Source organism: Thiohalocapsa marina, assembly GCF_008632335.1.
In the GTDB taxonomy this organism is placed as follows: domain Bacteria; phylum Pseudomonadota; class Gammaproteobacteria; order Chromatiales; family Chromatiaceae; genus Thiohalocapsa; species Thiohalocapsa marina.
The window spans coordinates 1-55069 of sequence record NZ_VWXX01000025.1 but is presented as its reverse complement, the minus strand read 5'-3'; the positions used below and the strand labels follow the sequence as shown (position 1 = coordinate 55069).

Annotated in this window: 52 protein-coding genes; 28 read left to right on the top strand and 24 right to left on the bottom strand. The window is 67.4% G+C overall.

What is annotated here, in order from left to right; genetic code table 11:
- Positions 1-230: 230 nt before the first annotated feature.
- The 9 genes from F2Q65_RS13940 (at position 231) to F2Q65_RS13905 (ending at position 8360) form a co-directional block, all read left to right on the top strand.
- Positions 231-2075, top strand: coding sequence for a carbamoyltransferase family protein (locus F2Q65_RS13940; protein ID WP_150094019.1), 1845 nt, complete (start codon positions 231-233; stop codon positions 2073-2075).
- Positions 2076-2085: 10 nt separating this feature from the next.
- Positions 2086-2493, top strand: coding sequence for an SxtJ family membrane protein (locus F2Q65_RS13935; RefSeq protein WP_150094018.1), 408 nt, complete (start codon positions 2086-2088; stop codon positions 2491-2493).
- On the top strand, positions 2493-2645 hold the full coding sequence (locus tag F2Q65_RS19515; RefSeq protein ID WP_170265715.1) for a DUF5989 family protein: 153 nt from the start codon (positions 2493-2495) through the stop codon (positions 2643-2645). Before F2Q65_RS13935 ends, F2Q65_RS19515 begins: the two co-directional genes overlap by 1 nt.
- Positions 2642-3421, top strand: a complete 780-nt coding sequence (locus F2Q65_RS13930) for a phosphatase PAP2 family protein (RefSeq protein ID WP_246156228.1) — start codon at positions 2642-2644, stop codon at positions 3419-3421. Before F2Q65_RS19515 ends, F2Q65_RS13930 begins: the two co-directional genes overlap by 4 nt.
- A gap of 107 nt (positions 3422-3528) precedes the next feature.
- Complete coding sequence (locus tag F2Q65_RS13925; protein WP_150094017.1) at positions 3529-4233, top strand: hypothetical protein; 705 nt, start codon at positions 3529-3531, stop codon at positions 4231-4233.
- A 15-nt stretch (positions 4234-4248) separates the two neighbouring features.
- Complete coding sequence (locus tag F2Q65_RS13920) at positions 4249-5880, top strand: ArnT family glycosyltransferase (RefSeq protein WP_150094016.1); 1632 nt, start codon at positions 4249-4251, stop codon at positions 5878-5880.
- Between the two features lie 168 nt (positions 5881-6048).
- Positions 6049-6336 (top strand): hypothetical protein, encoded by a 288-nt coding sequence (locus F2Q65_RS13915; protein WP_150094015.1) that lies wholly within the window; start codon positions 6049-6051, stop codon positions 6334-6336.
- 70 nt (positions 6337-6406) lie between these two features.
- Positions 6407-7804 (top strand): ATP-binding protein, encoded by a 1398-nt coding sequence (locus tag F2Q65_RS13910; RefSeq protein ID WP_170265714.1) that lies wholly within the window; start codon positions 6407-6409, stop codon positions 7802-7804.
- Positions 7794-8360, top strand: coding sequence for a response regulator transcription factor (locus tag F2Q65_RS13905; RefSeq protein WP_150094013.1), 567 nt, complete (start codon positions 7794-7796; stop codon positions 8358-8360). Before F2Q65_RS13910 ends, F2Q65_RS13905 begins: the two co-directional genes overlap by 11 nt.
- A 56-nt stretch (positions 8361-8416) precedes the next feature.
- Here F2Q65_RS13905 and F2Q65_RS13900 read toward each other — a convergent pair whose 3' ends face one another.
- Both F2Q65_RS13900 and zapD read right to left on the bottom strand, forming a co-directional pair.
- A complete protein-coding gene (locus F2Q65_RS13900) occupies positions 8417-10762 on the bottom strand; it encodes a TonB-dependent receptor (protein ID WP_246156227.1) in 2346 nt (781 codons plus the stop codon).
- 169 nt (positions 10763-10931) lie between these two features.
- Positions 10932-11708 (bottom strand): cell division protein ZapD, encoded by a 777-nt coding sequence (gene zapD, locus F2Q65_RS13895; protein WP_150094012.1) that lies wholly within the window; start codon positions 11706-11708, stop codon positions 10932-10934.
- A 195-nt stretch (positions 11709-11903) separates the two neighbouring features.
- On the opposite strand from zapD, the gene F2Q65_RS13890 reads away from it, so the two are divergent.
- From F2Q65_RS13890 to F2Q65_RS13870, 5 genes are all read left to right on the top strand, one after another.
- Entirely contained in the window at positions 11904-12653 is a 750-nt protein-coding gene (locus F2Q65_RS13890) for a YebC/PmpR family DNA-binding transcriptional regulator (RefSeq protein WP_150094011.1), read from the top strand.
- Between the two features lie 52 nt (positions 12654-12705).
- On the top strand, positions 12706-13263 hold the full coding sequence (ruvC, locus tag F2Q65_RS13885; protein ID WP_150094010.1) for a crossover junction endodeoxyribonuclease RuvC: 558 nt from the start codon (positions 12706-12708) through the stop codon (positions 13261-13263).
- Positions 13260-13865 carry a Holliday junction branch migration protein RuvA gene (ruvA, locus tag F2Q65_RS13880; protein ID WP_150094009.1) on the top strand — a complete coding sequence of 202 codons (606 nt, stop codon included), beginning with the start codon at positions 13260-13262 and terminating at the stop codon, positions 13863-13865. The genes ruvC and ruvA overlap by 4 nt, the downstream gene beginning before the upstream one ends.
- Positions 13862-14935 carry a Holliday junction branch migration DNA helicase RuvB gene (gene ruvB, locus F2Q65_RS13875; protein ID WP_150094008.1) on the top strand — a complete coding sequence of 358 codons (1074 nt, stop codon included), beginning with the start codon at positions 13862-13864 and terminating at the stop codon, positions 14933-14935. Before ruvA ends, ruvB begins: the two co-directional genes overlap by 4 nt.
- 64 nt (positions 14936-14999) lie before the next feature.
- Positions 15000-15365: a DUF3301 domain-containing protein gene (locus F2Q65_RS13870; RefSeq protein ID WP_246156225.1), complete on the top strand. Its 366-nt coding sequence runs from the start codon at positions 15000-15002 to the stop codon at positions 15363-15365.
- 17 nt (positions 15366-15382) lie between these two features.
- Here the strand turns inward: F2Q65_RS13870 and F2Q65_RS13865 are convergent, their stop codons facing one another.
- The 13 genes from F2Q65_RS13865 to F2Q65_RS13805 form a co-directional block, all read right to left on the bottom strand.
- A complete protein-coding gene (locus F2Q65_RS13865) occupies positions 15383-15802 on the bottom strand; it encodes a ClpXP protease specificity-enhancing factor (RefSeq protein ID WP_150094007.1) in 420 nt (139 codons plus the stop codon).
- Between the two features lie 62 nt (positions 15803-15864).
- A complete protein-coding gene (locus F2Q65_RS13860) occupies positions 15865-16470 on the bottom strand; it encodes a glutathione S-transferase N-terminal domain-containing protein (RefSeq protein WP_150094006.1) in 606 nt (201 codons plus the stop codon).
- Positions 16471-16695: 225 nt separating this feature from the next.
- Positions 16696-17439 (bottom strand): cytochrome c1, encoded by a 744-nt coding sequence (locus tag F2Q65_RS13855; protein ID WP_150094005.1) that lies wholly within the window; start codon positions 17437-17439, stop codon positions 16696-16698.
- Positions 17436-18683, bottom strand: coding sequence for a cytochrome b (locus F2Q65_RS13850; protein ID WP_150094004.1), 1248 nt, complete (start codon positions 18681-18683; stop codon positions 17436-17438). Before F2Q65_RS13850 ends, F2Q65_RS13855 begins: the two co-directional genes overlap by 4 nt.
- Positions 18683-19276, bottom strand: a complete 594-nt coding sequence (petA, locus tag F2Q65_RS13845) for a ubiquinol-cytochrome c reductase iron-sulfur subunit (protein WP_150094003.1) — start codon at positions 19274-19276, stop codon at positions 18683-18685. The genes F2Q65_RS13850 and petA overlap by 1 nt, the downstream gene beginning before the upstream one ends.
- Before the next feature lie 18 nt (positions 19277-19294).
- Positions 19295-19504: a hypothetical protein gene (locus F2Q65_RS13840; RefSeq protein WP_150094002.1), complete on the bottom strand. Its 210-nt coding sequence runs from the start codon at positions 19502-19504 to the stop codon at positions 19295-19297.
- Between the two features lie 197 nt (positions 19505-19701).
- Positions 19702-20451: a Nif3-like dinuclear metal center hexameric protein gene (locus tag F2Q65_RS13835; RefSeq protein WP_150094001.1), complete on the bottom strand. Its 750-nt coding sequence runs from the start codon at positions 20449-20451 to the stop codon at positions 19702-19704.
- A 95-nt stretch (positions 20452-20546) separates the two neighbouring features.
- Positions 20547-22448: a BatD family protein gene (locus tag F2Q65_RS13830; RefSeq protein WP_150094000.1), complete on the bottom strand. Its 1902-nt coding sequence runs from the start codon at positions 22446-22448 to the stop codon at positions 20547-20549.
- 61 nt (positions 22449-22509) lie between these two features.
- Positions 22510-24477 carry a VWA domain-containing protein gene (locus F2Q65_RS13825; RefSeq protein ID WP_150093999.1) on the bottom strand — a complete coding sequence of 656 codons (1968 nt, stop codon included), beginning with the start codon at positions 24475-24477 and terminating at the stop codon, positions 22510-22512.
- A gap of 162 nt (positions 24478-24639) precedes the next feature.
- Positions 24640-25620, bottom strand: a complete 981-nt coding sequence (locus F2Q65_RS13820) for a vWA domain-containing protein (protein ID WP_150093998.1) — start codon at positions 25618-25620, stop codon at positions 24640-24642.
- Positions 25617-26168 carry a DUF4381 domain-containing protein gene (locus F2Q65_RS13815; protein WP_150093997.1) on the bottom strand — a complete coding sequence of 184 codons (552 nt, stop codon included), beginning with the start codon at positions 26166-26168 and terminating at the stop codon, positions 25617-25619. The genes F2Q65_RS13820 and F2Q65_RS13815 overlap by 4 nt, the downstream gene beginning before the upstream one ends.
- Positions 26169-26189: 21 nt before the next feature.
- Complete coding sequence (locus F2Q65_RS13810) at positions 26190-27215, bottom strand: DUF58 domain-containing protein (protein WP_150093996.1); 1026 nt, start codon at positions 27213-27215, stop codon at positions 26190-26192.
- A 16-nt stretch (positions 27216-27231) separates the two neighbouring features.
- Positions 27232-28254: an AAA family ATPase gene (locus tag F2Q65_RS13805; protein ID WP_150093995.1), complete on the bottom strand. Its 1023-nt coding sequence runs from the start codon at positions 28252-28254 to the stop codon at positions 27232-27234.
- 300 nt (positions 28255-28554) lie between these two features.
- Here F2Q65_RS13805 and F2Q65_RS13800 point away from each other — a divergent pair, with 300 nt between their 5' ends.
- From F2Q65_RS13800 to F2Q65_RS13790, 3 genes are all read left to right on the top strand, one after another.
- Positions 28555-30000 (top strand): sigma-54 interaction domain-containing protein, encoded by a 1446-nt coding sequence (locus tag F2Q65_RS13800; RefSeq protein ID WP_170265713.1) that lies wholly within the window; start codon positions 28555-28557, stop codon positions 29998-30000.
- A gap of 336 nt (positions 30001-30336) precedes the next feature.
- Positions 30337-31884 carry a multiheme c-type cytochrome gene (locus F2Q65_RS13795; RefSeq protein ID WP_150093993.1) on the top strand — a complete coding sequence of 516 codons (1548 nt, stop codon included), beginning with the start codon at positions 30337-30339 and terminating at the stop codon, positions 31882-31884.
- Between the two features lie 29 nt (positions 31885-31913).
- The gene (locus F2Q65_RS13790) at positions 31914-32660 is read left to right on the top strand and encodes a c-type cytochrome (RefSeq protein ID WP_170265710.1); all 747 of its coding nucleotides are present in this window, start codon (positions 31914-31916) and stop codon (positions 32658-32660) included.
- 83 nt (positions 32661-32743) lie between these two features.
- On the opposite strand, the gene F2Q65_RS13785 is transcribed toward F2Q65_RS13790, so the two are convergent.
- Complete coding sequence (locus F2Q65_RS13785) at positions 32744-33079, bottom strand: amino acid ABC transporter substrate-binding protein (RefSeq protein WP_150093991.1); 336 nt, start codon at positions 33077-33079, stop codon at positions 32744-32746.
- Positions 33080-33234: 155 nt separating this feature from the next.
- Between F2Q65_RS13785 and rpe the strand changes: the two genes are divergently transcribed.
- The 3 genes from rpe to trpE all read left to right on the top strand — a co-directional run bounded on the left by rpe (position 33235) and on the right by trpE (position 36388).
- Positions 33235-33933: a ribulose-phosphate 3-epimerase gene (gene rpe, locus F2Q65_RS13780; protein WP_150093990.1), complete on the top strand. Its 699-nt coding sequence runs from the start codon at positions 33235-33237 to the stop codon at positions 33931-33933.
- Between the two features lie 129 nt (positions 33934-34062).
- Complete coding sequence (locus F2Q65_RS13775; RefSeq protein WP_150093989.1) at positions 34063-34752, top strand: phosphoglycolate phosphatase; 690 nt, start codon at positions 34063-34065, stop codon at positions 34750-34752.
- Between the two features lie 124 nt (positions 34753-34876).
- On the top strand, positions 34877-36388 hold the full coding sequence (gene trpE / locus F2Q65_RS13770) for an anthranilate synthase component I (protein WP_150093988.1): 1512 nt from the start codon (positions 34877-34879) through the stop codon (positions 36386-36388).
- Between the two features lie 239 nt (positions 36389-36627).
- On the opposite strand, the gene F2Q65_RS13765 is transcribed toward trpE, so the two are convergent.
- Both F2Q65_RS13765 and F2Q65_RS13760 read right to left on the bottom strand, forming a co-directional pair.
- Positions 36628-37332: a YceI family protein gene (locus tag F2Q65_RS13765; RefSeq protein WP_246156223.1), complete on the bottom strand. Its 705-nt coding sequence runs from the start codon at positions 37330-37332 to the stop codon at positions 36628-36630.
- Positions 37333-37500: 168 nt separating this feature from the next.
- Complete coding sequence (locus tag F2Q65_RS13760; protein WP_150093987.1) at positions 37501-39054, bottom strand: mechanosensitive ion channel family protein; 1554 nt, start codon at positions 39052-39054, stop codon at positions 37501-37503.
- A 354-nt stretch (positions 39055-39408) separates the two neighbouring features.
- Between F2Q65_RS13760 and F2Q65_RS13755 the strand changes: the two genes are divergently transcribed.
- From F2Q65_RS13755 to proX, 4 genes are all read left to right on the top strand, one after another.
- The gene (locus F2Q65_RS13755; protein WP_386115090.1) at positions 39409-40635 is read left to right on the top strand and encodes a hypothetical protein; all 1227 of its coding nucleotides are present in this window, start codon (positions 39409-39411) and stop codon (positions 40633-40635) included.
- A 212-nt stretch (positions 40636-40847) separates the two neighbouring features.
- On the top strand, positions 40848-42110 hold the full coding sequence (proV, locus tag F2Q65_RS13750) for a glycine betaine/L-proline ABC transporter ATP-binding protein ProV (protein WP_150093986.1): 1263 nt from the start codon (positions 40848-40850) through the stop codon (positions 42108-42110).
- A 107-nt stretch (positions 42111-42217) separates the two neighbouring features.
- The gene (gene proW, locus F2Q65_RS13745) at positions 42218-43402 is read left to right on the top strand and encodes a glycine betaine/L-proline ABC transporter permease ProW (protein ID WP_150093985.1); all 1185 of its coding nucleotides are present in this window, start codon (positions 42218-42220) and stop codon (positions 43400-43402) included.
- A gap of 65 nt (positions 43403-43467) precedes the next feature.
- Positions 43468-44484: a glycine betaine/L-proline ABC transporter substrate-binding protein ProX gene (gene proX / locus F2Q65_RS13740; protein WP_150093984.1), complete on the top strand. Its 1017-nt coding sequence runs from the start codon at positions 43468-43470 to the stop codon at positions 44482-44484.
- A 65-nt stretch (positions 44485-44549) separates the two neighbouring features.
- On the opposite strand, the gene F2Q65_RS13735 is transcribed toward proX, so the two are convergent.
- From F2Q65_RS13735 to F2Q65_RS13725, 3 genes are all read right to left on the bottom strand, one after another.
- Positions 44550-46076 carry a sensor histidine kinase gene (locus F2Q65_RS13735; RefSeq protein WP_150093983.1) on the bottom strand — a complete coding sequence of 509 codons (1527 nt, stop codon included), beginning with the start codon at positions 46074-46076 and terminating at the stop codon, positions 44550-44552.
- Complete coding sequence (locus F2Q65_RS13730; protein WP_150093982.1) at positions 46069-46758, bottom strand: winged helix-turn-helix domain-containing protein; 690 nt, start codon at positions 46756-46758, stop codon at positions 46069-46071. Before F2Q65_RS13730 ends, F2Q65_RS13735 begins: the two co-directional genes overlap by 8 nt.
- A 378-nt stretch (positions 46759-47136) precedes the next feature.
- Positions 47137-48678 carry a DegQ family serine endoprotease gene (locus F2Q65_RS13725; protein WP_150093981.1) on the bottom strand — a complete coding sequence of 514 codons (1542 nt, stop codon included), beginning with the start codon at positions 48676-48678 and terminating at the stop codon, positions 47137-47139.
- A 727-nt stretch (positions 48679-49405) separates the two neighbouring features.
- Between F2Q65_RS13725 and F2Q65_RS13715 the strand changes: the two genes are divergently transcribed.
- Positions 49406-49603, top strand: a complete 198-nt coding sequence (locus tag F2Q65_RS13715; protein ID WP_150093980.1) for a hypothetical protein — start codon at positions 49406-49408, stop codon at positions 49601-49603.
- On the top strand, positions 49600-49896 hold the full coding sequence (locus tag F2Q65_RS13710) for a hypothetical protein (protein ID WP_150093979.1): 297 nt from the start codon (positions 49600-49602) through the stop codon (positions 49894-49896). Before F2Q65_RS13715 ends, F2Q65_RS13710 begins: the two co-directional genes overlap by 4 nt.
- A gap of 30 nt (positions 49897-49926) precedes the next feature.
- Here F2Q65_RS13710 and F2Q65_RS13705 read toward each other — a convergent pair whose 3' ends face one another.
- A complete protein-coding gene (locus tag F2Q65_RS13705; RefSeq protein ID WP_150093978.1) occupies positions 49927-50808 on the bottom strand; it encodes a 2-hydroxy-3-oxopropionate reductase in 882 nt (293 codons plus the stop codon).
- Positions 50809-51478: 670 nt separating this feature from the next.
- On the bottom strand, positions 51479-52738 hold the full coding sequence (ald, locus tag F2Q65_RS13700) for an alanine dehydrogenase (RefSeq protein WP_342782241.1): 1260 nt from the start codon (positions 52736-52738) through the stop codon (positions 51479-51481).
- Positions 52739-53095: 357 nt separating this feature from the next.
- On the opposite strand from ald, the gene F2Q65_RS19510 reads away from it, so the two are divergent.
- Together F2Q65_RS19510 and F2Q65_RS13690 are read left to right on the top strand one after the other, a co-directional pair.
- A complete protein-coding gene (locus F2Q65_RS19510; RefSeq protein WP_170265708.1) occupies positions 53096-53896 on the top strand; it encodes a class I SAM-dependent methyltransferase in 801 nt (266 codons plus the stop codon).
- A gap of 319 nt (positions 53897-54215) precedes the next feature.
- Positions 54216-54713, top strand: coding sequence for a DsrE family protein (locus F2Q65_RS13690; RefSeq protein WP_150093975.1), 498 nt, complete (start codon positions 54216-54218; stop codon positions 54711-54713).
- A gap of 101 nt (positions 54714-54814) precedes the next feature.
- Here F2Q65_RS13690 and F2Q65_RS19710 read toward each other — a convergent pair.
- Positions 54815-55069 (bottom strand): hypothetical protein (locus tag F2Q65_RS19710; RefSeq protein ID WP_211354042.1); only part of this gene is annotated, 255 nt, incomplete at its 5' end.

Genomic DNA, 55069 nt, shown 5'->3' with positions numbered 1-55069 from the left:
GGGGGTCTCGATCGCAGGACGCGATCGTGAAGCCTCCAGGGACGGATTCACGGCGTCCCCCGACCGCCGCCACCCAGCCCGGCAGACCGCCCCTCGGAACCTTAAGCCACCAGCCTCCGGGACTTCAAACTTCAAACTTCAGCCGGCAAGCGCCGCGGCCGGCGATCTCAGGTATACTCTGCCAGCCTTGGCCCCCGCATCCCGTAAGACTCCAGCCCCAGCGAGCCTGCATGGCAGTCAACATCCTCGGAATCTCGGCATACTACCATGACAGCGCTGCGTGCCTGGTGCGCGACGGCGAGATCGTCGCCGCCGCCCAGCAAGAGCGCTTCTCGCGCAAGAAGCACGACGCCGGCTTCCCCGCGGACGCCATCGCCTGCTGCCTGGAGCAGGGCGGCCTGCGGCTGGCCGACCTGGACCACGTCGTCTTCTACGACAAACCGCTGATCAAGTTCGAGCGCCTGCTGGAGACCTACCTGGCCTATGCCCCCCGCGGCCTGCGCTCGTTCCTGACCGCCATGCCGATCTGGCTGAAAGAAAAACTCTTCCTCAAGGACCTGCTCAAGCAGGAACTGGCCGCCCTGGGCGACCTGCGCAAGGACGCCCTGCCGCCGCTGCTGTTCACCCAGCATCACCAGGCCCATGCGGCATCCGCCTTCTTTCCCAGCCCGTTCGAGCGCGCCGCCGTGCTGTGCATGGACGGCGTCGGCGAATGGGCCACCACCTCGGTCTGGCTCGGCGAAGGCAACCGCCTGACCCCCTGCTGGGAGATCCCGTTTCCGCATTCACTCGGCCTGCTCTACTCCGCCTTTACCTACTTCACCGGGTTCAAGGTCAACTCCGGCGAATACAAACTGATGGGCCTTGCCCCCTACGGCGAGCCCAGGTTCCGCGACCAGATCCTGGACCACCTGCTGGCACTGAAGGACGACGGCACCTTCCGCATGGACATGCGCTATTTCAACTACGCCAACGGGCTGACCATGACCAGCAAGGCCTTCGACCGCCTGTTCGGCGGCCCGCCGCGGCAGCCGGAATCCCCGGTCACCCAGCGCGAGATGGACCTGGCCGCATCGGTGCAGGCAGTGACCGAAGAGGTCGTTCTGCGCCTGGGGCGCACGGTGCAGCGGGAACTGGACGTGGACCACCTGTGCCTGGCCGGCGGCGTCGCGCTGAACTGCGTCGCCAACGGCCGCCTGTGGCGCGAGGGACCGTTCAAGGACCTCTGGATCCAGCCCGCCGCCGGCGATGCCGGGGGCGCCCTGGGTGCCGCCCTGTCGGTCTGGCACGAATACCTGCAACAACCCCGCACCGGCAGCGACACCGATCGCATGCGCGGCGCCTATCTCGGTCCGGCGTTCAGCAACGCCGCCATCGAGGCCTACCTGCAGGCAAACGACATCCCCTGGCAGCGCCTGGACGACGACCAGCTGATGGACCGCCTGGCCCAGCTGCTGGCCGACGAGCAGGTGGTGGGCTGGTTCCAGGGGCCGATGGAGTTCGGACCCCGTGCCCTCGGCGGGCGCTCCATCCTCGGCGATCCACGCAGCCCCCGCATGCAGTCGGTGATGAACCTCAAGATCAAGTACCGCGAGTCGTTCCGGCCGTTTGCACCGGCGGTGCTCGCGGAGCAGGTGTCGGACTGGTTCGAGCACACAGGCCCCAGCCCCTACATGCTGCTGGTGGCGCCGGTGGCCGAGGCCAGGCGCCTGCCCATGACCGACGCTCAACAGCAGCTATTCGGCATCGACCGGCTCAAGGTGCCGCGCTCCGAGGTGCCGGCCGTGACCCATGTGGATTATTCCGCCCGGTTGCAGACAGTGCACCGCGAGACCAATCCCCGCTTCCACCGGCTGCTCTCGGCCTTCGCCGCGCGCACCGGCTGCCCGCTGCTGGTGAACACCTCGTTCAACGTCCGCGGCGAGCCCATCGTCGGCTCGCCGCAGGACGCCTACCGCTGTTTCATGCGCACCGAGATGGACGCACTGGTGCTGGAGAACTGCCTGTTGCTCAAGGCCGATCAGCCGCCGGCGCCGGCGGACGACGACTGGCAGCGCACCTTCGAACTGGACTGAGGCCAAGGCCATGCAGCACGTCATCCCTGAGCTCGACCGCAAGGGCCTGCGTCAGTTCGCGCTGACCACCGGGGCCATCGTCGCCGGCCTGTTCGGCCTGTTGCTGCCCTGGCTCTTCGACTTCGGCTTTCCGCTCTGGCCCTGGCCGCTGGCGGCAGTGCTGGTGCTCTGGGGCCTGCTGGCGCCGAACAGCCTGCGGCCGGTCTACCGCGGCTGGATGCGCATCGGCCTGCTGCTCAGTCGGGTCACCACGCCGCTGATCCTCGGCCTGGTGTTCTTTCTGGTGTTCGTCCCGGCGGGGCTGGTGATGCGCCTCACCCGGTACGACCCGATGCGGCGGCGCCCCGCGCCGCAGCGCGACAGCTACCGCGAGCCAAGCCGCCCCTACACCCCCGATTCCATGGAGAATCCCTACTGATGCTGGACCTGCTGAAAGACCTGTGGGGCTTCATGCGCGCACGCAAGAAGTTCTGGCTGGCCCCGATCATCATCGTGATGCTGCTGCTCGGCGCGCTCATCGTGCTGGCCCAGGGCTCTGCGGTGGCGCCCTTCATCTACACGCTGTTTTGAGCAACGCCGGTTTGCGCCGCGCCGGTTCAAGCGCTACCGGCCGGACACCCACGGCCGCCAGAGCGCAAGGCGCCAGCGCTCGCCTGCTGGGCATCCCGATAGCCGCGCTGATCGCATTCTTTGCCTTCGCAGACCTGATGCTGGCCTTCCCGCAGATCGACCTGGCCCTCAGCGGACTGTTCTACACCCCCGGCGCCGGTTTCACGCTGCGCGGCCAGGCCTGGGAGCAGCTGCTCTACCATTCCGTGCCCGTGCTGATGGTCACGGTCAATCTCGGGCTGATCGGCCTGTGGCTGTTCAACCGTGTCAAGGGGCGGGCCCTGCTCGGTTTCGACGGCCGCCGCCTGGTGCTGCTGCTGTGTCTGCTGGCGCTGTTGCCCGGGCTGCTGGTGAACCAGGTGTTCAAGGAACACTGGGGCCGGGCACGCCCGGTACAGGTGACGGAGTTTGGCGGCCAGCGCACATTCACCCCGCCCTTCGTCCGCAGCGACCAGCGCGGCGGCGCCTTCAGCTCCGGTCATGCGGCGGCGGCCTTCTATCTCATCGGCGTGGCTGCCGTGCTGAGCGGGCCGCACTCCGGCTGGGTGCTGCTGGCAACGCTGTATGCGCTGCTGGTCGGCCTGGCGCGCATTGCCGCCGGCGGCCACTTCGTCAGCGACGTGGTCACCTCAGGCTTTCTGGTGCTGTTCGGCTATCTCGTCTTGCACCATCTGCTACTGGGGGCCGGCAACCGGGTCGCCGATGCCGCCGGCACGGTGCGGGGGCGGCCGAGGTGACTGCGAGGCCTTGCCAAAGTCTGATCGGACACCGGATTCGGCGCCTGGCTGGATGCCTGACCCGGTGCCTTGCCAGCCCCCGGCCCGGGCACGCCATCAAACGCTCGATGGGCAAGCACGCCGGACCGCTGATGGCCCTGACGCTGGGCGCGCTCGCCTCCGGCTGCGTACTGACCCTGCCCACGGAGATGGAGAACAGCGAACTGGAGCGCATGATCGCCGCCGGCGACTGGTCCGCCATCGCCGCCATCCCGGTGCTGTGCATCACCCAGACCGATGCCTGCGCCGCAAGACACGCCACCCGGGCGGATGCCTGTCTGCGGCTGGTCATCCAGCAGCCTGGCAGTGCCTCGGCCCAGGACGCACGCATTCGCGAGCTGCTGGACTGCGCCGAAACAGAATACCGCAGCGCCCTGGAGCGACAGCCATCCAGCAGTTCCACCAGCCGCATCTCGTTTCACGGCGGCCTGCTGCTGACCCTGAGCGAGCGGCGCAACCGGCTGATGGACGGCACCGACCGGCAACAGCTCGCTGCCGCCAACGAGTTGCTGCTGAGCGCCGCCGCGGCCGCCCGACGCGATGCGCCGGACAGTGCCATGGGCTTCCTCTACGGGGCCTCGGCACATGTCTACCGGGCCGCGCTGGAGGCCGAGCAGACGCGCCGCTGCGCCGACCTGTACCAGGCGCGAACGCTGTTGCAACGCTCCCCCGCGCCGCCGACGGAACTGCAGCAGGAGCAGCAACGCATCCAGGCGCTGGTGCGGCGGCAGTTGCAGGACAACGGCTGCCGCAGTCGGCCAGGCACGCGCTGATCGGCGACACCCGACATGCAATCGCCCGCACCGGACACCGTCGCGCCGCGCATCGGCCCGACGGCCGCCCCAGGCCTCGACCATTGGCGCTGGCCCTGGCTCCTGCTGCTGGGGCTCACCACCTGGCGGCTGCTCATCGCCGCCACGGTCCCGGTCACCCAGGACGAGGCCTACTACTTCAACTGGGCCCGCTCCCTTGCCTGGGGCTATTTCGACCACCCGCCCGGGGTCGCGCTCATCGGCATCGGCACCCTGCTGGCGCCGGGCTCCGCGTTTGCCGCCCGACTCGGCGCCGTGCTCTGCGGCACCCTGTCGTTCCTGGTGATGTGGCGCCTCTATCGCGCCTGCGGACTGCACGGGCGGGAACTACTGCTGGCGCTAGTCATCGCCACGGCCACCTTTCCCGGGCTGGTGGCCGGCGTCGTCACCACGCCCGACACCGTGCTCTACCTGTTCTGGCTACTTGCATTGCACGAATCCCTCGCTGCACTGCAAGGCCGTCGCCAGCGCTGGATCACCGCGGGCATCGCCTGCGGCCTCGGCCTGCTCGGCAAGTACACCATGGTCATCATCGGCCCGGTGCTGCTGCTGGCCATCCTGCTGATCGATCCCCGGGCGCTGCGCACCCGCTGGCCCTATCTCGGTGCCGCCCTGGCGCTGCTGCTGTTCCTGCCGCACCTCCTCTGGAACGCGCAGCACGACTGGCTGACCATGCGCTTTCAGTTCGGCCACGGCTTCTCCACCGACACCGGCGCGATCGCGCTGGCGGCGGACCGGTTGCCGGCCGCCGTCGGCCTGCACGCCTATCAGCCAGCCGCACCAGAACCCATGGACCTGGGGCAGCGCCTTGGCAGCCTGGGTGAATATCTGGGCAGCCAGTTGCTGTTCTGGGGCGCCCTGCTGCTGCCGCTGGCCGCGGCGCCCTTTGCCACCGGCGGCCTGGCGGGGATGCGGCGCCGGTTGCGCGAGACCCTGCCGACGCCAGCGCGGCGGCTGTTGCTGATCGGCCTGGGGCTGCCGCTGCTGTTCTTCGGCACCGTCGCCTGGTTCAGCGAGGTGGAGGCCAACTGGTCGGTGCTCTATCTGGTCTGCGCCGCGCCACTGGCCGCGGTTGCGCTGCGCCCGCTGAGCCGCTGGCTGGTCGCCGCCGCCGCGGTCAACCTGCTGCTGCTGAGCCTGTACGCGCTGCACGCCGCCACCGCCGTGTTGCCGCTGCCGCACGCCGCCGAGCGTATCCTGCGCGAGACCCACGGCTATGCCGCGCTGGCGGAGCACATCGCCGACCTGCCCGGCCCGGTCTTCACCGACCGCTACCCCTACGCCGCCATGCTCAATTTCTACCGGCCGGACATCGCCGCCACCCAATGGCCCGGCATCACCCGGCCGTCGGAGTACGGCCGCGGCAGCATCGTCCCGATCCCGGCACTACAGGACCTGCAAGACCAGGGCTTCTGGCTGTTGGCGCGCAAGTTCTCCGCACCGGACATCCCCGGCTTCACGGCCCGGCAAGACTGGACCCTGATCGACTGCGGCGGCCACCCCCTGCAGATCACCCAGGGTCCAGCCGGCGAACACGAAAGCTCCTGCGGCGACCAATGGCAACACATCTGGCGACTCTATCGCTACGAATGGGGGTATGAGAAATGACAGTATCTGCGATAGACCCCAGCATAGGCCGGCAGATCAATAGATCTGTCACCATGATGTAGCCGTCACCATGATGTAGCCATCTTGGTTGACGGGGACGCCGGGGTTGCGGTCCGGGGGCAAAGCGATGACCATACGACGGATCGATACTCCGGACGGATGCACCCAATGACTGCACTCAACCGGCCGCCACCCGGCGGCATCCTGCTCCTGCTGCTGCCTCTGCTCGCCCTGGCGGGGCATTATGGCTACGAAGTCTTTCTTGCAGACAGTTGCTTGGACCGCGGTGGCTCGTTCGACTACGAGACCTGGACCTGCTCGCTGTCGCAGTCGTTCGAGGCGACGCCCTATCTGCAACGCCACGGCGGCAAGGCGGCGCTGGCAGGCGCCCTGTCGCTCAGTGGCCTGATCGTGCTGGGGCTGGACCTGCTGAAACGCCGTCGCCACCGACGGTGAATAGGATCCCCGCCAACAGCACGGCCTTCCGGCACGGCGAAGGGCGTAGCCGGGTCGCCTGAGCCAGATGGTGCACGAGTCCCTGCTGCAACTGCGCTGGCTGTCCGTGGCGGCCATGGCGCTGGCGGCCGTGGCCAGCCCCTTCCTGCTGGGGCCTTCATGGCTCATGGCCGCGCTGCTGAGCTACGCCGGCGCCGTCGGTCTGCTCAATCTGTCACTTGCCCAACTGGCGCGTCTGCGGACGCAACGGGGCCAGGCCGACCGGCCTTGGTTCCTGTCTCCGCCGGCGCAACTGGGGCTCGATCTGCTGGCCTGGGGCGGCTACCTGTTTCTCACCGGCGGGGCGACCAACCCGCTCATCTCGCTGTTTCTGCCGCTGGTGGCGATCGGCGCACTGGTGTTGTCGCCACGCCAGGCCTGGATGCTGGCCGCCGCCGCCGTACTGCTGTATTCCGTGCTCTGGTCTGTGCACGTGCCGCTGCATGTGGCTGACTTTGAGCGGGCGGGCACGCTGCACCTGCTCGGCATGTGGCTGGTGTTCGCCCTGTCCGCGGTGCTGGTGGTGGGCGTGATCCTGCATCTGTCCGACGGCATCCGGCGCCGTGACCGCGCCCTGGCGGATGCCCGCGAACAGGCCATCCGCGACGACTGGCTGATCGCGCTGGGCAGCCAGGCGGCCTCCGCGGCCCATGCCCTGGGCACGCCGCTGGCGAGTCTCAACATCCTCGCCGACGACCTGCTGGACGACGCGCGCCTGGCGCCGGCGCTGGCGGCGGATGTGCAGGCCATGAAGACGGAGCTGCAACGCTGCAGGGAGACCCTGCGGGATCTGACCGCTCGTGCTGATCCCACTGACAACTTGGGTGACAACTTGAGTGCCGGCCTGGGTGCCGACTCGGGGGCTGCTCCTGATGCTGGCCCGAGGGCCGACGGCGCGGCGCCGGACCGTCCGCCGGCTCCCTGGCTGCGCAGCCTGGTGCTGGACTGGCGAAACCGGTATCCCGGCAAGGCGGTGGCGTTCGAGTGGGCGATCGATCCGGCCCTGGAATCACCCGCGCCCCTGCTGCTGCGGGCGGACAGCGTGCTGGAACGGGCCCTTGCCAACCTGCTGGACAATGCCGTCAGGGCCGGGGCCAGCCGCATCCGCATCACTGCCGTCCGTCAGAACGGCATGCTCGCGGTGCAGATCGCGGACAATGGCTCGGGCATGTCGCCGGCGGCGCTGCGGGCCTTCGCCCGGCGCCGGCCGCAGGACTCGGCCGCGGGGCTCGGCGTCGGACTGCTGCTGGGCCGCATCGCCATCGAGCGGCGCGGCGGCAGTCTGACTTTCGCCCGGCCGGACAGCGGCACGGGCACCGTCGCCCGGCTGCGGCTGCCCCTGTCCGAGTCAGATTCTGCGTCCGGTTCCTTGTCTGAAGCCGCATCCAGATCAACAACCACACTGGCGGTGGCGACACATGAGCGCTGAGGGCGCGCGACTGCTGCTGGTGGACGATGACGCGCCGTTTCGCTCGGTGCTGGCGCGTTCCCTCACCCGGCGCGGCTTCGACGTGACCGCAGCCGGGCAGCCGGAGCAGGCCTTGGCCTGCTGCGCCGCACAGCCGCCGGCATATGTGATCCTGGATCTTAACCTGGACGGCCAGTCCGGCCTTAACCTGATCCAGCCCCTGCTGGAGCTGGCGCCAGACGCACGCATCCTGATCCTGACGGGCTACGCCAGCATTCCCACCGTGGTCAGCGCCATGAAGCTGGGCGCCGTACACTACCTGGCCAAGCCGGCGGACGTGGCCGACATCCTGCGCGCCCTGACCGAAGAGCCACCGCTGCCGGCCGCCACTGCCCCCGTGCCGGACCGGCCCCTGAGCGTGCGCCATCTGGAGTGGGAATACATCCAGCGGACGCTGGACGCCCACGACGGCAACATCACCGCCACCGCCCGCGCCCTGGGCATGCACCGGCGCACCCTGCAGCGCAAGCTGGGCAAGCGCCGCCCGACCGCCTGCCCGCCATTGCCCGGCCCCTGACGCGCTGCCGGAGCCGGTCGACGCCGGCGAAGAGGCGACGGACAAGGGACGCCTGCTCAGAACGCCAGATTCAGGCCAACATAGTAGGCGCGCCCCATGCCCGGAACGGCGGTGCCCCAGGCCAGGGTGCCGTCGGTGGGATTCAGCGCCATGGTGCGGCCCTGGCCGAGGTAGGCGCCGCCCAGGGGCAGGTCGTACAGGCGATCGAGCAGGTTTTCGACGCCGAAGTCGAGCCGCACCCGGGGCCAGGCATAGCTGCCGCGCAGATGCACCAGGGTGTAGCCGGGGGTCTCGATCTCGTTGCGCACGCCGGACAGGTCGTCCTTGGCGTCGACCATCACCACCTCCACGGCGTTGTCCCAGCCGCCGCGCCTGTGGGTCAGGGTCAGCGTGGCATTGAGCGGCATGATGTTGTAGAGGCCGTCGCCGGTGTCGCGGTTCTCGCCATTGGTGTAGCTCAACAGGCCCTGCAGACCGAAGCGACCCAGGTCGCCCTGCCACAGGGGAATCTTGCCGGCCAGGTCGATGCCGTAGAGCCGGGCCTCCTGGTTGGCGTATTGCAGCACGTTGAACTGGTCGGGCTTCCAGGTCGCCGCATCGAAGGGGACGGCGTCGATGAAGTCGCGCACATGGGTGAAGTACGGTGTGGCCTGGAACTCCCAGCGGCGATCCGGCGCATGCCAGTCGAAGGTCAGCGACACCGTGTTGGCCTGCTCCGGCTCCAGGTCGATGTCGCCGACATAGCCGTTGCCGTCGCCCACGGCGTTGTTCATGGATGCCGCCATGGGCCAGCTCGACCAAACGTAGCGCTCATACAGGTTGGGCGAGCGCACCAGATGGGCGAAGCCGAGTTCGATGCTCCGGGTCTCGTCCAGCGCGTAGCGGGCCAGGGCCGTGAGATTGACATTGTGGTCGGTCTGCCGGCGGTCGCGGGCGTTGAAGGCCGCCGCCTCCGCCGCCTGGTTGCCCGGCGCCGTTGGCGCGGTGTCGTAGCCACGCACGTCGCCGGCATCCATGTCGACGCGCTCGTAGCGGACACCGAGCAGGGTCAGCCACCGGGGCGTCGGGCGCGCCTCCCACTCGCCGTAGAGCGCGAGGCGGTCACGCTCGCCGTCGCGGATGTTCCAGAAGGTGCCGGGATACATGTTGGCGCCTGAGGGCGACCAGTAATCGTCGAGCCGGTAGCGCTGGTACTCCGCCCCCAGACGCAGCACCTGGGCCTCGGTCAGATCGATGTCGGCGCCCAGGCTGGCGCCCAGGGTCTTGCCCTCGGTGTCCATCGGCATGCCGGCGGCACAGGTGCTGCTGATGGGGCCGCAGGGCATGCCGTTGGCGGCCATCTTGCCGGAGTCGGGGCCGTACCAGAAGCGTTTGTCGGCGCCGAAGTCCATGAAGTGGTCCACCTGCTCGTAGTAGGCCTGGGCCTGCAGACGCCCCCAGCCATACTCGCCGCTGTAGTCCAGGTTGAAGCGCTTCGCCTCGTTGCCCAGCATGTCCATGCGCTGGTTGGGATAGAGCTCCTCGGGGATGTCCTGGTAACTGAAGCGGGCCTGCAGCAGGTGGTTGGCCTGCTGCCAGGCCAGATCCAGGGACTGGTTGCGGGTCTCGTAGGCGGTGGAGCCCACCTCGTCCAGCGCCAGGGTATGGCCGGCGCGGCCGGTGACGGTACTGGTCTTGAAGTCCCCGCCCGCAGTGTAGTTGTCGGCGCTGGCGGTGGAGCCGGTGTAGCCGATGCGGAAGGTCTCGGTGGCCGCGCTGGCGGCCAGGTTCAGGCTGTAGGCGTCGCCATTGCTGCGGTAATAACCGCCGACCTCCCCCCGGACACTATAGTTTGCGCCGGATCCTGCGTCAGGTCCGGCAAACTCCGGGGCCGCGGACTCGGCGATGATGGCGCCGCCGATGTGATCCCCCGCCAGGCTGACCGGCACAATGCCGGCGAAGACACGCAGCGCACCCACCGCCGTGGGGTCCATGTACGACAGCGGCGGATTCATGTGATTGGGACAGGAGGCGATCAGGTCCATGCCGTCCACCTTGACCCGCACCCGATCGTCCGCCAGGCCATGGATGGCCGGCAGGCTGGAGACCCCGCCGGCGCCGTACAGGCTGATCCCCGGTACCTGCAGCAGCAACCGGGCGGTGTCGCTGGTGCCGACCCGCGCCGACTGCAGCGCTGGTCCCGCCACCTGGCCCGCCCCGGGAAAGGGCACGGAGTGCCCGGCCTCGACAAGGATTTCCGTCAGCTCGGTTGCGCTGCCAGCAGCGACTTCGACGGCGGTTTCGACGCCGGCTTCGGGCGTGGTTTCCGCCATGGCAACGGACTCGGCAGCCTGCCAGATGCCGAACATGGCACAGGCCATGGCCACCGCGGATGTGAGCGGATGCAGACGATACCCCTTCAACTTGATGCCCCCGATCTCGATCTTGAAAACGCATGGCGTGTTGCGCCTATGCAGGCGCAGATGCCACCCGCCGGTCAGAAGCGGCGGGTGAGCTGCCAGAGTTGCGAATTATCAAGCACGCGGGCGCCGCGACGGGATGCGACAAATTGTCGCAGTGCGGCCAGGAGCGTCAGAAGATGCAGCAAGTGAGCTGGAACGGCACGTCTTCGCGGCTCTGGGAGGAACGGCTGCCGCCGCCGTCGGCATGCATGAAACGAATGCTGAAGCGATTCTTGTGGCCGCTGATCTCCGGGAACAGCCCCAGTTCGGACGACAGCCCCACGCGGATCATCAGCGCCGGCGCCTGAACGTCCAGGGCCTCCTGAAAGAATCCCTGCTCCGCAGTCAGGGTCCGCGGCCGCGCACTGGTGCGGGCCAGCGACAGCAACAGGGCGACGGCCTTGTGCACCGGCGCCATCGGCGTCAGCCAGTCCTGCAGGCGCGCGGAACGCCGCTCCGGCGACTGGATCAGCAGGTGGTGGAACAGGGGCACGTCGAAGCTGCAGGCCCCGCCGGGGATCGCGCTGCGCTGGGCAATGGCCTTCAGCAGCGGGTCCTCGCGGGCGTCCGAGGCGATGGGCCCGGACAGCTCATGGATGTCACCGGCGGCCTGCTCCAGTTCTGCCATGATCTGCTTCAGAGCGCCCTGATCGACGCCCGGCTGATTGCCGATGCGCATCAGGGTGCTGAGATTGCGGTCGATCTCCTTGAGCAGTTCTGTCTTGATGTCGGCCCGGGCGGTGATGGCGATGATCTCGAGCAGCGCGTCCACCGCCGCGCGGGTGTCCCAGGGTTCGCGCAGTGGGGCAAAGTAGTTGACCTTCTCGAACAGGTGCTCCAGACGCAGGAACGTGCGCACGCGCTCGTTCAGCGGATGTTCGAAGAGCTGCGGGTTGGACACGGACATTTCCTCCGGACTATGGACTGGGGCGGTTGCGATCGGTGGCGATTGGTGACACTGGGCAGCGTTTGGCGGCCTGCAGCACCGAGCTACAGCGATGATGCGGACCGAAGTGCTAAACTTGCGATCTTTCGCGCGGGGTCCCGGTGGACCTTGATGCGCAACAGGGTATTCGATTCAGCATCCGACAACGAGGGTTTCATGGCCGGACACAGCAAATGGGCCAACATCAAGCACCGCAAGGCCGCCCAGGACAAGAAACGCGGCAAGATCTGGACCAAGCTCATCCGCGAGGTCACCATCGCCGCCCGCGAGGGCGGCCCAGATGCCGGCAGCAATCCCCGCCTGCGCCTGGCCATGGACAAGGCCTTCGGTGCCAACATGCCGCGCGACACCGTGGAGCGCGCCATCAAGCGCGGCGCCGGCGCGGATGACGGCGAGAGCTACGAGGAGATCCGCTACGAGGGCTACGGCCCCGGCGGGGTCGCGGTGATGGTGGACTGCATGACCGACAACCGCAACCGGACCGCGTCCGAGGTGCGGCACGCGTTCACCAAGCACGGCGGCAATCTCGGCACCGACGGTTCGGTATCTTACCTGTTCACCAAGCAGGGCATCATCAGTTTCCAGCCCGGCACGGACGAGGACGCAGTGATGGAGGCGGCGCTGGAGGCCGGGGCCGAGGACGTCGTGGTCAACGATGACAACTCGCTGGACGTGATCACCCGCCCGGACGAATTCAGCCAGGTATGCGACGGGCTGCAGGCGGCGGGCTTCGACACCAGCGTGTCAGAGGTCACCTACACCGCCTCCACCCAGGCCGAACTGGACCTGGAGACGGCGCAGAAGTTGCAGAAGATGGTGGATGCGCTGGAAGACCTGGACGACGTGCAGGAGGTCTACAACAACGCCGACATCGCCGACGAGATCATGGAACAACTGGAGGCCTGACCCCTTGGCTGCAGGCACCGTCCCGGACGGCCGGCCGCAGCGCTCCCGCACCATGCCAACAGACAGACCCCCGTCCCAGGCGACCGGCCGGCTCCGCCATCGCATCCTCGGCGTCGACCCGGGGTCGCGCAACACCGGCTATGGCGTGATCGACACCGACGGCCAGCGCAGCGTGCAGATCGCTAGCGGCTGCATCCGCGTCGGCAGCCATCCCTGGCCGGAGCGGCTGGGACTGATCTTCGACCGCGTCTCGGCGCTGGTGGACGAGCACCAGCCCCACGAGATGGCAGTGGAGCAGCTGATCTTCGCCCGCGACCCCACGGCAGCGCTGAAGATCGGCCAGGCGCGAGGCGCCATCCTCTGCGCTGGCCTCAAGGGCGGTGTCACCGTGCATGAATACAGCCCCAAGTCCGTCAAGCTGGCCGTGGTGGGCAGCGGCGGCGCGGAAAAGAGCCAGGTACAACACATGGTGCGCATTCTACTGACACTGGATCGCGAACCCGGCGAGGACGAGGCCGACGCCCTCGCCATCGCCCTGTGCCACGCCCACTCCATGGGCATCCCGCAGCGCAAGCGCGCCGCGGCCTCGTGGCGGGACTTCCGCCCATGATCGGCCGGCTGCGCGGCGAGCTCGCCGCCAAGCACCCGCCCCAGCTGCTGCTCGACGTGGGCGGTGTCGGCTACGAGATCGAGTCCCCCATGTCCACCTTCTACGACCTGCCGGCGGTGGGCGAACGCGTCACCCTGGTCACGCACCTGGTGGTGCGCGAGGACGCCCATGTGCTCTACGGCTTCCTGCGCGAGCAGGACCGCGCCCTGTTCCGCAGTCTGCTGCGGGTCACCGGCGTCGGCGCCAAGATGGCCCTGGCGATCCTCTCCGGCATGGACGCGAAACGCTTTGCCCTGTGCGTGGAGCAGGAGGACATCACCGCCCTCAGCCGTGTCCCCGGCATCGGCAAGAAGACCGCCCAGCGCCTTATCATGGAGATGAAGGACCGTGTGGCAGAGCTGGGCGCCACCCCGGGCCTGGTCAGCGGCGCCCTGCCGGCCGCCGGCGCCGGTGCGGACGACGCCCTGACCGAGGCCGTCGGCGCCCTGGTGGCCCTGGGCTACAAGCCCGCCGACGCCAACCGCATGGCCCGCGCGGTGGACGACGGCGCCCAGACCTCCGAGGCCATCATCCGCGCCGCACTGAAGGCCACCATGTCATGAGCCAGCCCGAGCGCCTGATCTCCCCTGATGCCGCCACCGAAGACGGCGCGCTGGATCGCGCCATCCGCCCGCGCCGACTCGCCGACTATGTCGGCCAGCCGGCGGTGCGCGAGCAGATGGAGATCTTCATCGGCGCCGCCCGCGCCCGCGGCGAGGCCCTTGACCACAGCCTGATCTTCGGCCCGCCTGGCCTGGGCAAGACCACGCTGGCCAACATCATCGCCCAGGAGATGCAGGTGAACCTGCGTCAGACCTCCGGCCCGGTGCTGGAGAAGCCCGGCGACCTGGCCGCCCTGCTGACCAACCTGGAGGCGCACGACGTCCTCTTCGTCGACGAGATCCACCGTCTGAGCCCGGTGGTGGAAGAGGTGCTGTATCCGGCGATGGAGGACTTCCAGCTCGACATCATGATCGGCGAGGGCCCGGCGGCGCGCTCGATCAAGCTGGACCTGCCGCCGTTCACGCTGGTGGGGGCCACCACCCGGGCCGGGCTGCTGACCTCGCCGCTGCGCGACCGCTTCGGCATCGTGCAGCGGCTGGAATACTACTCGGCCGAAGACCTGACGCACATCGTCCGACGCTCGGCGCAGATCCTGGCCATCCACACCGAGCCGGACGGCGCCGGCGAGATCGCGCGTCGCTCCCGGGGCACGCCGCGCATCGCCAACCGCCTGCTGCGGCGGGTCCGCGACTTCGCCCAGGTCAAGGCGGACGGGCGCATCACCCGCGCCGTGGCAGATCAGGCCCTGGGCATGCTCAAGGTGGATGGGCACGGCTTCGACCACATGGACCGGCGCCTGCTGCGCGCCGTGATCGACAAGTTCGACGGCGGCCCGGTGGGGGTCGAGAGCCTGGCGGCGGCCATCGGCGAGGAACGCGGCACCATCGAGGACGTGCTCGAACCCTTCCTGATCCAGCAGGGCTTTCTGATGCGCACCCCGCGCGGTCGCATGGCCACGCGCACAGCCTATCAGCACTTCGGCCTGCAGCCGCCCCTGGGCGAGGTCGGGAGCACAAAGCCGGACATGCCCCTGGAACCCATGCCTGACCTGTTCGACGCACAACCATGACCCGCGCAACCGCACACCGCCGACTCCTCGGGGCCTTCACCGCGCCGGCCGGTGGCCCTTCAGCATGAGCCTGACGGTGGAGAACCTGATCGCGAACCTGCTGCTGTTGCTGCTGGGATGGGCCTGGCTGGATGCCCTGCGGGCCAGGGAGATGGCCATCGGACTGGCCAGGCGGGCCTGCGCGAAGAGCGGTGTCCAGCTACTGGACCAGGCCGTGGCCCTGCGCCGGCTGAGCCTGCGCTGGACCCGGCAGGGAGTGCGGGTGCACAGGCGTTATCGGTTCGAATTCAGCGAGGAAGGCATCGGCCGCCGCCAGGGGCATGTCATCCTGACCGGCTTGCGGCTGGAATCCCTGACCCTGGATATGAGCGAGCATCTGAGCCAGCACCTGGCGCCGGATCCGGATTCAGGGGCAGAGCAGCGCCCTTGAACTGACCTGAGCGGGCCCTACTTCACCACCCGCAGCGCCGGTCGCTGCGGCTTCTTCGGCGCACCGCCGCCGTCCGCGCCCGGACCCTTGCCCATCCCTTCGGACTCGGTGTGCTCATCCGCGGCCGGCTCCTCGTCCGGGAACAGCATGCCGTGGCCATTCTCCCGGGCGTATAGCCCGAGCACGGCCTGGGGCGCCAGCTCCACGTTGAACGGGTTGCCGCCGAACCGGGCCGAGAAGCGGATGGCGTCATTGCCCAGTTGCAGCCCATGCACGGCCTGCGGCGCCACATTGAGAACGATGCGGCCGTCCTCAACGAAGCCGCGCGGCACGCTGGCGGACGGGTGATCCGCATCCACCAGCAGGTGCGGCGTCATGCCGTTGTCTATGATCCAGTCGAAGATGGCGCGGATCAGGTACGGGCGGTTCGAGGTCATCAAGGTCTCATCCCATCAGATGCCGGCGTACGGAGCCGGGTCCGTGCCGGTCGGGTCTCTTGTCAGGCAAGATCGGACACCATCTCGCGCTCCGCCTCGGTGAGGCTGAGCCGAAACGACGGCCATTCGAAGATGCGTGCGGCATATTCGGTGACGGCGACGGCCGAGGCCGGAAGGTTGATGCCCAGCGCCGGCAGACGCCACAACAGCGGGGCCACGCAGCAGTCCATCAGCGAGAACTCCTCGCCCATGAAGAACCGATGGGCGGCGAACAGCGGCGCGGTGGTGGTCAGGCTCTCCCGCAGATCTGCACGTGCCTGCTCTGCATCGGCCTCGTCGCCCAGCTTGATCCGGCCCATCAGGCTATACCAGTCCCGGTCGATCCGGTACATGAACAGCCGGGCATTGGCCCGCGCCACGGGGTCGATGGCCATCAGCGGCGGATGCGGAAAGCGCTCGTCCAGGTATTCCATGATGATCTGCGATTCGTACAGGCGCAGATCACGATCCACCAGGGTTGGCACGGTGCCGTACGGGTTGGCGTCCAGCACCTGCTCCGGCAGGTCATGCGCGTCGACGTCGACAACGTCGATGCCGATCTTTTTCTCGGCCAGCACCATGCGCACGCGGTGACAGTAGGGGCAGGTCGGGTCGGTAAAGAGCATCATGGCAGGGGGTCCACTCAGGGCCACGGGGACAAGAATTCGCACAAGCGGCCAATGCGGCACCCCGGCGCCGTCTGGCTCGCGTCATCGAACCCGACAAGGATACACCGATTCCGGCCCCGTGCGGGCAACTTGTCTCCCAATGAAAACGCCGGCCATCCCTCGTGAGGTGGCCGGCGTCATGTTGCGTCATCTAGCATCAGGCACCGCCGCAGCGGTACCGGCGGCTCAATGGATGTCGCGCCAGTATTCCTTCTTCAGGAAGTAGGCAAGGATGAACATCAAGCCCAGGAACAGCAGCACATACAGGCCCAGGCTACGGCGCTCGAGCTTGTAGGGTTCGCCGACATAGGTGAGGAAGTTGGTCAGGTCCAGCACCATGGTGTCGTATTCCTCGGGCGTCAGCTGACCGGGCTCGACCAGTTCGACGCCGATGACGTGGCCGGCCTCACCCTCGGCAAGGTGGCCCTCGGCAAAGACCGGCTGCTGCAGCCCCTGCAGATGCACGAAGGGGTGCGGCATGCCCACGTCCGGGAACACCAGGTTGTTGACGCCGTAGGGCCGGCTGTCGTCCAGATAGTAGGCCTTCAGATAGCTGTAGACCCAGTCCGGGGAACGCCAGCGGGTGACCAGCGTCAGGTCCGGGATCTCGGTGCCGAACCATTTCACGCCGTCCTCCGGACGCAGCGAATTGGTCATCACGTCGCCGGGCTTGGCATCACCAAGGATCAGGCTGCGACGCAACTCGTCGTCCGGGATGCCCAGATCCTGCGCCATGCGGTTGTAGCGCATGTACTTGAGCGAGTGACAGCCCATGCAGTAGTTGACGAAGTACTTGGCACCGCGCTGCAGCGAGGCCTGGTCCTTCAGGTCGATGTCGGCCTCCTGCAGTTCGGGGCCGTGCCCGCCGGCGCCGAAGGCGGCCAGGGGCGCGGTCAGCAGCAGGGCGAAGGCTAGGATGTAGCGTCTCATAGGGTCACCCTCTCCGGAACGGGCTTGGTCTTTTCCAGCTTGGTGTAGATCGGCATCAGCAGGAAGTAGGCGAAGTACACGACAGTGAAGATCTGCGCAAGCAAGGTGTACAGGTCGCTCGACGGCATCAGACCCAGGTAGGCCAGCACGACGAAGGACACGACGAAGGCGCCGAGGAACACCTTTGACAGGATGCCCTTGTAGCGGATCGAGCGGACCGGGCTGCGATCGAGCCAGGGCAGCAGGAACAGGATCGCGATGGCGGCGAACATCACCACAACGCCGGGGAACTGCGAACCCGCAATGGGCGGCACTGCGCGCAGCATGGCGTAGAAGGGGGTGAAGTACCACACCGGAGCAATGTGCTCGGGCGTCTTCAGCGGATCAGCGGGCTGGAAGTTCGGCGCCTCGAGGAACAGGCCACCGAAGTCCGGTGCGTAGAACACCACCAGCGAGAAGATGGCGAAGAAGACGATCACACCCACCAGGTCCTTCACGGTGTAGTACGGATGGAAGGGGATGCCGTCCTTCGGGATGCCCTTCTCGTCCTTGTTCTCCTTGATCTCGATGCCGTCGGGGTTGGTGGAACCCACTCGGTGCAGCGCGACGATGTGCAGGAACACCAGCGCCGCCAGCACGAACGGCAGCAGGAAGTGGAAGGCGAAGAAGCGGTTCAGCGTGGTATCGGAGATCACGTAGTCACCGCGAACCCAGACGGACAGGTCCTCGCCGACGCCGGGCACGGCCGCGAACAGGTTCACGATGACCTGCGCGCCCCAGTACGACATCTGCCCCCAGGGCAGCAGGTAGCCGAAGAAGGCGGTTGCCATCATGGCCAGGTACAATATCACCCCGATGATCCACAGCAGCTCGCGAGGCTTCTTGTAGGAGCCCCACATCAGCCCGCGGAACATATGCAGGTACACCATGATGAAGAAGAACGAGGCACCCGTGGAGTGCATGTAACGGATCAGCCAGCCCCAGTTCACGTCGCGCATGATGTACTCGACCGAGGCAAAGGCCTCCGCCGCCGACGGCTTGTACGACATGGCCAGCCAGATGCCGGTGACCAACTGGATCACCAGCACCACCAGCGCCAGGGAGCCGAAGAAGGACCAGAAGCCCATGTTCTTCGGCGCGTAGTATTCGGCAAGGTGCTCGTTCCACACCCGCACGATCGGAAATCGCTTGTCGAACCAACCGAGGACCCCGGTCGGTACCGGCTGTGCAGTCTCAATGCTCATCAGGCCGCTCCCGTATCCTCGCCGACGAGGATGGTGGTGTCAGACAGGTACATGTGCTTTGGAATCACCAGATTGGTTGGTGCCGGCACGCCCTTGTAAACCCGGCCCGCGAGGTCAAACTTGGACCCATGACACGGGCAGAACCAACCGCCTTTCCACTGCGCGCCCAGATCGTCCGGCGCCACTTCCGGACGATAGGTCGGCGAGCACCCCAGGTGGGTGCAGATGCCGATGGCCACGAAGTAGGTCGGCTTGATCGACCGCGTCGGGTTCTGGCAGTAGCTCGGCTGCTGGGGCACCAGGGACTCCGGGTCCACCAGCCGGCTGTCCAGGGTCGGCAGCGACTCCAGCATGGCCGGGGTGCGGTGCACCACCCAGATTGGCTGTCCACGCCATTTGACGCGCAGCAGGGCGCCGGGTTCCAGCTTGCTGACATCCGCTTCCACCGGTGCACCGGCGGCGCGGGCCTTGGCGCTGGGGTTCATCGACGAGATGAATGGGACTGCGATGAAGCCGGCGCCGATGGCGCCAACCACGCTGGTGGCGGCCACGAGCGTACGCCGCCGCTTCATATCCACACCTTGTGTGTTCATTGGTCTGATCGACTCCCGCTAGGCTCGATGCACGATGTCCCCTCGCAGCGAGAGGATCGGGCAGTCTTTGAGGAAAGTGAAAATTAGAATATCCGAATGCGCTTGATCGTAGATCAACCATTGTCTGTGATTGCGACCTTTCAGGTCAAGGATAACCCCGACCCGTCCGGATGAATCGGTGCCCACCGTTTCCGGAAAGCGGCCTTCATGCGCCCATTGGGTGCTCATTTGATGCTCATTCGGTGCTCATCTGACGCTCATCCGATGCTCATTCGGTGCTCATTCGGTGCTCACCTGATGCTCAACAGGTGACCATGGTACGGCCATCAAGCGCCTGGTGACATTACACGCGAAGACCGCGCGCGCGACGACGACAAATCGCAAAGACCACTGAAAAACAAGGTTTTTCAGACAGACGAAGAGTCTCAGACAGGATTGTCCAGCTCGATGTAGCGGTGCTCGAGCCCGAAGTGTTCCGCCAGATGCTCGCCCAGGGCCTGGACGCCGTAGCGCTCTGTGGCGTGATGTCCGGCCGCCAGGTAGTCGATGCCCAGTTCCCTGGCCTCATGCACCGTCTGCTCGGAGATCTCTCCGCTGATGAAGAGGTCCGCCCCCAGGGCATGCGCCTGGGCCAGATGGCGCTGTGCCGCGCCGGTACACCAGGCGACCTGCTCGATGGCGCGATCCACGGCGGCCACATGCAGGGGCGCCCGGGCGAGCCGCCGACCGACCGCGTCGGCGAAGGCCGTCGCCGGCATCGGCTGCGGCAGCCGGCCCTGCCAGATCAGTCCGTCGTCGGTCGCCGGTCGAGGTGCCTCGATGCCCAGCACCTCCGCCAACTGGCGGTTGTTGCCCAGGACAGGATGCACATCCAGCGGCAGATGGTAGGCCAGCAGCGACTGCTCGGCGCGCATCATCAGGCCGACCCGCTGACCCTTCATGCCCACCAGGCACGGCGCCTCACCCTTCCAGAACCAGCCGTGATGCACCAGGATGGCATCGGCGTCGGCGGCAATTGCCGCCACGATAAGCGCCCGACTGGCGGTGACGCCGCTGACCAGCCGCCGTACCGGCCGCTGACCCTGCACCTGCAGGCCATTGGGGCAGTAATCGCTGATCCGCTCCGCCTCCAGCAGAGTGGTGCAGTAACTGGCAAGGGCTTCGGCATCGATCATGGGTGTTTCGTCCCCTGGTCCTGTTCCGGTTCCTGTTCCGGTTCCGGCCTGGCTGTGATCCTGTTCCCGGTCCATGTGGTCTGCACCTGCCTGGTTCAACGACGCTCAGGATACAACGGGGCAAGCGGCTCCGCAGCGCCCCGGGCCCCGGCACCCTCGCCGGGCCGATTGCGCATCAGCGTCGGCAGCCGGTCGCCGAGCGCGCGCCAGAGGGCCTCGCCGGTCCATGTCGCTGCATCCGGCGCGTAGAGCACGCGCTCCAGCGCCCGCACCTGCTCCGCCGCGGCGTCGGCGGGCGAACCGTCTTGGTCCAGCCGTGCTGCCAGCGCCGACAGGTTCGCCGGGGCGTCGGCCGAGGCCGTAGCGCCGGATGCCTCGTCCTGCAGCGCCTGCGCCCAGGCCAGCAGCGCCTTGGCCGCGGCGGGGGCGTCATTCGCGGCACAGGCCCGCTGAAAGCCGGCGCGGCAGGCCGCCGACGCGCCTTTGGAGCGCGTTCCGGACTGCGCCCCGACGCGGTCGGCTGCGGACGCATCAGCCGCTTGCGTCCGGAATGTCCCACCGGCCCGTCGACGACGCCAGCCAAGGCCGATGAGCCCGCCGATCAGCACCAGCAACGCCGCAAGCACCAGCAAAAACCAGAACCAGTGCTCGAACCGGCTCAGCTGGGGATTGCCATCGGCTGTCGCGGCAGTGCCGGACTGAGGCTCCGGCGATGCAGTCGCCGACTCCGTCGGCGACGGTGAAACGGCGGACGCATCCGGCATCGGGGAGGCGTCGACCTCACCCGCGGCCTGCCCCTCCACATCCAGCTGCAGTGCCGGCACGGTGGTGGTGCGCTCCTGCCCCACCAGCGTGTCCCACCAGGTGACGCGTATGGCGGGGAACTCCACCGACCCACCGCGGGTGGGGATCAGCGTCAGCCGCTGGACACTGACCCCGAACAGTGTGCTGCCATCGGTGCGGCTCTGAGCCTCGGTCTGTTCCGGATAGGCGCGCAGTCCCGCCGGCACAGGGATGTCGAGCTGCGGAATCTGGTTGCCCGCCAGGCCCTGGGCCGTGACCCTCAGCGTGCGCGTGACCGGCTCGCCCACGCGCAACCGGGGCGGATCCTGCGCCCAGCTGTCCTCGATGGTCAGCGCCTCCGCCGGCAGCCAGTGCGCGCCGCCGAAGTCGTCCGGGCGGGCCTGTACCTGCAGGGTGATGGCCTGGCTCCGGGCCCGCACCGGCTCGCCGCGCTCGAACAGCGAAAACGGACTGTCGCCGAACAGGCTGTCGAACCCCGGGTCCAGATCGAACGGGCTGCGCGCCGGTCGCCGGGTGCGCAGTTCCCCCTGGAACACCACGGGCGCAATGCGCAGTTCACCGCTGCGCTCCGGGCTCAGGCTGAAGCGCCGCTCGATGACCTGATACTCGCGGCCGTTGCGCCGGGTACTGTACTGGGAATCGGGGCCGAGCCGCTCCAGCACAGCCCCCTCGGCGCGGGGGTCCGACAGCTCGCCGCCGCGAATGGGCAAGGCACTGAACAGGCGCACCACCAGCGGCACCTGCTGCTGCACCAGCACGCTGTCGCCGTCCACCTCGAGTTCGACCTCGACATAGACGTCATCCCCCGGTCCGCCCTGGGCGTCCGTCGGCGCTTCCGACACCTGCAGACGCAGGGGCGGGGTCTGCTCGTCGCCCACCGGGATCGGCGGCACCTGGATCTCGCCCTGATGTCTGGGGGACAACAGGATCTGCCAGCTGACCGTGGCGCTCTGGCGGCCGTTGATGATCTCGAGCCGGCGGCCCTGACTGCTGCCCAGCACATCGAACGCGTCCGCCAGCACGCCGAGATCCGGCTGGTCGGAACGCAGGAAGCCCTCCGCCTCGATGGTGAGCGTGACCGTGTCGCCCTCGTAGACCTGCGGGCGGTCGAACGACGCCCGCAGCTCCGCCAGCGCAGACAGGGGCAGCCACAGGCCGACAAGCAACAGGATGAAAGGTTGTAGATGCTTCATGGTGGATGCGGCGGTCGAAACCGAGCGGACGCCAAGGTCTTCAGATCAAGCCAAACCTCCCTCACCAGGGGTCACCGCTCGTCGCGCCGGCGCCGTCGCCGACACGCGCGCGGTACTGGTACAGGAACTTGCGCCGAAGCAGGCCGGCCGGATCATCCGGGATGCGGCGCAGCCATTGCTCCGCGGCCTGGCGTGCCTCCTCTTGCTCGGGCGACAGCGCGGCCGGGGGCGCATCAGCTGGGGACGGCTCGGCCATTGACGGGTCCGCCGACTCCCTGGCCTGATCTTCCACCGCTTCGCCAGGCTGGCCGTTAGCCGCCTCGCCAGTCGGTTCATCACCCTGTGCACCAGCCGGGGCGCCGGTGCCTAAGGATGGATCCGGCTGCGCGGCCTCGGCGGCCTCCTCGCGATAGGCCTCGGCGGCCTGCTCGGCCTGGGCCTGGTCCGCGCCCGCATCGGCAGGCTGGTCGTCGGTCGGCTCCTCGCCCGGGCTCTGTCCCTGCCCCGCCGCATCGGCGGACGACGACTCCGTTTCGGACCCGGCAGCCGGCTGCTCCTGCCCGCCCGACGACTGCTCCGGTTGACCGGCCTGCGGCTGGCCATCAGCGGGGCCGTCTTGCTCGTCGTCGGCGGGATCGCCTTGCTGGCCGTTCTGCTGTTGCTGCTGTTGCTGTTGTTGCCGCAGCAGTTCCTCGATGCGGGCCTTGTTGTAGGCGGCATCGGCCATGTCCGGGTCGCGGGACAGGGCCGTGTCGTAGGCGGCGATGGCGTCCTCCAGCCGACCGGCCCGGGCCAGCGCATTGCCCCGGTTGTAGTGCTGCGTGGCATCGTCACCGGCGCCGAACGCCTCGATCGCCGCCTCGTAATCGCCCAGCCGATAGCTGGCCACGCCGGCGCGGGCCGGATCCGGCGCCAGCGCACGCGCGCGCTCGTAATCACCGGCGGCCAGGGCACCATCGGCCTGCTGATCGCGGCGCTGCCAGAGATCGTCCCAGCCCAGGGCCAGCGCGGGACGCGCCCCCGGCGGCCCCAGGCCGACGCACACCAGCGCGACGGTGAGCAGCCAACCGCGACGGAAGGCCAGTGCCGCCAGTGGCAAGGCCGCCAGCACGATCCAGGGGCCGAGTTCCTTCCAGGCCTCGGTGCGCATCGGATCGGTCGCGGCCAGGTCGGACAGGGCGCGGCCCGGCTGCCGTAGCACGCGGTCGAGATCCGTCGCATCCACGGCCAGCGGCGCATAGTCACCGCCACCGGCTGCCGCCAGCTCGCCCAGGGCCTGCGGGTCCAGTCGCGCCATGACCGGCCCGTCGGCGCCGGCCACGCCGGGCACGGGGGCGCCCTCGGCCGTGCCGACGCCAATGACGGCCAGCCGATGGCCGGCCGCCTGCAGCGTTCTGGCCGCGGCGCGGGCGCGCTCATCGCCGGCGTCGTCCGTCAGCAGCACCACCTCCCCGCCCCGTGCCCCGGCCTGCTGCAGCAGGTCCAGCGCCTGCAGAATCGCGAGATCGGGCCGACTGCCCTGCACCGGCATTACCGCTGGCGCCAGCGCATCGAGCATGGCCAGCAGGGTGTCGCCGTCGTCGGTCAGAGGCGCCACGGCAAAGCTCTCGCCGGCAAAGGCCAGTAACCCCACCTGCCCGTCGGCGCTGCGCCGGACGATGTCGGCCACCTTGTAGCGGGCACGGTCGAGCCGCGTCGGCGTCAGGTCCGCCGCCAGCATGGAGCGGGACAGGTCCAGCGCGATGACCCGCGCCGCCTCGCTGCGGAAGGCCGGGATCTGCGCGCGCTCGAAGGTCGGATTGGCCAGCGCCACGACGGCGACGATCCAGCCGGAAGCCAGCAGCGCCAACGGCCACCAGCGACCGCCGGCATCACCACCGGACACCGACAGCGCCGCCAGCAGACGCGGATCCACCACCCGACGCCAGGCATCGACGCCGGAGCCCGCGCGCGCCGCCAGCCACAGCAGCAGGCCCAGGGGCAGCAGCGCCAGGAACCAGAGCGGTGACAGGAAATGGAGATCGTTCATCCTAGGACACGTAAATGGAACCGCAAAGACGCAGAGAACGCGGAGAAGACGCAGAGCTGGAGCAACCGTTCATGAACAACTTGCCGTGGCATAGGCGACCAGAATATCTGTAGCGCACCAGGCGCCTTGGCGGCTGCAACGCACCGAGCGGATGTCTGGCGCTCATTGCCCGGTCCTGACCGGCAGGCCGATGCGCACCAGCGTGGCCAGCGCGCTCAGCACCAGGGCCGCGGCCAGGGGCCAGGCGAACAGCTCCTGCACCGGGCGGAAGCTCAGCTGCTCGGACTGCACCGGCTCCAGCTCGTCGAGCAGGCCATAGATGGCCTGCAGCTCACGCAGGTCGCGGGCGCGGAAGTAACGCCCGCCGGTGGCCTCGGCGATGGCCTGCAGCGTGCCCTCGTCCAGCGGATTGCGCCCCAGGGTCAGGCCGAAGGCGCTTCGCGGGTCGCCGCCGATGGCAATGGTGTGGATGCGCACGTCGGCCTCGGCGGCCAGCTCGGCGGCCTTCAGCGGCGCGATGTTGCCGGCGGTATTGGTCCCGTCCGTCAGCAGCACCAGCACGCGCTCTTCGCTCGGCGACTCGCGCAGCCGCTTCACCGCCAGGCCGATGGCGTCGCCGATGGCGGTCTCGCGTCCGGCCAGACCGACGGCAGATTCGAACAACAGGGTGCGCACGGTCTCGCGGTCGAAGCTCAAGGGCGTTTGCAGATAGGCCTGCTGGCCGAACAGGATCAGGCCGATGCGGTCGCCCTCGCGGCGCTCGATGAAGTCTCCCGCCACCGCCTTGACCGCGGTGAGCCGGTCGACCACGCGGCCGCCGATGACCATGTCCTCCTCCACCATGGAGCCGGAGATGTCCACCGCCAGCATCAGATCGCGCCCCTCCACCGGCAGCGGGATCGGCTCGCCCACCCATTGCGGCCGGGCGGCGGCCAGCACCAGCAGCAGCCAGGCCAGCGCCGCCAGCAGCAGCGGCCAGCGACGCGGCCGCGCGGCATCGGCCCGGCCCTGCTCCAGCGCGGCGAAGAAGGGCACCCGCAGCGCCGGCCCCGTGGGGGTCTGCGCCCGCGGCAGCAGCCGCCACACCAGCAGCGGCAAAGGCAGCGCAATCAGCGCCCAGAGATGTGCCCACTGCAGGCTCATGCGTTGCTCCGGATCCAGTCGCGGGCCAGGGCCAGCAGTGCCTGGGCATCGCACTGCGCCGCCGGAGCATAGGGCCCCAGGGCCAGCGCCCGGCCCGGCCCGGCGCTGAAGCGGCCATTGCCCCCGGTGCGATCGAGGAACGCCAGCCAGGCCTCGCCGGTCAGTGCGGCCACCTGCTGGCGCGGAAACCGGCTCAGCGCCAGCCGCTTGAGCAGGGCGGACAGGCCGGCGGCCAGGTCCGGCCCGGGCTCGAGCGCCGCCAGGGCGTCGAGTTCCGCCAGGATACGCCCACGCCGACGCCGGCGCTGCCAGGCCCGCCAGCCTTGCCTGCCCAGCAGCCCCAGCACCAACGGCAGCAGGATCGCCAGCAGCCACCAGCCCGGGGCCGGCGGCCAGAGGCCGGCGGACGCCGGCACGTGCACATCGCGCAGGTCGAGCTGCCCGATCGGATCTGGCTGGATCTGGCCCGGCCGAAGCTGCTTTGGCTGGCCGAACTGGCCGATTGGGCCCTGCAGCTGGCCGTTGTTGTGCGCAAGGGATCCGTCCATCGGGCATCAGCTCCTGGACCGTCAGGCCACCGCGGCGCCGGACTGCCGACCGCGCAGGGCCAGGGCCGCAGCCAGGCACTCGTCGGGTGCATCGGTGGTGGTGCATCGCAGCAGGGCCGCACCGCTGCCTTCCACCAGCAGCCGCACGGCCGCGTGGTGCCGCTGGAAGTAGTCCTGGTAGCGCGCCCGCTGGCGCGCACTGGCGGCATCGAATAGCCCCCGACGGCGGCCGTCGCTGATACCGTAGCGGCCTGGGGGCGGCGGCGCCAGTTCCAGCGCATCGACGATCTGGAACGCCGTCAGGTCGCTGTGCTCTGCCAGCCGGGCCAGCAGCCGGGCGGTGCCCGCATCCATGCTGTAGAAATCGGAGATCAGGAAGACCAGGCTGCCGGGTCGGGCCACCCGCCGCAGCCGCGCCAGGGCCTCGGTCAGCGCGCCCTGGCGGTGCGTTTCGGCCGCTTCGTCACCGGATCGTTCGACGCCAGACGGTTCACCGCCGAACGGGCCGCTGCCGGACTGGCCGCCATCGGATGGCAGGGACTCCGCCAGCCCACGGGCCGGGTCACCGGCCTCCGTCAGGGCGCGGATCAGGCGCATCTGGCCACGGCGTCCGCCGGCGGGCTGCAGTTCCTTGTGCTCGCCGTTGAACAGCAGCGCGCCGATGCGGTCGCCATGGCCGATGGCAGACCAGCCGATCAGCGCCGCCAGCCGGGCGGCGACCACGGACTTGAATGCCCCCTGGCTGGCGAAGAACATGCTGGGGCCGAAGTCCGCCAGTACCACCACCGGGCGCTCGCGCTCCTCATCGAAGACCTTGATGTGCGGATGGCCGGCCCGGGCGGTGATGCGCCAGTCCATGTTGCGAATGTCGTCGCCGGCCTGGTAGTGGCGCGACTCGCGATAGTCCATGCCGCGCCCGCGAAAGCGTGAGCGATGCGCACCGGCCAGGGCCGAGCGCGCCGGTTGTCGACGCACCGGCCGCAGCCGCGCCGCGCGCTGGCGCAGCGCGATCAGATCCTCGGCGCTGACCTGGATGTCCGGATCCATGTTCACCAGCTCGCCATCACAGGGTCGGTACCTGCCGGATCAGTTCGCGGATGAAGTCGTCCGGCGTCACGCCTTCGGCCTCGGCGGCATAGCTGAGCAGCACGCGGTGGCGCAGAACGTCGTGGGCGACCGCATGCACGTCGTCGGGCGTGACATAGTCGGCCCCGCGCAGCCAGGCGCGAGCGCGGGCACAGCGGTCCAGCGCAATGGTGGCGCGCGGACTGGCACCGTAGTCGACCAGGCGCGCGAGGCCGGCGTCATAGGGCGCCGGGTCACGGGTGGCCAGCACCAGCTGCACCAGGTATTCCTCCAGATTGTCCGCCATGTGCAGGTCCATTACCTGATCGCGGGCGGCAAAGATCTGCTCGCGCAGGATCAGCGGCGGGTGCTCGCCGGACGCGTGCAAGCGGCCGCGGGCCTCGGTGCGGGCGATGTCGAGGATGCGGCGCTCGGTCTGCGGGTCCGGATAGTCCACCCGCACATGCATCAGGAAGCGGTCCAGCTGGGCTTCGGGCAGGGGGTAGGTGCCCTCCTGCTCGATGGGGTTCTGCGTGGCCATGACCAGAAAGGGGTCCGGCAGGCCATAGGTGCGGCCGCCGACGGTGATCTGGCGCTCGCCCATGGCCTCCAACAGCGCCGACTGCACCTTTGCCGGGGCGCGGTTGACCTCGTCCGCCAGCACCAGGTTGTGGAACAGTGGGCCGGGCTGGAACTGGAAATCGCTGCTCTCCGGGCGGTAGACATCGGTGCCGGTCAGGTCGCCGGGCAGCAGGTCCGGCGTGAACTGCACGCGCTGGAAGTTGCCCTCGATGCGCGTCGCCAGTTCCTTGATGGCGGTTGTCTTGGCCAGCCCCGGCGCGCCCTCCACCAGCAGATGGCCTTCGGCCAGGAGCGCGATCAACAGCCGTTCGATCAGCGCCTGCTGCCCGACGATGCGCTCACCCAGATCCGCGCGCAGACGGGCAAACGCCGCCTGTGCCGGACTCTCCGCGCGGGACAGGGGCGCTGCGTCGCCCTCGACACCGGTGTTTTCGATCATGCTGCCGTCCCTGGGGCGCCCGGCCCCGGTAAAGTCTGGTTCGCGATGCACCTATGTTAGCGGGCAATCCATGAACAGGGGCATGCGGAAACATGAACATTCGTTCATCTGCCGCTGCCCCATGACGCTTGCTCCCTGCGCTCCTCCACACACTGGACTTTGGCGGGACACGCACCCATCTATCGGCACAATGATTACACGACCATGCCCCAGTGCCGGCGCCCCAGTTGCCAAGCGCAACCGCCAGGCGCAACGGCCGGGCGAGTCGGACATCGACCGAAGGAGGAACCTAGGCCAGCCATGCCCTATACACGCACCCAGATCCTGGAGCTGTTCCGCCCGATCCTGTCGCGCATCGATCTCGGCATCCTGTTCGCCGACGCCAGCGGCGGGCTGTTGCTGTGCAACGACATGGCCCGCCAGATCCTGGGGCTGGACAGCGCCGACGAGCCGGAGAGCCTGCGCAACCTGAACGGGCTGGACCTGCTCGGGCGCATCGAGCAGTGCGCGCGGCCGGATGCCGATGCGGCGGCGCCGGACGCCGGCGGCACAGCGGCATCCTCCGGCTGTCGTGACGCGTCAGAGCTGGAACTGCAGCTCGGCGGGCGGCAGCAGGAGCCGCGCTTCATCCAGGTCCGCAGCGGCTTCGTCGACCTGCCCTGCGACCAGGGCCACCTGCGCATCGTGATGCTGCGCGACATCACCCGCGTCAAGTACCTGACCGATGTCGAGATCAGCCGCGCCCAGGCCGCGCTGCTGACCCGCGACCAGCAGATGCTGGCCCTGCTCGGGCGCATCCGCACCATTGCGCCGAGCGAGGCCTCGGTGCTGCTGCAGGGGGAATCCGGCACCGGCAAGACCACCCTGGCCCAGTCCATCCATGCCCGGAGCCAGCGGGCCGGCGGGCCGTTCGTCGAGGTCAATTGTGCCTCGATCCCCGCGTCACTGATCGAGTCCGAGCTGTTCGGTCACGTCAAGGGGGCGTTCACCGGCGCCTCCCAGGCGCGACTGGGCCGCTTTCGCTCCGCCGACGGCGGCACCCTGTTCCTGGACGAGATCAACGAGTTCCCGCTGGAACTACAACCCAAGCTGCTGCGGGTGCTGCAGAGCGGCCAGTTCGAGGCGGTGGGCTCCGACCGCACCACCTCGGTGGACGTGCGCCTGATCACCGCTTCCAACCAGCCGTTGCGACCGCTGGTGGATCACGGCCTGTTCCGCGCCGACCTGTACTACCGCATCGCGGTCATCCCGCTGCTGGTGCCGCCACTGCGGGAGCGACCCGGCGATGTGAAACTGCTCGCCGAGCACTTCATCGGCCAACTGTCGTCGCCCCGGGGCAGTGGCGTGCCTGGCCTGGCCGACGACAGCCTTCGACTGCTGCTGGACTACCCCTGGCCTGGCAACGTGCGGGAACTCAGCAATGCCGTGGAGCACGGCGTCATCTGCGCCACCGGGGGCGCGATCCGCGCCGAGGACCTGCCCATCGACATCCGCATGCACCGGTCCCGGGCCATCGATTCCGGTGCTGGTGCCGGCGTTGGTATCGGCGCCGGTTCCGGCCATGGCGCCGGATATGGCACCGGCAGCGCGGCCTGCTCGCCGCCGGACGGCAGTGACACCCGCCAGCGCGAAGCAATCGAAGAGGCACTGCATCAGTCCCATGGAAACCGCCGTCTGGCTGCAGAACTGCTGGGCGTCGACCGCAGCACGCTGTGGCGACGCATGCGGCGCCTGGGCCTGGCATAGCGTCGCCGGAGTAACGCCGGCGACACCTGAGAAGACGCTGATTTATTGGCCATCCTGGCCAAAAATCAGCACGGGGCCTCCTGCCCCTCACGGGAAATGCTGAATAACTCAGCGTTTCCCTGAAGATGCCCCGGGTAGCCGCGAGGCGATGCAGGCCCGGCAACATCCGTTGCACTGCAACGGAAATTGCAACGGCCTGATCCCTTCCATCGCTTGTAAGGGATTGTTTTACGAAACGCGCCATCAATGGCGCGGAAAATGCTTGCTTCCTTTTACGCAGCGTCAGCGAGCCATCCGAAGTTCGCGCCCTGAATCAACGCCAAAGGAGGCACATCGATGGCACTACAGATCCCGCGCGGCACCGCGACAGCGGCGCTCGTCCTGGCGCTGACCGCGCCCTGGGGCATCGCATCCGCCGACCAGCCAAAGCCGGGCAAGGAAGCCGATGACGAACGGCGCTTCCCGCCCTCGTACATCACCACCGAGGGACATCGGGACGTCAGCCCCGAGGAGTGGACCGACCCGCGCATCTGCGGCCAATGTCACACCTACCAGTACGAGGGCTGGAACGGCTCCATGCATTCCAACTCGTTCAAGGACCCGGTGTTCCAGGCGCTCTGGGCGCTGGCGGAGAAGGATGACCCGGATCTGCGCAACCACTGCGGCGGCTGCCACACGCCCATCGGCGTGTCCACCAACAGCATCGAGTTCCACCCCGAGCGGGGCCTGCACGGCACCTTCAGCGCCCCGCCGGTGGCGGAAATGGGCGTGTCCTGCGACGTCTGTCACACCATCTCCGGCAACAACCTGATGGACACCGCGGTGCTCGAACACGGCAACTCCTCCTACGTGCTCGATCCCGGCAACGTCAAGCGTGCAACCCTGGCGGATGCCAGTTCCACCTACCACGAGACGGCCTACTCCGACCACCACGCCCAATCCGACTTCTGCGGCAACTGCCACAACATCTTCCATCCGGGCAACAACTTCCCCATCGAGCGCACCTACGACGAATGGAAGTATTCCATCTACGCCCAGAATGACATCCAGTGCCAGGACTGCCACATGATGCCGGTGGAGGTCGCCAACCGCGTGGCCGACACCCTGACCCGACCGGAAGACCTGGATCTCGAGGGGCTCGACGGCTTCGTCGGCCTGGGCGGACCCTGGCGCAAGCTGAGGCACAAGCACGGCTTCGTCGGCGGCAACGCAGTGCTGACCTCGGTGATGGGGGCGAAGGATTCCGACCGGCCCGAGGACCTGGGCCGCGACGGCAACTACGAAGAGGCCGTCAAGCGCCTGCAGAGCGTGGCCTCGCTGAAGGTCTCGGTCAGCAACAGCAACGGTCCGCTGCATCGGGTGAAGGTGCGGGTCACCAACGAGCGCGCCGGACACCACCTGCCCACCAGCCTGACCGAGGTGCGCGAGGTCTGGCTCGAGGTGGTGGTCACCGACGACCAGGGCCGCGAACTGATGCGCTCCGGCACCCTGGATGCCGATAACGAACTGCCGCCGGACACGGTCGTGTTCAACGCCCACGCCGTCGACGAGAACGGCGAGCACACGGCGCTACCGTGGAAGATCACGCGCTTCACCGACGTGAACACCATCCCGCCCAAGGGCTACAAGTACGGCAAGTACTACTTCAACCTGCCGGACGACGCCAAGGAGATCCGGGTCAGCGCCAAGCTGCACTACCGCTCGTTCAGCCAGCATCTGGCCGATCTGCTGCTGGGTGAAGACGCCATCACGGTGCCGTCGGTGGAGATGGTCTCGGTGGAGGAGATCATCCCGGTGGAGTCCCTGCACATGGCCGGCGTCGACGGGCCCCAGACAGCCGCCCGAACAGCCGTACAGACGGCCGCTGACACAGCCGGGCACTGATGGCAGACGCACACGGCAGGAGAACACCCATGAACCATTGCATCGATGTCCAGCCCAGAAGACCGACTACCGGCAAGCTGATCCCCCTCGAGCTGATATCCTTCGGGCTGATCCACGGCAGGCTGGCCTCCGGCGTCCTGGTCGCCATGCTGCTGACCGGCGCCGCACAGGCCGCGGACGAACCGGCTCCCTTCGCCTGGAGCAGCCAGACCCTGGCCGTCATCGCCTCTGGCGACGCGGAGCGCGGCCGCGCCGTTGCCGAAGACCGGCGCTGCAGCAAGTGCCACGGCGAGGCCGGCATCGCCGAAGACGACGAGACGCCCAGCATCGCCGGTCAACGCGCGGCCTACAACTTCAAGCAGATGATCGACTACCGCACCGAGGTGCGGGAGAGCCGCGACATGAAAAAGGCCACGCGACGCCTGAGCGTGCAGGACATGGCCGACCTGGCGGCCTATTTCGAGACCCTGCCGCCGGAGCCCGCGGCCGTCACCGATGATCCGCCGCTGCTGGTCACCCGGGGTGATCTCGATCGGCTGCTGCTGCCCTGCGACGTCTGCCACGGCAAGCAGGGCGAAGGACTCGGCTTCGAGGTGCCGGCCATCAGCGGACAGAAGGTGGACCACTTCGTCGAGCTGATGCAGGCCTTCAAGACCGGCGAACGACAGAACGACGAGTATGCGCGCATGCGCTTCATCTCCAGCCAGCTCACCGACGACGAAATCATCGAGCTGGCGGCCTGGTATGCGGCGCCGCGAAGCGAGGAGGGGGAGTAGACAAGAAGGAAGGAATCCGGGGCCATGTTCGGCGGTGGCATGCGACCTGCTGGCGGAGCAGGCCGAGCTGACCCGGGCGATCATCACCCACTACCGAGAACTGCTACAGCTGGGCGAAGACCGCTCGCCCTGGATCGCCGCCAGCGCGACCTCGGCCTTGAATTCAGGTAATCGGAGACGGACGCGACCACCACGTCCAGCTGACGCTGCGCCAGCCCGGGCAGCAGGTCCGGCCAGTCAGTGGGCACCAGCCCGAATTCCAGCCGCGCCGCCTCGCATGGCGCCCGCGCGATCTCGATGTCGAGATCCGGCCAGTTTGCCGTCCAGATCGAAAAGGACGGGGAGCGGATAATGCTGCGGACAAGGAGGCCGGTCGGCATGCGGCGCCTAGCCACCTCACTCGGAATGTGGCGGAACATCGATCACTCGGAGTTTACAGCGATGCATCCGCAGCCTCTCGGCGTCGAAAGCGGGCCGCTTTGCGCTATACTCCGTCGCTTGTTTTTTACTCCTGCGTTTTTCAATTCCGCGCCGCCCCGACGCGGCGTGGGCACCGCCAAACGGAGTGTTTCCGATGCCAGCAGCGCACGATCTGATCGCCCCATCCATCCTGTCGGCCGACTTCGCCAAGCTCGGCGAGGAAGTGGACAATGTCCTGGCCGCCGGCGCCGACATCGTGCACTTCGATGTCATGGACAATCACTACGTACCGAACCTGACCATCGGTCCGCTGGTGTGCGAGGCCCTGCGCAAGCATGGCGTCACCGCCCCCATCGACGTGCACCTGATGGTCAAGCCGGTGGACCGCATCATCCCGGATTTCGCCCAGGCCGGTGCCACTTACATCACATTCCACCCCGAGGCCAGCGAGCACATCGACCGTACGCTGCAGCTGATCAACGCCGAAGGCTGCAAGGCCGGCCTGGTGTTCAATCCCGCCACGCCGCTGACCTGCCTGGAGTACGTGATGGACAAGATCGACATGATCCTGCTCATGTCGGTCAATCCCGGCTTCGGCGGCCAGAGCTTCATCCCGTCGGCCTTGGACAAGCTGAGCCAGGTGCGCGAACTGATCGACGCCAGCGGCCGCGACATCCGCCTGGAGATCGACGGCGGCGTGAAGGCCGACAACATTGCCGCGATCAAGGCCGCCGGCGCCGACACCTTCGTCTCCGGCTCCGGCATCTTCGGCAAAGGCAAGGACAGCGATCCGAACCGCTACGACAGCATCATCGCCCAGATGCGCGCCGCCCTGGCGGACGTGCAGCGCTAGGGAGACGCTGATTTTCAGCCATCCTGCCCAAAATCAGCGCGGGGCTTTCGCCCCGCACGGGTAACGCTGAGTACTCCAGCGTTACCTGGTCAGACGCCGATCCACACAGGTTGCGAGGCAGACGCCAGCATGCAGTTCCCGATTCGCCCCGAAATGGTCCTGATCGACGTCGATGGTACGCTGGTGGACAGCGTGCCCGACCTGACCTTCTGCGTCGACGCCATGATGCAGCAGCTCGGTCGCCCGCCCCGGGGCGAGGCCGCCGTGCGCACCTGGGTCGGCAACGGCGTGGAGCGGCTGGTGCGCCGCGCGCTCAGCGGCACCCTGGACGGCGAACCCACCGACGCCGATTTCGATCGCGCCTACCCGCTATTCCTTGAGCTCTACGCCGACAACACCAGCAAACGCTCGCACCTGTATGAGGGCGTGCGCGAGGGCATCGACTGGCTGGCTGCCAACGGCTACCGGCTGGGCTGCGTGACCAACAAGGCCGCGCAGTTCACCGAGCCCCTGCTGCGCGATCTGGGCATACGCGATGCCTTCGAACTGGTGGTCAGCGGCGACACACTGGCGGAAAAGAAGCCCAGCCCGGCGCCCCTGCTGCATGCGGCCCGCCAGCTTGGGGTCGCGCCCGACAGGGCCTTGATGGTGGGAGATTCCGTCAGTGACGTGAAAGCGGCCCGCGCCGCCGGTTTTCTCGGCATCATCTGCATGAGCTACGGCTACAACCATGGCCAGGACATCCGCAGTGCCGGACCCGACGCCGTCATTGACAGCATGACCCAGTTGCCGACCCTGCTCTCTCCCGCCACAGACTGACGACCGCGTCCCATGACACCGAGCAGAGGCTCCGCAAGCGCGATGAATCCTGGACGTCGATGGCGTTGCTGCCGGCACGCCCACTAACCCCGTCACTGCATTCATCCGTCTGGAGCCGCGAACTATGAGTCCGGAACAATTCGATGCCCTCGTCGCCCAGGGCCGCAATCGCATCCCCTACGTCTGCGAGGTGCTGGCGGACCTCGACACTCCGCTAAGCTGTTACCTGAAGCTCGCCGAGGGGCCTTACTCCTACCTGTTCGAATCCGTGCAGGGCGGCGAGAAGTGGGGCCGCTACTCCATCATCGGCCTGCCCTGCCGCAGCGTGCTGAAGGTGTTCGGCAACCACATCCTGATCGAACGCGACGGCCAGCGCGTTGAGGAGGCGGAGGCGGCGGACCCGCTCGCCTGGATCGAAGGCTTCCAGCAACGCTTCAACGTCGCCGAGCACCCGGACATGCCGCGCTTCGCCGGCGGGCTGGTGGGCTATTTCGGCTACGACACGGTGCGCTACATCGAGCCGCGCCTGATGCCCTGCCCCAACGAAGATCGCATGGGCACCCCCGACATCCTGCTGATGGTGTCGGAAGAGTTGGTGGTGTTCGACAACCTGCGTGGGCGCATCTACATCATCGTGCACCTGGATCCCACCGCGGGCGACACCCCGGCCACCGGCCAGGCCCGGGTGGATGCGCTGGTGGCGCAGATGCAGCGCGGCGCGCCGCGCCATCCCGAGGCCGGCGGGCGGGCGGTGGCGGAGACCGACTTCGTCTCGGGCTTCACCGAAGACGGCTTCAAGCAGGCGGTGGAACGCATCAAGGATTACATCCTCGACGGCGACTGCATGCAGGTAGTGCTGTCCCAGCGCCTGTCCATCCCCTTCCAGGCCCGGCCGCTGGACCTGTACCGTGCGCTGCGCGGCCTGAACCCCTCGCCGTACATGTATTTTCTCGATCTGGGCGACTTCCAGATCGTCGGCTCCTCGCCGGAGATCCTTACCCGACTGGAAGACGGGGTGGTCACCGTGCGCCCCATCGCCGGCACCCGCCGGCGCGGCTACACGGAAGACGAAGACCTGGCCCTGGAGCAGGAACTGCTGGCGGACCCGAAGGAACTGGCCGAGCACCTGATGCTGATCGATCTGGGCCGCAACGACTGCGGCCGGGTCGCGAAGATCGGCAGCGTCAAGCTCACCGACCGCATGATCGTGGAGCGCTATTCTCACGTCATGCACATCGTCAGCAATGTCACCGGCGAGCTGAAGGACGGCATGACGGCCATGGACGTGCTGCGCGCAACCTTCCCCGCGGGCACCGTGTCCGGCGCGCCCAAGATCCGCGCCATGGAGATCATCGATGAACTCGAGCCGGTGAAGCGCGGCGTGTATTCAGGCGCCGTGGGCTACCTTGCCTTCAACGGCAACATGGACACCGCCATCGCCATCCGCACCGCCGTGATCCAGGACGGCACGCTGCACATCCAGGCCGGCGCCGGCGTGGTTGCCGACTCGGTACCGGAGCTGGAGTGGAAGGAGACCATGAACAAGGGCCGGGCAATCTTCCGCGCGGTGGCCATGGCCGAGGCCGGCATCGAGCGTCACCCCTGCGTCGGCGGAGACAACACGGACCCCGCCTGACGCGGCAGTTGCCTCCGTCGCGGCCTGGCCGTTGACCACTGCTGAGGCGCAGAGAACACGGAGGCAAGACAAGACTTCGTCAAGCGTTGCACGGTTTGTATGCGCGCTGGGCAACCTACTCCTCGGGCGCCTCCAGACCCTCTTCGTAACCTCTGCGTCCTCTGCGCCTCAGCGGTTAATATTCAACGTCTTGGACGACTCGCTTTGGGCGAGCCGGCCTGTGCGCAAGCCCGGGCAAATCAATCGGCGATGCCGACGAAGGTGAGCACGAAGCTCACCGGCACCGCATGGCTGATGCTGTCGAGTCCGGCGATCTCTCGCAGCCGCTCCACCCCGTCAGCCATGCCGAAGTCCGCCGCCTCGATCAGCAGCGGCTTGCGGCTCGCCACCATCAAGGTGTCATCCGCTACCCGGGCCACCTGCATGTCCAGCACCACCGGCTGGGTCTGGCCGTGCAGCAACAACTGCCCCTCGGCGGCAACGGCCTCGATGTCGCCGGTCCGCAGGCCGGCCAGCAGCGCCGGATCGATCCTGGCCGTCAGTGCCGCGTCGCCGTAGTTCGTCGTCTGGAACAACAGCTCGCGCATGCGCTCGTTACGAATGGGCACCAGGGTCTCGACGCTATCGAGCATCAGCACCACCGTGGCCTTGCCGTCGGTGTCGACGCTTCCGGCCACATCGGCAAAGCTGTGCGCCTCGGCCACGTCCTTCGACTTGATGGTGACGAAGGCCACATGGGAGCGCGCCGGGTCCAGCGCCCAGCCGGTGTGGCCCGCCGACATCGCAGCAGGCATTTGGCCAGACATTTGGGCTGATGGCTGGCCAGCGACCTGGGCGAACACCAGTCCGGGCATCAGGCCAAGGATGAGACCAAGCGTCAGGCCGGGAGTCAGGCCTAATGGCAAAAGGGCAGCGGCGAATGGATTGGCGGAACGGTTGCGCATGATCGTCTCCGGGGCGGCGGCTAAGCCGGGAAGCAGTGATGGACCGAGTCGGGGGCGTCGGACTGTGACCCTACCTCCCCCTGCCCTGGCAGATGGGGCGCCCCACGGCGAACCACAACCGCAGCAAATGCACAGGGCGGTTCCGATTGAGGCCAGCCCGCCCCGGCCTCACCGTCGGCGATCGGAACCGCCGCGGCCGGTTCCGCGGATCCGCCGCTCGACGCTGGCGCGGATATCCCGCAGTGACAGACGCCGTGCATCCCGACGGCTCACGGCACGCGCGGCCTCGGCCACATCCAGCCGGGCCTTGACCACCGCCGCCAGCCGGTCCGACAGTTCAGGCCGGGCGGCCACGATGTCGCGCACGCAGTCCAGATCCACACGGATCAGCGTCACGTCGGTGTTGGCGACATACTCCAGAAAGCTCGGTTCCGGCGTCAGCATCGCGGCCAGGCCGAAGTACTTGCCCGGCTCCAGCGTTTCCACGATCTTGCGCGTGCCGTCCGGCAAGCGCACCGCGGTATCCACCAGCCCGCCGGCAATGATGTAGAAGGCATCGCTGATGGCCCCCTCGGCAACCAGTACATGGCCGCTGTTGAAGTGGCAGTACTGGCTGCTGGACGCCATCCGGGCCAGTTCGTCGTCGGTGAGGTTCGCTGCCAGATCCAGCCCCTTCAGCGCCAGCGCGATGGTGGGCGGCTCCGCGGTCATGACACGGGCGCGGCGGGTGCGCATCTCCTGCACCTGGGGCGCGATCTCGATGCCCGCCTCCTGCAAGCCCCGGTGGATCTCACGGAACAGTTCCTCGCGCGCCCGGAACATGGCCGGATAGTTCTTCAGGTGCACCCAGACCATGTAACGGTAGGGCAGGCTCGCGCCATCGGCGAGCCGCACGACCGGATTCGGAAACTTGAGCACGCTTTCGCAACGCATCGCCGCATCCAGCAGTAGCGCGGTGGCAAAGCGTGGATCCACGTCCGCCGGTATCTGCACGAAATACCAGGGCGCATACAGGTGGCGTTCGCCGTGCAGGTTCTTGAACGCATCGCCCGCCAAGCGGGCGTTCGGGATCACATGAGTGGCATTGTCCCAGCCGCGCAGATGGGTGGCGCGCCAGTTCATGTCCACCACCTGCCCGAGAGTGCCGTTGCCCAGTTCGAGCCAGTCGCCGATCTTGAACGGCCCCTCGAGCCCCAGCGCGATCCCGGAGAAGAGGTCGTTCAGGGTCTTCTGCAACGCCAGGCCCAGCACCGCCGCGGCCACGCCGGTGGACACCCACAGCCCGGCGAAGGAGTAACCGCGCTGCCACATGAAAAGCCCCAGGGCAAACAGCAGCAGCACCCCGTAGACCAGGCCGACGATGAGCTTCGGTACCCGCTGCGTACCCGCCTCTCTGGCGCGCTGATGCAGCGAGACCGCCAGCAGGTGGCCCAGCGACCAGGCCAGTGCCAGGTAGACCGCAAGCCAGGTCGCGCCGCGCAGACCGGCCTCGAACGACGGCGCGGCAAGACCGGCGCCGGCCAGCCGCAGCAGGCCACCGGCAATCAGGCAGGCCGACGGCAGCAGCAGCACATCCAGCGCTGCCAGCGCGCGGGGGAAGCGTTCGCTCATGGGCGGATCACCGAGCAGGCGCACGGCGACCTGCCAGAGGACAAAGGCCACCAGTGCGCCCAGCAGCAGATGCCAGTGGCTGGCGACGAATCCGTCGATCAGAGGGTTCATGCGGATTGCCTTGCGAATGAGACGGCAGTCTGGGGATTGGCCCGGCAGTTGCATCACGGCAACAGATGGCGTTATTTTGAAAAAGGCGTCGCGAGAGCGCAACAGCTCGCAGACGCCTCTGATGCAACCGCAACCCGAAAGGCGCCTATGTCTTCCAACGCACGACGGGCAGGTCCCGTTACACCATCGACCTATGGCACGCGTCCCGCCAGGGCCGCGCTGCTTGCCCTCCCCGCCCTGGCCCTGGTTGGCGCCACCCCGCTGGCTGCCGCCACCACCGACGCGCTGGAACAGCGCATCGCCGAGCTCCAGGCAGAACTCGAACAGGCCAAGCGCGAGCTGGCCGATGCCCGCATGACCCTGGAAACGGTCTGCCCGGACGAGGCCGGCCGCTGTCCCGAGCCCGTCAAGGCCAAGCCCGAGGCGGACAAGATCACCCTCGGCCCCCTGACCGTCGGCGGCGCCATCCGCGCCAACTACGTCAACGGCGACTACCCCGGCGGCGGCAGCGGCCCCTCCCGCGGCGGCAACGGCGGCAACTTCGAGCTGGACGTCTTCCGCATCAACGTAGACCTGAACTACGAGAACATCGTGGGCAAGCTGGAGTACCGCTGGTACGACGGCTACAACTTCCTGCACACCGGCTGGGTCGGCTACAACTTCGACAACGGCAGCCAGGTGCAGGTCGGCGTCAACCGCGTGCCCTTTGGCCCCGGCGCCTACGGCGTCTCGCAGAGCTGGTTCTTCGACCAGCATTACTACCTTGGCCTGGCGGACGACATGGATGTGGGCATCAAGTACGTCACCAGCATCGGCGACTGGGACCTGGATTTTGCCTACTACGCCCGCAGCGAGTGGAACGGCAACGGCACCAGCGAGGACAGCGCCCGCTACAGCTACGACTCGGTCATCTGGGAGTCCGCGCTGGACGCCGACGGCAATGTCATCGGTGCCGCCCCCAACGGCTACGAAGAGCGCAACCAGTTCAACATCCGCGCCATCTACGGCCTGGACGACATCGCCATTCCCACCGAGATCGGCGTCTCGCTGCAGTATGGCCAGCTCCATGGCCGCCGCGCCGACGACGGCGATCACTGGGCCGCCTCGGTGCACATGAAGAACAGCTGGAACAACTGGCTGCTGGCCACCCAGCTGACGCGCTATAAGTTCAACATCGATGACGACAACCTGCTCGGCACCGACGAACTGATCCCGATGGGCGCATTCGACTTCGCCTGGCCCGCCGCCACGGATGCCTGGGTGCCGGCCGTGTCGCTGAGCTACCTGTACCAGGCCAACCGCATCCCCTGGCTGGATTCGGTGCGGCCCTATGTCGAGTACAGCAGCATCGTCAAGGAAGACAGCAGCTTCAACGACAGCGAGCTGTTCGTCCTCGGCGCCGCCTGGGCACGCCAGGGCTGGTACATCTACACCGACGCGGCCTGGTCCAACGGCAACTACTTTGTCGGCAGCAAGGGTGACAACTACAGCAACATCCTTGACGGTGTCGGCGATTTCGGTGCCAACGGCAACGACCGCTGGAACTTCCGCTTCAACATCAACTTCGGCTACTACTTCTGAGCCAACTCGTCCGCGGTACGTGCGCGCGCCGCGGACGGGGCTGATTTGACATGGTGCAACCGGGTCTCTAGCCTGAGTCGTACCGGGCCAGTCTGCACCATGCTGCCGGCCCCCTGTCAGTCACCAGCCAAGCTTCGCCGGGAACATCCTCCCGATCCCATCGGCCGTCGGCATCGGCGCGCTGTCATCGCAAACCGGAGCGTCTCCCGACCATGAGCGGACGCGAACAAGCGGCTCACCACGAGCCACGCACCAACGAATCCAATGCATCCAGCGGCAACGGCCAAGAGGTCAAGGTCGTTGTCGAGAATCTGTACAAGATCTTCGGCGACCAGCCGGAGGAGGCCCTGCGCCTGCTGCGCGAAGGGGTGGACAAGGACCAGATCTTCGACCGCACCGGCCAGACCGTGGGCGTCTGCGACGCCAGCTTCTCCATCCGCAAGGGCGAGATCTTCGTCATCATGGGCCTGTCCGGCTCGGGCAAGTCAACCATGGTGCGGCTGCTGAACCGGCTGATCGAGCCCAGCGCCGGCAAGGTCATCGTCGACGGTCGCGACATCGCCGCCATCAGCCCGCAGGAGCTGCTGGAGCTGCGCCGGCGCGACATGAGCATGGTGTTCCAGTCCTTCGCGCTGATGCCGCATCTGACGGTGTGCCAGAACGCCGCCTTCGGCCTGGAACTGGCCGGCGTCGGCGCCGCGGAGCGCCACAAGCGCGCCCTGGCCGCGCTGGAACAGGTGGGGCTCGCAGCCTGGGCCGACAGCTATCCGGACGAGCTCTCCGGCGGCATGCAGCAGCGCGTGGGCCTGGCCCGTGCCCTGGCCAACGACCCGTCCGTGATGCTGATGGACGAGGCCTTCTCCGCCCTCGACCCGCTGATCCGCAGCGAGATGCAGGAAGAGCTGCTGCAACTGCAGGAGCACAGCAGCCGCACCATCGTCTTCATCTCCCACGACCTGGACGAGGCCATGCGCATCGGCGACCGCATCGCCATCATGGAGGGTGGGCGCGTGGTGCAGGTGGGCACCCCCGATGAGATCCTGCGCAATCCCGCCGACGACTACGTGCGCTCGTTCTTCCGCGGCGTCGACGTGGCCGCGGTGTTCAAGGCCGGCGACATCGCCCGCAAGAAGCAGGTGACCGTCATCGAGCGCCACGACGAGGGCGTTCGCGCAGCGCTGTCGCTGCTGCGCGAGCACGACCGCGAATACGGCTATGTGGTGGACAAGGGGCAGCGCTTCCACGGCGTGGTCTCCCTGGACTCGCTGCAGACGGAACTGCGCAGCAGCGCACCCCGGCTCAGTCGCGCCTACCTGCCGGAGGTGCCGACACTGAGCGCCGACACCCCCATCAGCGACCTGCTCGGGGTGGTGGCCAGCACCGCCTGCGGCCTGCCGGTGGTGGACGCGCAGAATCGCTACCGCGGCGTCATCACCAAGGCCAGCCTGCTCGAAACGCTGGACCGGGAAGGATGAACCCACGCCTGCACCGGCCCGACTCGCCCGAATCGACGTGACCCGCCGGCCAGCGGTGCCCCGGCACCGACGGCCACGGGCACCCAACAACAGCAGACACCCTGACCATGGCTGAAGACACCAACCCCTGGGCGGCAGCAAGCCCGTCAGCAGACAACGCATCCAACCCCTGGGCAGCAGCAAGCCCGTCAGCAGACAACGCATCTAACCCCTGGTCCGGTGCTGACGCAGCGCCGCCCGTGCCGCCCCAGGCAGAAGCGCAGGAACCTGCCGGGGCCTCCAACCCCTGGGGCGGCCCCGATGACGCCGCCACCGACACCGCCGGCGACTGGCTGGCCAGCAGCGGCGCCGGCGAAGCGGAACCGGCCCTGGACCTGCTGCACCCGTTTCAGGACGCGGTGATCCCCGTCGGCGACTGGGTCGACTCCGGCCTGGACTGGCTGGTAGACAACTTCCGGCCGGTGTTCCAGGCCATACGCTGGCCCATCGACGGCACCCTCAGCAGCATCGAGGCCACCCTGCTGGCCGTGCCGGACGTGCTCATGATCCTGCTCATCGGCCTGCTGGCCTGGCAGGCGGGCGGCCGCCGGCTGGGCATCGGCGCCGTGCTGTCGCTGCTCACCATCGGCCTGATCGGCGCCTGGTCCGAGGCCATGGTCACCCTGGCGCTGGTGCTGACCTCTGTCTTCTTCTGCCTGGTGGTCGGGCTGCCCACCGGCATCTGGCTGGCCCGCAGCGACCGCGCCGCCACCACCATCCGCCCGGTGCTGGACGCCATGCAGACCACCCCCGCGTTCGTCTACCTGGTGCCGGTGGTCATGCTGTTCGGCATCGGCAACGTGCCCGGCGTGGTGGTCACCATCATCTTCGCCCTGCCGCCGCTGATCCGGCTCACCAACCTGGGCATTCGTCAGGTCCCGTCCGATCTGGTCGAGGCGGCCCGTTCCTTCGGCGCCTCGCCGCGGCAGCTCCTGTTCAAGGTGCAGCTGCCCCTGGCCATGCCCACCATCATGGCCGGCGTCAACCAGACGCTGATGCTGGCCCTGTCCATGGTGGTCATCGCCTCCATGATCGCCGTCGGCGGTCTCGGCCAGATGGTGCTGCGCGGCATCGGCCGGCTCGACATGGGCCTGGCCACCATCGGCGGCATCGGCATCGTGCTGCTGGCCATCATCCTCGACCGCATGACCCAGGCCGTGGGCCAGTCGGACCGCACCAAGCCGGCCCGGCACTGGTACCTGACCGGCCCCGCCGGAGTGGTCATGCGCCTGGTGGGGCGCGCCGAGTCCTGAGACCCATCCGTACCACTCCCATCCATTCAGCATCCTTGCCTTCAACAGCCAACGGAGACCCAACCATGCCAACCGCATTCAACCTGAACCCCCGCTTGCGAACCGCCCTGTTCTCCGCCGTCTGCCTGGCCGGCGGCACGGCAGTCGCCAGCGAGCTGCCCGGCGAAGGGATCGAGGTCCAGCCACTGAAGAGTTCCATCGCCGAGGAGACCTTCCAGACCCTGCTGGTGATGAAGGCCCTGGAAGAGCTTGGCTACGAGGTCGAGGACATCAAGGAGATCGAGTACGCCGCCGGGCACGTCGCCCTGGCCAACGGCGATGCCACCTTCATGGCCGACCACTGGGATCCGCTGCACATCGACTTCTACGAGACCGCCGGCGGTGACGAGAAGCTGTTCCGCGAAGGCGTCTACTCCGCCGGCGCGCTGCAAGGCTACCTGATCGACAAGGCCACCGCCGACAAGCATGGCATCACCAACGTCGAGCAACTGAAGGATCCGGAGATCGCCAAGCTGTTCGACAGCAACGATGACGGCAAGGCAGATCTGGCCGGCTGCACCCCGGGCTGGGGCTGCGAGAAGATCATCGAGCACCACCTGGATGCCTACGGCCTGCGCGACACCGTCACCCACAACCAGGGCAGCTACTCCGCCGTGATGGCCGACACCATTGCCCGCTACGAGCAGGGCGAGCCGGTGTTCTACTACACCTGGACCCCCTACTGGGTGAGCGGCGTGCTGGTGCCCGGCAAGGACGTGGTCTGGCTGCAGGTGCCCTTCAGTGCGCTGCCCGGCGAGCGCACCGATGTGGACACCTCGCTGCCGGACGGCTCCAACTACGGCTTCCAGGCCAACACCCAGCACATCATCGCCAATCGTGAATGGGCCGAGGCCAATCCCGCGGCCGCCAGGCTGTTCGCGATCATGGAGCTGAGCAACAACGACATCAGTGCCCAGAACCTGCGCATGCGCGACGGCGAAGATAGCGCCCGGGACATCGAGCGCCACACCGACGCCTGGATCAAGGCCCACCGCGACACCTTTGACGCCTGGCTGGAGCAGGCCCGCGCGGCGGCGGAATAAGCCCCGGCCGTACGGGCGCCTCCAAGGGCGCCCCCAAGGCCGCCGGTGCTCGCCGGCGGCCTTGACTACCTGAGCCCCGCCTCAATCCCCGCGCGCATCCCGTCCTGCCCACTGGCCTGACGTCGGGGCCCATCAGGCACGACATCTGCCACTGCCGGCAATCGCATGCTCACCCGCAATCCGGGTCCGGCCGCATCCAGACGCAGCTCGGCGCCGTGCAACTGCGCCACCGCCTGCACCAGACTCAACCCCAGTCCATGCCCCGGAGCGCTGCGGCTGGCATCCACGCGAAAGAAACGCTGCAGCACCTTGTCGCGCAGTTCCGCCGGGATACCGGGGCCGGAATCGCTGACATCCACCTGCACCCGGTCGCCCTCCCGCATAGCCCGAACGCCAATGCGCCCCCCAGCGGGCGTGTACTTGATGGCGTTGTCCAGCAGATTCGCAATCGCCTGAAACAGCAGATCGCGGTCCCCGTGCACCCGCAAGGCGCCGACACCGGTACCGGCACCGGCCAACTCCACCCGCAACTGCTGCCCCTTGTCCGCCGCCAGAGGCTCGTAGAACTCCGCCACATCCGACAGCAGCGGCGCCAGGTCCAGATCGCCGAAGGCCGCCCGCCGCGCACCGGACTCCACCCGCGCGATACGCAGCAGCGCGTTGAACGCCGACAACAGCTCCTCGGCGTCGTTGATGGCCGCCTCCACCTGAGCCGCAGCCACCCCCGGCAAGGCCGCATCCCGCAACTGGCTCAGCTTGGTGTGCAAGCGGCTCAATGGGGTGCGCAGGTCATGGGCGATATTGTCCGAGACCTGCCGCACACTGCTCATCAGCTCCTCGATCCGCGCCAGCATCCGATTGAGGTTCAGCGCCAGCCGGTCCAGTTCGTCGCCGCTGCCGTCCGTCGGCACGCGCCGCGACAGATCCCCCTCCATGATCTCGCGGCAGACCTGGTTCACCGCCTCGATGCGACGCAGCACACCACCGCTGAGAAACCAGGCCCCGAGCAGGGCCAGGCCCGCAGTGATCGCCAGCCCCCAGGCAAGCGCCTCCTGAATCAGGTCCCGCGTGGCGGTCAGCTCGCGCACATCCCGGCCGACCAGCAACCGCTGCCCGCCGCGCAATCGGAACACCTTGGCCCGCGCCCGGTGCTCGCGGCCGGCGCCGCCCAGCTCCGAAGCCGCCGCCTCCCGCAGACGGAACTCGATCCAGCCGTCCCGGTCCGGCTCCACGCCAGGCCAGGTATCGATGTTGCCCACCAGCGGTGCATAACTGCCGTCCGCCAGCAGATACACCATCGCCCCGGACGGATCACGCGCCACCCGCTCCGCAATGACCGTCGACAGCCCCGACAGCCCGCGCCGGCGATACTGCTCCGCCAGGCCCTGGATCTCAGCCCCAATGGTCAGATCCGTCTGCCGCGCCATGTAGCCGGCGGTAGACCAGTAGATGAATCCCAGCAGAATGCCGGCAGAGCCCCCCAGCAGCAGCACGTACAACAGCACCAGCCGGAAGGTGAAACTGGACAGGATGCGACGCGCCGAACGCGCCGGGGCTGACGGCCCCAGCCCGGCCCCGCCGGACTCAGCCATGCCGCGTAGCGTCACGCATCACATAGCCCGCCCCGCGCACCGTGTGCAACAACGGCGGCTCGAAATCCCTGTCGATCTTGCCCCGCAGACGGCTGATATGCACATCGATGACATTGGTCTGCGGATCGAAGGTGTAATCCCAGACCTGCTCCAGCAACATCGTGCGCGTCACCACCTGCCCCGCATGACGCATCAGATACTCCAGCAGCCGAAACTCCCGCGGCTGCAACGCAATGCGCTGCCCCGCCCGCATCACCTCCCGTGTCAGCAGATCCATCTCCAGATCCGCCACCTGCAACCGCGTCTCCGGCTGATCCCCCGGCTTGGCCCGACGCAACAATGCCTCCACCCGCGCATGCAGCTCGGAAAAGGCAAACGGCTTCACCAGATAGTCATCGCCGCCCGCGCGCAATCCATCCACGCGATCATCCACCTCACCCAGCGCGCTCAGGATCAGCACCGGCGTCTGATTGCCCGACGCGCGCAAGGTCCGCACGATGCCCAGCCCGTCCAGCGAGGGCAACATGCGATCGATCACCATCACGTCATACGCATTGCCCGCGCCCAGCAGCAATCCCTCGCGACCATCCGCCGCCTGATCCACCGTCGCCCCTAGCTCACCAAAGGCCTTGGCCAGATAGGCCGCCAGCTGCGGATCATCTTCGATGATCAGAACGCGCATAGGTTTCTATTCACAAGATGCCAGCCTCCAGCCTCCAGCCGCTCGAGATACTCATATCGCTCCTGGCCCCGGCTTGATTAACCGCAGAGTCGCAGAGCGCGCAGGGCAGAAAACGCGCAGAGGAGTCACCAACCGATAGCAGTGCAGGGCCCAATAGCAGTGCAGGGCTGGCGGGCTGGGTGGCGGCGGGCGGGGGTCTTGATCGCAGGGATGCGATCATGAAGCCTCCAGGGACGGATTCACGGCGTCCCCCGACCGCCGGCACCCAGCCCGCCAGCCCGTCCCCAAAGAAGCGCTAAGCGATAGCCCGCCTCCAAGGAAGGTCAAGCCACCAGCCGGCCCGGCCCGCTCGCCGTCACCCAATAAGAGCAACCAACCTCAAGCAAAGGGCACGGCCACGAACCGCAGCTTGCCCCCCTGCTCCACCCGCAACAGCACCGACCCCCGTTCCTGCCGCGACGCCTCACGCACCGCTGCCGCAACCTCATCCGGCGTCGACACCGACTGCTGCCCCACCATCGAGATCAGGCTCCCCGCCTGGATGCCCGCCAACTGCGCCGGACTCCCCGGCTGCACCTGCGCCACCAGTACACCCGAGGCATCCGCCTCCAGACCATGTTCCGCCCGCAGCTCCGGGGTCAACGGCGCCAGCATCAGCCCGATACGCGGCCCATCCGCCACTGCCTCCGGCGCGCCCCGGCCCGCCAGCGACTCACCCGGCATGCGACCGATGCGCACCTCCATCACCCGCGTCTTGCCGCCGCGCACCACCTCCAGTTCAACCTCCGTGCCCGCATCGATCCCCGCAATCAACCGCGTCAGATCCCGATGCCCCACCATCGGCTCACCCGCCGCGCGCACGATCACATCCCCGCTGCGCACACCCGCGGCCTCCGCCGGGCTATCCGGCAACACATCCGCCACCAGCACGCCGGCCACCTCATCCAGCCCCAGGCTCTCTGCCACTGCCTCGGTCACCGACTGGATCTGCACCCCCAGCCAGCCCCGCTCCACGCGACCCTTGGCACGCAACTCCGCAACGATGTCCGCCGCCGTCTCCGCCGGAATGGCGAAACCGATCCCGATATTGCCGCCGCTCGGCGAGTAGATCGCCGTATTCACGCCAATCACCCGACCCCGGGCATCAAACAACGGACCACCCGAATTGCCACGATTGATCGGCGCATCGATCTGCAGATAGTCGTCATAGGGGCCAGACTGGATATCCCGACCGCGGGCCGAAATGATGCCCGCATTCACCGAACCGCCCAGACCGAATGGATTGCCGATGGCCAGCACCCAGTCACCCACGCGCGCCTCGCTGCTGTCCGCAAGATCCACGTAAGGCAGCGCCTTGTCCGTATCCACCTTGATCAACGCCAGATCCGTCTTCGCATCCCGGCCGATCACACGGGCGTCGTAACGAGACCCGTCATTCAGCGTCACCTCGATCCGCTGAGCACCGCTGATCACGTGATTGTTGGTCACGATATACCCGTCCGGACCGATGATGAAGCCCGAGCCCTCGCCCTCTCGTGGACTCGGCATCATCTCCGGCACGGACCCGAACTGCTTGAAAAACTCATGCATCGGCGAGCCCTCCGGCACACCATGCATCGACATCCGCCGTAACGGCTTCTGCTCCACCGTCACATTCACCACCGCCGGCGTCACCCGCTCCGCCACATCGGCAAAACTCGGCGGCCCCGCCGGCTGCGCCAATGGCGCCCGCGACAACGCGCCCTGAACCGTCGCCTCGGCCCCCTGAGCCTGGGCCGCACGCCAGCCATCAGACACCGCCATCGCCCCCGCGACACCCAAGGTCACAGCCACCGCAACTGCCAGTGCCCGCCGACGCAAAGCGCCGCGCGTATCTGCACCGACACCGGCACGCACACCGGCACCCTCGACCGACAGCATCTGCCGCCCCGGATCCGCAACAGCTCCCTTCGACACCGATGAAAATCGCATTACCCTCACCCTCTCAAGAACAGAAATCGCCGCCTGGCGGCAACAGCCCCGCCCCTCACCTGGTAGGGCGGCGGAACAACTCAGCAAACAGGATAATTCCACCGCCGTTACCCCGCCCTTGCCGCCAGATTAACTTTCGTCCATTCTTGGACCAAATCAACGCCTGGCCGTACATGGCGGCATAGTGCCGATGCCTGCCCATGCAGCGCGTGGGTACAAGGCCAAACCACGAACACCTCAGTCACCGGTAGGCACGCCACCGGCACAATGCCCGAAGGCGAGCGGGCGTATCGACAACATGAGGCACACCAGCGCGGCACCAGCACAATGCCCGAAGGCCAGCGGGCTGGGGGCCGGCGAGCGGGGGTCTTGATCGCATGGATGCGATCATGAAGCCTCCACGGATGGATTCACGGCGTCCCCCCCCCCCCCGCGCCCCCCCCCCCCGGCCCCCCCCCCCAGCGGGGGGGGTATACCCAGAGGGCGGGGGCCGCGGGGTGTGGGGGGCGGGGGGGGGTGGTTTTTTATGCCTTTTATCTTAAAATTATCCACCAAGTTTTTATAGCCGGGCGCCCCCCCCGGGCCGCCCCCCCCCCCGCTCGCCCACCCCCCTAAGCCAGCCCCAAAGCCAGCCCCGAGAATCACATACCCAGAGGCCCGACAAAGGAGCATCCCCATGCCAAGCCAGGAACAGATCGAAATGAGCCGCTACCAGCGCGAACTCGAACACGACGTCCAGCACCTGGTCAAAAAATACTGCCGCATCATGAGCTGGGACATCCCGGAACTCGACGAAAAGGAAGCCAGCCGCCTCATCCTCGACGCCCTGCAAACCGCCGTCAACGACACCGTCAAGGCCCACACCCCAACGTGACTCCCTACCGCACCCTGCCGCCCCTGCTCGCCGCGCTCAGCCTCGCGGCCTGCGGCTCCAACCCCGAGACCGAGCGGCACTACTGCACCCTCAAGCCCGGCATGACCATCGACCAACTCACCGCCTGCGGCTGCCTGCTCAACAACAGCAGCAGCGTCAGCCAACTGCCTGACAGCGAAACCGACGCCGACGTGCAGCGCATCATCATCGTCAACTACATCTGCCCCCAGGGCCAGCAAGGGCTCGCCAGCGTCACCGTCGTCAATGGCATTGCCGACGCCGTCTACCAATAGCATACGGCACTGGTACCGCTACCGGCAGCTTCAGGCCTTACCATGCGTCCGCTGCTGCACCCGATGCAGCGCGGCCGAATCCAGATCCCCCTCACCCTGACCCACCAGCGCATTGATCAACTGCGTCACCTGCGCCGCACCAGGCAACCCGATGCCCAGCTCACTCGCCGCCTCCAGCACAATCCGCATGTCCTTCTGGTGCAACGCCGCCTTGAACCCTGGCACATAGTCCGACTCCAGCATCCGCCGGCCATGCACATCCAGCACCCGGCTGCCGGCAAACCCGCCCAGCAACGCCTCCCGTACCTTCGCCGGATCCACCCCCGACGCACGCGCCAACAACATCGCCTCACCCACCGCCGCAATCGTCTGCGCAACCAGCACCTGGTTACACGCCTTGCACACCTGACCGGCACCATTGTCCCCTACATGCACAATGTTCTGGCCCATCACCTCGAACAACGGCCGCACTCGCAAAAACGCGTCCTCCGACCCACCCACCATGATCGACAAGGTCCCCGCCGCCGCGCCCACATCTCCGCCGGACACCGGCGCATCCAGCATCTCCGCCCCCACCTCGCGCAACCGCTCCGCCATCGCCCGCGTTGCCGACGGAGAGATCGTGCTCATGTCCACCACGATCGCACCAGGCCGCACTCCCTCGATCACACCCTCATCGCCCAGAACCACCTGCTCCACATCCGGCGTATCTGACACCATGACAAACACAATCGAAGACCGGCGCGCCACCTCCGCCGGACTCGAACAGCCCGTCGCCCCCGCCTCCAGCAACGGCACCATCGACACCTGACGCCGGGCATACACCGTCAGCGGATACCCCGCCCGCACCAGATTCAACGCCATGGGACGCCCCATGATCCCCAGCCCGATAAAACCGATAGTCTCAGTCATTTAAAATCCCCAAAGATGAAAGATGTCAGTGGAGAGCCACCAGCCACCAGTCGCAAGTCCCCAGTCGCTCAACATGAGCATGTCGCTCCTGGCCGCGGCATGATCAACCACAGAGTCGCAGAGCAGACAGCGCGGAACTGACCGGCAGGATGCCCGAATCCAGTGCCAGGGAGGGTGGCATCGGCAGGGTTCGAAAGGTCCGCTGCCGGCACGTGCCTGCCCTCCCTGGCCTGGGTCCCGGCTTCCCGGCCGGGACGACTTTGTTACGTGTCAATGGCCACCAGTCTCCAGCCGCCAGCCGCCAGCCGCCAGCCGCCAGCCGCCAGCCGCCAGCCGCCAGCCATTAGCTTCCAGCCGCCACGATCATCTCACGCCACCAACCGCTGGTTGCGCAGGGCTGGTGGGCTGGGTACCGGCGGTCGGGGGTCTCGATCGCAGGGATGCGATCGTGAAGCCTCCAGGGATGGATTCACGGCGTCCCCCGACTGCCGGTACCCAGCCCGCCAGCCCGTCTCCAACAAAACTAAAGCCGCCAGCCGACAGCCATTAGCCGACAGCCGCCGCGACCATCTCACGCGTCCAACTGCTGGTTGCGCAGGGCCGGTGGGCTGGGTGCTGGCGGGCGGGGGTCTCGAACGAAGTCGAGACAGCCAACAAAAAGAACAACCCGTCAGAGAATCACATCACCCGGCGCCCGAAACTCAAGGCCGAACGCCTCCGCCACCGCCGCATGCGTCACCTGCCCCGCCAGCACATTCGCCGCCGTCCGCAACACCGGATGCGCCGCCGCAGCGGCCATCCCCAGGTCCGCCAGCAAACGCACATAGGGCCCCGTCGCATTCGTCAACGCAAACGTCGCCGTCCGCGGCACCGCACCCGGCATGTTCGCCACACAGTAATGCACCACACCATCGACTACAAAGGTCGGCTCCGCATGCGTCGTCGGACGACTCGTCTCCACACAGCCCCCCTGATCGATCGCCACATCCACGATCACCGGCCCGTCATCCCGCATCAGCTTCAGATCCTCCCGCCGGATCAACATCGGCGCCCGGGCACCACTCACCAACACCGCCCCGATCACCAGATCTGCCGAGGGCAACTGCTCACGCAACGCATACGGGCTGCTCGCCAGCGTCCGCACATTCGCCGGCATGATGTCACTGAGCCAGCGCAACCGCTGCAGATCCACATCCATCACCAGCACATCCGCCCCCAGACCCGCCGCAATGCGTGCCGCGTTCGCCCCCACGTGACCGCCACCCAGCACCAGCACCCGCGCCGGCTCAACCCCCGGCACCCCACCCAGCAGGATGCCCCGACCGCCCTTGTGCGCCTCCAGGAAAAAGGCCCCGATCTGCACCGACATCCGCCCCGCCACCTCGCTCATGGGCGTCAGCAACGGTAAATGCCCGGCCACCGTCAGCGTCTCATAGGCGAAGCAGTGCACTCCACTGGCGCACATCGCCTCCGTCAGTCCACGGCTGGCGGCAAAGTGGAAATAGGTAAACAGCATCTGCCCGGGCCGCAGCAGCGGATACTCCTGCGGCAGCGGCTCCTTCACCTTCACCACCAGCTCCGCTGCGCCATACACCGCCGCCGCGTCAGCAACGATCTCGGCGCCGGCCTGCGCAAACTGGTCATCCAAAATCCCGGCACCGCTGCCAGCCCCTGCCTGCACCAGCACCCGATGACCAGCGGTCACCAGATCATGCACCATGGCAGGCACGGCACCGACCCGGTTTTCCTGCTCCTTGATCTCTTTCGGCACACCAATAATCACTGACAGCAACCTCCAGAACGCAACGCCGTCGGTACACGCCGACTCATGACACACCGCCCCGCGGGCCCGCCGCCTGCCCCAGCCGAACGAACAGCGAGGCAAAATCGTAGTCGCGCACGGCCTCGGGAACGGGCGCGCACTGTGCATGGATCTGAACACACCACACCGCCTCGTGCTGGTTCAGAAACTGCTCGCTGGCGAAATCGTCCGAAATCGTCCGGCGCAACAAGGCCAGCAGGCGCGACGATCGGCAAGCGAGTCAGACCTGCGCGGACTCCATATGGCAAGACGATGTGTCAGACTGCAAGTCTAATCGAAAACGGAGGTGGTACCAGGGTTGGGGTCGGGGCTTTCAACTGCGAACCGCTATCCCTTGCCTGCAAGTTCAAGACTCGAGTGGGAGTTTCCTGTCCCCCTTTACCCTTCACGCTTCACCCCTCACACTGCGCCTTCGCTGGCGCACTTGGCGTCACGGCGGTTCAACGGCGACTTCCAGGATCAACCATGCGCACCAAGGCCGAGCAATATATCCACGGTTTCGGGCCGGTGGAAGAACAACGCCTGCGGGAACAGGCCGCGGTGCTGGCGCCGGTGGTCTTCAACGGCCTGACGCTGCCGCAGGCCGGGCGTCTGCTGGAACTGGGCTGCGGCGTCGGCGCCGAACTGGCGCTCATCGCCGAGCGCTGGCCCGGGTTGCAACTCACCGGTATCGATCTGAGCATCAGCCACCTGCGCGCCGCGCAGCGGCATCTCGGTGACGCGGCCTTGCTCGCCCGCGGCGACGGGGCCTGCCTGCCCTTTGCCGACGCCACCTTCGATACCGTGATCACCATCTGGATGCTGGAGCACGTGGCCGATGCAGACGCCGTGTTTCGCGAGGCCTTGCGGGTGCTGGCCCCGGGGGGCCGCCTGATCTGCACCGAGGTGGACAACACCACCTTCCGCTTTCTGCCGGAGCAACCCGCCATTCGCACCTGGTGGGACCTGTTCTGCGCACAGCAACGCCACGGCGGCGACCCCGAGATCGGCCGCCGTCTAGCGGATCTGGCGCGCCGCCACCGCTGCCAGCACGTCCGCACATGCGACCTCCCCGTGGTCTCCAGCAGCCTGTTCCCCGAACGGCGCAACCTGCTGCTGAACTACATACAAGACCTGCTGCTGTCCGGCGCCGAGCACCTGCAACACGCCGGCGTCGCCGATCAGGTGCTGATGGACGCGCTGCAGGCCGAACTCGACCAAGTCCGACAGGACCCAAGCATCCAGTTCGAATACCACGCCATCAGGCTCACCTGCCAATCCCGGTGACCCTCAACCGCAGGGACAGTGTATTTATTGCTGAATGAACATGACAATCATTCGATTGCACTCTTAAAATGACAGTATACTGAATGCAAATCAAAGCGACAGTTTATATATTACAAGACCCAAAGTGCGATGATGCTCTCTGAAAGACAAGCCCTATCATTGGCCAGAAACATAAACCGTCCCGTCTTTGGACTCCCTCGGCAGCACCCTCAGTTACGGTGACGGTATATTCATTACAAGCCCAGTCGCTGGCTGAAAACGTTATAAATCAGCGTTTTCCTCACACAACCAGACCCATTCACCAAAGGAGGCCCCATCCATGGCTGCACACCTTCGTTACGCCTGTCTGATCGGGTTGCTGAGCCTGCTTCCCACGCTTGTGCTGGCGGAAAAGCCCGCGGACACTCAAGCGCTTGCGGGCGTCGAGACCGGCAAGGTCGCCTGGGATATCAATATGGGCGATGCCAAGAAGTTGCGCCTGTACCTGCAGGTCATGGCCGAGACCTACGACGATCTCAAGCGCCAGGGCGTGGAGCCGGATATGGTCTTCACCTTTCGGGGGCCTTCCCTGCCGTTGATCTCCAGCGAACATGCTGACGTTCCGCTGGATGAGATCGAGCACTATGAGGCGGTGGCCGAGCAGATCGCGGCGCTGCAGCAAAAGCCCGGCGTTCGCATGGAGGCTTGCTCGATCGCTGCCCGTCTGTTTGGCGTGGAAGCCGAGACGCTGCTGCCCGGCATCGATTTCGTCGGCAACACCTTCGTCTCGCAGATCGGCTATCAGTCCAAGGGCTACGCGAGTATCCCGATCTTTTGACCAGACTCGCCAGTGCCTGGCGGCTAGGGAAATGCTGCTTTATGCAGCATTTTCCACGCGAGGCAGGATGCCCTACCATTTATAGCGCCACACTCCGCTGACTATTGAAGCAATTCGGAAACCGTGCTTTCGAACCTGTTGCCGTGACACGGATTTAATGTACTGTCAGATGATCTGGCAGCCTGGCGGAACTTGTGGGGCTTGATCATCGCGCCGGCCGGTAGCCGGAGGGTGGACAAGCGCAGCGCCGTCCACAAAACCCCGCGCTGCCGCTGCCGCTGGTGGACGGCGCTGCGCTTGTCCATATATGGTCCGCCCCGCGATGCAAGAGCGAAATCGCTGTTGAACAGAAGAAG

Excerpts from the sequence above, each read along its gene's own strand:
- F2Q65_RS13940 (WP_150094019.1), top strand. The coding sequence starts at position 231 with ATGGCAGTCAACATCCTCGGAATCTCGGCATACTACCATGACAGCGCT.
- F2Q65_RS13935 (WP_150094018.1), top strand. The coding sequence starts at position 2,086 with ATGCAGCACGTCATCCCTGAGCTCGACCGCAAGGGCCTGCGTCAGTTC.
- F2Q65_RS19515 (WP_170265715.1), top strand. The coding sequence starts at position 2,493 with ATGCTGGACCTGCTGAAAGACCTGTGGGGCTTCATGCGCGCACGCAAG.
- F2Q65_RS13925 (WP_150094017.1), top strand. The coding sequence starts at position 3,529 with ATGGGCAAGCACGCCGGACCGCTGATGGCCCTGACGCTGGGCGCGCTC.
- F2Q65_RS13920 (WP_150094016.1), top strand. The coding sequence starts at position 4,249 with ATGCAATCGCCCGCACCGGACACCGTCGCGCCGCGCATCGGCCCGACG.
- F2Q65_RS13915 (WP_150094015.1), top strand. The coding sequence starts at position 6,049 with ATGACTGCACTCAACCGGCCGCCACCCGGCGGCATCCTGCTCCTGCTG.
- F2Q65_RS13905 (WP_150094013.1), top strand. The coding sequence starts at position 7,794 with ATGAGCGCTGAGGGCGCGCGACTGCTGCTGGTGGACGATGACGCGCCG.
- zapD (WP_150094012.1), bottom strand. The coding sequence starts at position 11,708 with ATGTCCGTGTCCAACCCGCAGCTCTTCGAACATCCGCTGAACGAGCGC.
- F2Q65_RS13890 (WP_150094011.1), top strand. The coding sequence starts at position 11,904 with ATGGCCGGACACAGCAAATGGGCCAACATCAAGCACCGCAAGGCCGCC.
- ruvC (WP_150094010.1), top strand. The coding sequence starts at position 12,706 with ATGCCAACAGACAGACCCCCGTCCCAGGCGACCGGCCGGCTCCGCCAT.
- ruvA (WP_150094009.1), top strand. The coding sequence starts at position 13,260 with ATGATCGGCCGGCTGCGCGGCGAGCTCGCCGCCAAGCACCCGCCCCAG.
- ruvB (WP_150094008.1), top strand. The coding sequence starts at position 13,862 with ATGAGCCAGCCCGAGCGCCTGATCTCCCCTGATGCCGCCACCGAAGAC.
- F2Q65_RS13870 (WP_246156225.1), top strand. The coding sequence starts at position 15,000 with ATGAGCCTGACGGTGGAGAACCTGATCGCGAACCTGCTGCTGTTGCTG.
- F2Q65_RS13865 (WP_150094007.1), bottom strand. The coding sequence starts at position 15,802 with ATGACCTCGAACCGCCCGTACCTGATCCGCGCCATCTTCGACTGGATC.
- F2Q65_RS13860 (WP_150094006.1), bottom strand. The coding sequence starts at position 16,470 with ATGATGCTCTTTACCGACCCGACCTGCCCCTACTGTCACCGCGTGCGC.
- F2Q65_RS13855 (WP_150094005.1), bottom strand. The coding sequence starts at position 17,439 with ATGAGACGCTACATCCTAGCCTTCGCCCTGCTGCTGACCGCGCCCCTG.
- F2Q65_RS13850 (WP_150094004.1), bottom strand. The coding sequence starts at position 18,683 with ATGAGCATTGAGACTGCACAGCCGGTACCGACCGGGGTCCTCGGTTGG.
- petA (WP_150094003.1), bottom strand. The coding sequence starts at position 19,276 with ATGAACACACAAGGTGTGGATATGAAGCGGCGGCGTACGCTCGTGGCC.
- F2Q65_RS13840 (WP_150094002.1), bottom strand. The coding sequence starts at position 19,504 with ATGAGCACCCAATGGGCGCATGAAGGCCGCTTTCCGGAAACGGTGGGC.
- F2Q65_RS13835 (WP_150094001.1), bottom strand. The coding sequence starts at position 20,451 with ATGATCGATGCCGAAGCCCTTGCCAGTTACTGCACCACTCTGCTGGAG.
- F2Q65_RS13830 (WP_150094000.1), bottom strand. The coding sequence starts at position 22,448 with ATGAAGCATCTACAACCTTTCATCCTGTTGCTTGTCGGCCTGTGGCTG.
- F2Q65_RS13825 (WP_150093999.1), bottom strand. The coding sequence starts at position 24,477 with ATGAACGATCTCCATTTCCTGTCACCGCTCTGGTTCCTGGCGCTGCTG.
- F2Q65_RS13820 (WP_150093998.1), bottom strand. The coding sequence starts at position 25,620 with ATGAGCCTGCAGTGGGCACATCTCTGGGCGCTGATTGCGCTGCCTTTG.
- F2Q65_RS13815 (WP_150093997.1), bottom strand. The coding sequence starts at position 26,168 with ATGGACGGATCCCTTGCGCACAACAACGGCCAGCTGCAGGGCCCAATC.
- F2Q65_RS13810 (WP_150093996.1), bottom strand. The coding sequence starts at position 27,215 with ATGGATCCGGACATCCAGGTCAGCGCCGAGGATCTGATCGCGCTGCGC.
- F2Q65_RS13805 (WP_150093995.1), bottom strand. The coding sequence starts at position 28,254 with ATGATCGAAAACACCGGTGTCGAGGGCGACGCAGCGCCCCTGTCCCGC.
- F2Q65_RS13800 (WP_170265713.1), top strand. The coding sequence starts at position 28,555 with ATGCCCTATACACGCACCCAGATCCTGGAGCTGTTCCGCCCGATCCTG.
- F2Q65_RS13795 (WP_150093993.1), top strand. The coding sequence starts at position 30,337 with ATGGCACTACAGATCCCGCGCGGCACCGCGACAGCGGCGCTCGTCCTG.
- F2Q65_RS13790 (WP_170265710.1), top strand. The coding sequence starts at position 31,914 with ATGAACCATTGCATCGATGTCCAGCCCAGAAGACCGACTACCGGCAAG.
- F2Q65_RS13785 (WP_150093991.1), bottom strand. The coding sequence starts at position 33,079 with ATGTTCCGCCACATTCCGAGTGAGGTGGCTAGGCGCCGCATGCCGACC.
- rpe (WP_150093990.1), top strand. The coding sequence starts at position 33,235 with ATGCCAGCAGCGCACGATCTGATCGCCCCATCCATCCTGTCGGCCGAC.
- F2Q65_RS13775 (WP_150093989.1), top strand. The coding sequence starts at position 34,063 with ATGCAGTTCCCGATTCGCCCCGAAATGGTCCTGATCGACGTCGATGGT.
- trpE (WP_150093988.1), top strand. The coding sequence starts at position 34,877 with ATGAGTCCGGAACAATTCGATGCCCTCGTCGCCCAGGGCCGCAATCGC.
- F2Q65_RS13765 (WP_246156223.1), bottom strand. The coding sequence starts at position 37,332 with ATGCGCAACCGTTCCGCCAATCCATTCGCCGCTGCCCTTTTGCCATTA.
- F2Q65_RS13760 (WP_150093987.1), bottom strand. The coding sequence starts at position 39,054 with ATGAACCCTCTGATCGACGGATTCGTCGCCAGCCACTGGCATCTGCTG.
- F2Q65_RS13755 (WP_386115090.1), top strand. The coding sequence starts at position 39,409 with ATGACCCTGGAAACGGTCTGCCCGGACGAGGCCGGCCGCTGTCCCGAG.
- proV (WP_150093986.1), top strand. The coding sequence starts at position 40,848 with ATGAGCGGACGCGAACAAGCGGCTCACCACGAGCCACGCACCAACGAA.
- proW (WP_150093985.1), top strand. The coding sequence starts at position 42,218 with ATGGCTGAAGACACCAACCCCTGGGCGGCAGCAAGCCCGTCAGCAGAC.
- proX (WP_150093984.1), top strand. The coding sequence starts at position 43,468 with ATGCCAACCGCATTCAACCTGAACCCCCGCTTGCGAACCGCCCTGTTC.
- F2Q65_RS13735 (WP_150093983.1), bottom strand. The coding sequence starts at position 46,076 with ATGGCTGAGTCCGGCGGGGCCGGGCTGGGGCCGTCAGCCCCGGCGCGT.
- F2Q65_RS13730 (WP_150093982.1), bottom strand. The coding sequence starts at position 46,758 with ATGCGCGTTCTGATCATCGAAGATGATCCGCAGCTGGCGGCCTATCTG.
- F2Q65_RS13725 (WP_150093981.1), bottom strand. The coding sequence starts at position 48,678 with ATGCTGTCGGTCGAGGGTGCCGGTGTGCGTGCCGGTGTCGGTGCAGAT.
- F2Q65_RS13715 (WP_150093980.1), top strand. The coding sequence starts at position 49,406 with ATGCCAAGCCAGGAACAGATCGAAATGAGCCGCTACCAGCGCGAACTC.
- F2Q65_RS13705 (WP_150093978.1), bottom strand. The coding sequence starts at position 50,808 with ATGACTGAGACTATCGGTTTTATCGGGCTGGGGATCATGGGGCGTCCC.
- ald (WP_342782241.1), bottom strand. The coding sequence starts at position 52,738 with ATGCACAGTGCGCGCCCGTTCCCGAGGCCGTGCGCGACTACGATTTTG.
- F2Q65_RS19510 (WP_170265708.1), top strand. The coding sequence starts at position 53,096 with ATGCGCACCAAGGCCGAGCAATATATCCACGGTTTCGGGCCGGTGGAA.
- F2Q65_RS13690 (WP_150093975.1), top strand. The coding sequence starts at position 54,216 with ATGGCTGCACACCTTCGTTACGCCTGTCTGATCGGGTTGCTGAGCCTG.